Origin of the sequence: Photobacterium sp. Alg240-V54, from assembly GCF_900537155.1 — a bacterium.
Classification (GTDB): Bacteria; Pseudomonadota; Gammaproteobacteria; order Enterobacterales; family Vibrionaceae; genus Photobacterium.
Genome location: NZ_UNRL01000010.1, coordinates 1 through 57,671, shown reverse-complemented (window position 1 = coordinate 57,671; position 57,671 = coordinate 1). Strand labels below are relative to the sequence as shown.

55 protein-coding genes (1 of these 55 running past the window's edge) are annotated in these 57,671 nt (G+C 38.5%); 27 read left to right on the top strand and 28 right to left on the bottom strand.

Features of this window, described 5'->3' with window-relative positions; all coding sequences use genetic code 11:
• Positions 1-134, top strand: the final stretch of a protein-coding gene (yghU, locus tag G6R09_RS17485) for a glutathione-dependent disulfide-bond oxidoreductase (RefSeq protein WP_065168903.1). 724 nt of this gene lie to the left of the window's left edge; the window shows 134 of its 858 coding nt (coding positions 725-858); its start codon lies off the left edge, out of view; the stop codon is at positions 132-134.
• 46 nt (positions 135-180) lie between these two features.
• Here the strand turns inward: yghU and G6R09_RS17480 are convergent, their stop codons facing one another.
• Both G6R09_RS17480 and G6R09_RS17475 read right to left on the bottom strand, forming a co-directional pair.
• The gene (locus tag G6R09_RS17480) at positions 181-546 is read right to left on the bottom strand and encodes a DUF4156 domain-containing protein (protein ID WP_065168902.1); all 366 of its coding nucleotides are present in this window, start codon (positions 544-546) and stop codon (positions 181-183) included.
• A gap of 160 nt (positions 547-706) precedes the next feature.
• On the bottom strand, positions 707-1,021 hold the full coding sequence (locus G6R09_RS17475; RefSeq protein ID WP_065168901.1) for a DUF3861 domain-containing protein: 315 nt from the start codon (positions 1,019-1,021) through the stop codon (positions 707-709).
• Between the two features lie 105 nt (positions 1,022-1,126).
• Between G6R09_RS17475 and G6R09_RS17470 the strand changes: the two genes are divergently transcribed.
• Positions 1,127-1,555 carry a MarR family winged helix-turn-helix transcriptional regulator gene (locus tag G6R09_RS17470; RefSeq protein ID WP_065168900.1) on the top strand — a complete coding sequence of 143 codons (429 nt, stop codon included), beginning with the start codon at positions 1,127-1,129 and terminating at the stop codon, positions 1,553-1,555.
• A 68-nt stretch (positions 1,556-1,623) separates the two neighbouring features.
• Positions 1,624-2,583, top strand: a complete 960-nt coding sequence (locus tag G6R09_RS17465; RefSeq protein WP_065168899.1) for a hypothetical protein — start codon at positions 1,624-1,626, stop codon at positions 2,581-2,583.
• A 94-nt stretch (positions 2,584-2,677) separates the two neighbouring features.
• On the opposite strand, the gene G6R09_RS17460 is transcribed toward G6R09_RS17465, so the two are convergent.
• Both G6R09_RS17460 and G6R09_RS17455 read right to left on the bottom strand, forming a co-directional pair.
• Positions 2,678-3,127, bottom strand: a complete 450-nt coding sequence (locus G6R09_RS17460; RefSeq protein ID WP_163923751.1) for a DUF411 domain-containing protein — start codon at positions 3,125-3,127, stop codon at positions 2,678-2,680.
• 95 nt (positions 3,128-3,222) lie between these two features.
• Positions 3,223-3,582: a hypothetical protein gene (locus G6R09_RS17455; protein ID WP_163923748.1), complete on the bottom strand. Its 360-nt coding sequence runs from the start codon at positions 3,580-3,582 to the stop codon at positions 3,223-3,225.
• A 240-nt stretch (positions 3,583-3,822) separates the two neighbouring features.
• Here G6R09_RS17455 and G6R09_RS17450 point away from each other — a divergent pair, with 240 nt between their 5' ends.
• On the top strand, positions 3,823-4,182 hold the full coding sequence (locus G6R09_RS17450; RefSeq protein WP_065168897.1) for a helix-turn-helix transcriptional regulator: 360 nt from the start codon (positions 3,823-3,825) through the stop codon (positions 4,180-4,182).
• A gap of 93 nt (positions 4,183-4,275) precedes the next feature.
• Here G6R09_RS17450 and G6R09_RS17445 read toward each other — a convergent pair whose 3' ends face one another.
• Positions 4,276-4,998: a phosphatase PAP2 family protein gene (locus G6R09_RS17445; RefSeq protein WP_065168896.1), complete on the bottom strand. Its 723-nt coding sequence runs from the start codon at positions 4,996-4,998 to the stop codon at positions 4,276-4,278.
• Between the two features lie 452 nt (positions 4,999-5,450).
• Between G6R09_RS17445 and nagE the strand changes: the two genes are divergently transcribed.
• From nagE to G6R09_RS17430, 3 genes are all read left to right on the top strand, one after another.
• Entirely contained in the window at positions 5,451-6,833 is a 1,383-nt protein-coding gene (nagE, locus tag G6R09_RS17440; protein ID WP_065168895.1) for an N-acetylglucosamine-specific PTS transporter subunit IIBC, read from the top strand.
• Positions 6,834-7,002: 169 nt separating this feature from the next.
• Complete coding sequence (locus G6R09_RS17435; RefSeq protein ID WP_065168894.1) at positions 7,003-7,680, top strand: response regulator transcription factor; 678 nt, start codon at positions 7,003-7,005, stop codon at positions 7,678-7,680.
• Positions 7,661-8,998: a HAMP domain-containing sensor histidine kinase gene (locus G6R09_RS17430; protein WP_065168893.1), complete on the top strand. Its 1,338-nt coding sequence runs from the start codon at positions 7,661-7,663 to the stop codon at positions 8,996-8,998. The genes G6R09_RS17435 and G6R09_RS17430 overlap by 20 nt, the downstream gene beginning before the upstream one ends.
• Positions 8,999-9,113: 115 nt before the next feature.
• On the opposite strand, the gene G6R09_RS17425 is transcribed toward G6R09_RS17430, so the two are convergent.
• The 6 genes from G6R09_RS17425 to G6R09_RS17400 all read right to left on the bottom strand — a co-directional run bounded on the left by G6R09_RS17425 (position 9,114) and on the right by G6R09_RS17400 (position 14,722).
• Positions 9,114-9,830 (bottom strand): DUF3581 domain-containing protein, encoded by a 717-nt coding sequence (locus G6R09_RS17425; protein ID WP_065168892.1) that lies wholly within the window; start codon positions 9,828-9,830, stop codon positions 9,114-9,116.
• 185 nt (positions 9,831-10,015) lie between these two features.
• Positions 10,016-11,794 (bottom strand): bifunctional molybdopterin-guanine dinucleotide biosynthesis adaptor protein MobB/molybdopterin molybdotransferase MoeA, encoded by a 1,779-nt coding sequence (locus G6R09_RS17420; protein WP_163923745.1) that lies wholly within the window; start codon positions 11,792-11,794, stop codon positions 10,016-10,018.
• Positions 11,781-12,374 (bottom strand): molybdenum cofactor guanylyltransferase MobA, encoded by a 594-nt coding sequence (mobA, locus tag G6R09_RS17415; RefSeq protein WP_163923743.1) that lies wholly within the window; start codon positions 12,372-12,374, stop codon positions 11,781-11,783. The genes G6R09_RS17420 and mobA overlap by 14 nt, the downstream gene beginning before the upstream one ends.
• Entirely contained in the window at positions 12,361-13,074 is a 714-nt protein-coding gene (locus G6R09_RS17410; protein ID WP_163923740.1) for an energy-coupling factor ABC transporter ATP-binding protein, read from the bottom strand. The genes mobA and G6R09_RS17410 overlap by 14 nt, the downstream gene beginning before the upstream one ends.
• A gap of 15 nt (positions 13,075-13,089) precedes the next feature.
• The gene (locus G6R09_RS17405; RefSeq protein WP_065168888.1) at positions 13,090-13,791 is read right to left on the bottom strand and encodes an ABC transporter permease; all 702 of its coding nucleotides are present in this window, start codon (positions 13,789-13,791) and stop codon (positions 13,090-13,092) included.
• Positions 13,792-13,951: 160 nt separating this feature from the next.
• A complete protein-coding gene (locus tag G6R09_RS17400) occupies positions 13,952-14,722 on the bottom strand; it encodes a substrate-binding domain-containing protein (RefSeq protein WP_240345790.1) in 771 nt (256 codons plus the stop codon).
• 357 nt (positions 14,723-15,079) lie between these two features.
• Here G6R09_RS17400 and G6R09_RS17395 point away from each other — a divergent pair, with 357 nt between their 5' ends.
• Together G6R09_RS17395 and G6R09_RS17390 are read left to right on the top strand one after the other, a co-directional pair.
• A complete protein-coding gene (locus G6R09_RS17395; RefSeq protein ID WP_163923734.1) occupies positions 15,080-16,549 on the top strand; it encodes a sigma-54 dependent transcriptional regulator in 1,470 nt (489 codons plus the stop codon).
• A 59-nt stretch (positions 16,550-16,608) separates the two neighbouring features.
• Positions 16,609-18,603 carry a cache domain-containing protein gene (locus G6R09_RS17390; protein WP_205523004.1) on the top strand — a complete coding sequence of 665 codons (1,995 nt, stop codon included), beginning with the start codon at positions 16,609-16,611 and terminating at the stop codon, positions 18,601-18,603.
• A 390-nt stretch (positions 18,604-18,993) separates the two neighbouring features.
• On the opposite strand, the gene pbpG is transcribed toward G6R09_RS17390, so the two are convergent.
• From pbpG to fdhD, 3 genes are all read right to left on the bottom strand, one after another.
• Entirely contained in the window at positions 18,994-19,893 is a 900-nt protein-coding gene (gene pbpG / locus G6R09_RS17385; protein WP_065168885.1) for a D-alanyl-D-alanine endopeptidase, read from the bottom strand.
• A 416-nt stretch (positions 19,894-20,309) separates the two neighbouring features.
• A complete protein-coding gene (locus tag G6R09_RS17380; protein ID WP_065168884.1) occupies positions 20,310-21,221 on the bottom strand; it encodes a helix-turn-helix transcriptional regulator in 912 nt (303 codons plus the stop codon).
• A complete protein-coding gene (gene fdhD, locus G6R09_RS17375; protein ID WP_163923732.1) occupies positions 21,221-22,066 on the bottom strand; it encodes a formate dehydrogenase accessory sulfurtransferase FdhD in 846 nt (281 codons plus the stop codon). The genes G6R09_RS17380 and fdhD overlap by 1 nt, the downstream gene beginning before the upstream one ends.
• 270 nt (positions 22,067-22,336) lie before the next feature.
• Here fdhD and G6R09_RS17370 point away from each other — a divergent pair, with 270 nt between their 5' ends.
• From G6R09_RS17370 to cobB, 9 genes are all read left to right on the top strand, one after another.
• Complete coding sequence (locus G6R09_RS17370; protein ID WP_163923729.1) at positions 22,337-22,828, top strand: DUF3305 domain-containing protein; 492 nt, start codon at positions 22,337-22,339, stop codon at positions 22,826-22,828.
• Complete coding sequence (locus tag G6R09_RS17365; protein ID WP_163923726.1) at positions 22,818-23,543, top strand: DUF3306 domain-containing protein; 726 nt, start codon at positions 22,818-22,820, stop codon at positions 23,541-23,543. Before G6R09_RS17370 ends, G6R09_RS17365 begins: the two co-directional genes overlap by 11 nt.
• Before the next feature lie 297 nt (positions 23,544-23,840).
• The gene (locus G6R09_RS17360) at positions 23,841-25,520 is read left to right on the top strand and encodes a 4Fe-4S binding protein (protein WP_163923724.1); all 1,680 of its coding nucleotides are present in this window, start codon (positions 23,841-23,843) and stop codon (positions 25,518-25,520) included.
• A 9-nt stretch (positions 25,521-25,529) separates the two neighbouring features.
• Entirely contained in the window at positions 25,530-26,147 is a 618-nt protein-coding gene (locus G6R09_RS17355) for a molecular chaperone (protein ID WP_240345788.1), read from the top strand.
• A gap of 66 nt (positions 26,148-26,213) precedes the next feature.
• A complete protein-coding gene (locus tag G6R09_RS17350; protein WP_065168878.1) occupies positions 26,214-26,411 on the top strand; it encodes a transcriptional initiation protein Tat in 198 nt (65 codons plus the stop codon).
• Positions 26,412-26,423: 12 nt separating this feature from the next.
• The gene (locus tag G6R09_RS17345) at positions 26,424-29,282 is read left to right on the top strand and encodes a formate dehydrogenase subunit alpha (RefSeq protein WP_065176396.1); all 2,859 of its coding nucleotides are present in this window, start codon (positions 26,424-26,426) and stop codon (positions 29,280-29,282) included.
• Positions 29,283-29,293: 11 nt separating this feature from the next.
• Positions 29,294-29,911 (top strand): formate dehydrogenase FDH3 subunit beta, encoded by a 618-nt coding sequence (fdh3B, locus tag G6R09_RS17340; RefSeq protein WP_065168877.1) that lies wholly within the window; start codon positions 29,294-29,296, stop codon positions 29,909-29,911.
• 122 nt (positions 29,912-30,033) lie between these two features.
• Complete coding sequence (locus G6R09_RS17335; protein WP_065168876.1) at positions 30,034-31,092, top strand: formate dehydrogenase subunit gamma; 1,059 nt, start codon at positions 30,034-30,036, stop codon at positions 31,090-31,092.
• A 200-nt stretch (positions 31,093-31,292) separates the two neighbouring features.
• The gene (cobB, locus tag G6R09_RS17330) at positions 31,293-32,012 is read left to right on the top strand and encodes a Sir2 family NAD+-dependent deacetylase (protein ID WP_163923722.1); all 720 of its coding nucleotides are present in this window, start codon (positions 31,293-31,295) and stop codon (positions 32,010-32,012) included.
• A gap of 75 nt (positions 32,013-32,087) precedes the next feature.
• On the opposite strand, the gene G6R09_RS17325 is transcribed toward cobB, so the two are convergent.
• The 4 genes from G6R09_RS17325 to potA all read right to left on the bottom strand — a co-directional run bounded on the left by G6R09_RS17325 (position 32,088) and on the right by potA (position 36,272).
• Complete coding sequence (locus G6R09_RS17325) at positions 32,088-33,140, bottom strand: extracellular solute-binding protein (RefSeq protein WP_065168874.1); 1,053 nt, start codon at positions 33,138-33,140, stop codon at positions 32,088-32,090.
• 405 nt (positions 33,141-33,545) lie between these two features.
• Positions 33,546-34,313 (bottom strand): spermidine/putrescine ABC transporter permease PotC, encoded by a 768-nt coding sequence (potC, locus tag G6R09_RS17320; protein WP_163923721.1) that lies wholly within the window; start codon positions 34,311-34,313, stop codon positions 33,546-33,548.
• Positions 34,313-35,170, bottom strand: a complete 858-nt coding sequence (potB, locus tag G6R09_RS17315; RefSeq protein WP_065168872.1) for a spermidine/putrescine ABC transporter permease PotB — start codon at positions 35,168-35,170, stop codon at positions 34,313-34,315. Before potB ends, potC begins: the two co-directional genes overlap by 1 nt.
• Positions 35,154-36,272: a spermidine/putrescine ABC transporter ATP-binding protein PotA gene (potA, locus tag G6R09_RS17310; RefSeq protein ID WP_065168871.1), complete on the bottom strand. Its 1,119-nt coding sequence runs from the start codon at positions 36,270-36,272 to the stop codon at positions 35,154-35,156. The genes potB and potA overlap by 17 nt, the downstream gene beginning before the upstream one ends.
• 443 nt (positions 36,273-36,715) lie before the next feature.
• Between potA and G6R09_RS17305 the strand changes: the two genes are divergently transcribed.
• Positions 36,716-37,543 carry a hypothetical protein gene (locus G6R09_RS17305; protein WP_065168870.1) on the top strand — a complete coding sequence of 276 codons (828 nt, stop codon included), beginning with the start codon at positions 36,716-36,718 and terminating at the stop codon, positions 37,541-37,543.
• A 261-nt stretch (positions 37,544-37,804) separates the two neighbouring features.
• A complete protein-coding gene (gene pepT, locus G6R09_RS17300) occupies positions 37,805-39,034 on the top strand; it encodes a peptidase T (RefSeq protein ID WP_163923719.1) in 1,230 nt (409 codons plus the stop codon).
• 78 nt (positions 39,035-39,112) lie between these two features.
• Here pepT and G6R09_RS17295 read toward each other — a convergent pair whose 3' ends face one another.
• Together G6R09_RS17295 and G6R09_RS17290 are read right to left on the bottom strand one after the other, a co-directional pair.
• Entirely contained in the window at positions 39,113-39,355 is a 243-nt protein-coding gene (locus tag G6R09_RS17295) for a hypothetical protein (RefSeq protein ID WP_065168869.1), read from the bottom strand.
• 153 nt (positions 39,356-39,508) lie between these two features.
• On the bottom strand, positions 39,509-40,993 hold the full coding sequence (locus tag G6R09_RS17290) for a carboxypeptidase M32 (RefSeq protein ID WP_163923717.1): 1,485 nt from the start codon (positions 40,991-40,993) through the stop codon (positions 39,509-39,511).
• A 348-nt stretch (positions 40,994-41,341) separates the two neighbouring features.
• Here G6R09_RS17290 and G6R09_RS17285 point away from each other — a divergent pair, with 348 nt between their 5' ends.
• Together G6R09_RS17285 and ttcA are read left to right on the top strand one after the other, a co-directional pair.
• Positions 41,342-42,520 carry a D-alanyl-D-alanine carboxypeptidase family protein gene (locus G6R09_RS17285; RefSeq protein WP_065168866.1) on the top strand — a complete coding sequence of 393 codons (1,179 nt, stop codon included), beginning with the start codon at positions 41,342-41,344 and terminating at the stop codon, positions 42,518-42,520.
• Positions 42,521-42,684: 164 nt separating this feature from the next.
• Positions 42,685-43,578 carry a tRNA 2-thiocytidine(32) synthetase TtcA gene (ttcA, locus tag G6R09_RS17280; protein WP_060998066.1) on the top strand — a complete coding sequence of 298 codons (894 nt, stop codon included), beginning with the start codon at positions 42,685-42,687 and terminating at the stop codon, positions 43,576-43,578.
• Positions 43,579-43,644: 66 nt separating this feature from the next.
• Here ttcA and G6R09_RS17275 read toward each other — a convergent pair whose 3' ends face one another.
• Positions 43,645-44,412, bottom strand: coding sequence for a hypothetical protein (locus G6R09_RS17275; protein WP_163923716.1), 768 nt, complete (start codon positions 44,410-44,412; stop codon positions 43,645-43,647).
• A gap of 4 nt (positions 44,413-44,416) precedes the next feature.
• Positions 44,417-46,132: a trypsin-like serine protease gene (locus G6R09_RS17270; protein WP_163923714.1), complete on the bottom strand. Its 1,716-nt coding sequence runs from the start codon at positions 46,130-46,132 to the stop codon at positions 44,417-44,419.
• A 154-nt stretch (positions 46,133-46,286) separates the two neighbouring features.
• On the opposite strand from G6R09_RS17270, the gene G6R09_RS17265 reads away from it, so the two are divergent.
• On the top strand, positions 46,287-46,592 hold the full coding sequence (locus tag G6R09_RS17265; RefSeq protein ID WP_163923711.1) for a hypothetical protein: 306 nt from the start codon (positions 46,287-46,289) through the stop codon (positions 46,590-46,592).
• A gap of 48 nt (positions 46,593-46,640) precedes the next feature.
• On the opposite strand, the gene uspE is transcribed toward G6R09_RS17265, so the two are convergent.
• The 5 genes from uspE to G6R09_RS17240 form a co-directional block, all read right to left on the bottom strand.
• On the bottom strand, positions 46,641-47,585 hold the full coding sequence (uspE, locus tag G6R09_RS17260) for a universal stress protein UspE (protein WP_065168863.1): 945 nt from the start codon (positions 47,583-47,585) through the stop codon (positions 46,641-46,643).
• Positions 47,586-47,888: 303 nt separating this feature from the next.
• Positions 47,889-48,644: an FNR family transcription factor gene (locus G6R09_RS17255; protein WP_163923709.1), complete on the bottom strand. Its 756-nt coding sequence runs from the start codon at positions 48,642-48,644 to the stop codon at positions 47,889-47,891.
• Positions 48,645-48,721: 77 nt separating this feature from the next.
• Complete coding sequence (locus G6R09_RS17250) at positions 48,722-49,396, bottom strand: sulfite exporter TauE/SafE family protein (RefSeq protein ID WP_065168862.1); 675 nt, start codon at positions 49,394-49,396, stop codon at positions 48,722-48,724.
• Positions 49,383-49,601: a cbb3-type cytochrome oxidase assembly protein CcoS gene (gene ccoS, locus G6R09_RS17245; RefSeq protein ID WP_163923706.1), complete on the bottom strand. Its 219-nt coding sequence runs from the start codon at positions 49,599-49,601 to the stop codon at positions 49,383-49,385. The genes G6R09_RS17250 and ccoS overlap by 14 nt, the downstream gene beginning before the upstream one ends.
• Positions 49,602-51,992, bottom strand: coding sequence for a heavy metal translocating P-type ATPase (locus tag G6R09_RS17240; RefSeq protein ID WP_065168949.1), 2,391 nt, complete (start codon positions 51,990-51,992; stop codon positions 49,602-49,604).
• Between the two features lie 156 nt (positions 51,993-52,148).
• Here G6R09_RS17240 and G6R09_RS17235 point away from each other — a divergent pair, with 156 nt between their 5' ends.
• Positions 52,149-52,592 (top strand): hypothetical protein, encoded by a 444-nt coding sequence (locus G6R09_RS17235; RefSeq protein ID WP_163923703.1) that lies wholly within the window; start codon positions 52,149-52,151, stop codon positions 52,590-52,592.
• Between the two features lie 62 nt (positions 52,593-52,654).
• Here G6R09_RS17235 and G6R09_RS17230 read toward each other — a convergent pair whose 3' ends face one another.
• Positions 52,655-53,392 (bottom strand): SDR family oxidoreductase, encoded by a 738-nt coding sequence (locus G6R09_RS17230; protein ID WP_163923701.1) that lies wholly within the window; start codon positions 53,390-53,392, stop codon positions 52,655-52,657.
• A 150-nt stretch (positions 53,393-53,542) separates the two neighbouring features.
• On the opposite strand from G6R09_RS17230, the gene G6R09_RS17225 reads away from it, so the two are divergent.
• The 3 genes from G6R09_RS17225 to G6R09_RS17215 all read left to right on the top strand — a co-directional run.
• The gene (locus tag G6R09_RS17225; protein WP_163923698.1) at positions 53,543-54,706 is read left to right on the top strand and encodes an FIST signal transduction protein; all 1,164 of its coding nucleotides are present in this window, start codon (positions 53,543-53,545) and stop codon (positions 54,704-54,706) included.
• Positions 54,707-54,711: 5 nt separating this feature from the next.
• Positions 54,712-56,796 (top strand): PAS domain-containing hybrid sensor histidine kinase/response regulator, encoded by a 2,085-nt coding sequence (locus tag G6R09_RS17220; RefSeq protein WP_163923695.1) that lies wholly within the window; start codon positions 54,712-54,714, stop codon positions 56,794-56,796.
• A 434-nt stretch (positions 56,797-57,230) separates the two neighbouring features.
• On the top strand, positions 57,231-57,671 hold a 441-nt coding region (locus G6R09_RS17215; protein ID WP_163923692.1), incomplete at its 3' end, for a helix-turn-helix domain-containing protein.

The window sequence follows — 57,671 nt, the reverse complement described above, 5'->3', positions numbered from 1 at the left end:
CTAAGTTAATATTACAGCGCGAAGCCATACAGCGGGGGCGAATTGTAAATCGTACATTTGGAGAGGTGTGGGAGCAATTACCTGAACGTCATACCGCTCAAGATATTACCGATGTCTTGTCAAAAAAGCCGTAATCAACGTAGAGCAGCCATGACTAAAATGGCTGCTCTTAGGTTTATTTTATTGCAGTTTAGTAGCGACTGGTTTTGTTGGCGCACTGTTACATACATACGCATTGGCAAACATGGTCACTGAACTTGAGAAATCAAGCGATTGGTAGAGATAGATCGTATCACCACCTAATTCAGCTGCTTTGCTACGCATTTGGTTTAATGTACCCCAAACCATATCTTTATCAGCATGGAACCAGTAATCATAAAAATGGCCTTCAGAGCCATATACTATTCCTAAGCGTTGACAGTTTTCTATTGCTTTTACATCATCCCAAATCACATCGACTTGATTAGACTCAGGAGTCGGAAAAGTAACACAGCCGCTTAATAGCAATGTTGAGGCTAACATTGAGCTAACCAGAATGTTTTTCATGTAAAGTTCACGAACAAAATAAATGTCGCGCGAGTGTATGTAAATCGGTGTAACTGGCAAGTAAATAAAGACAGTTGTCAGATGGATATAACATTATTATTGCAGAATATTGGTGTTATGTGCTGGTTAGTCTTATAAATGAATGCTTAATCGAATAACACTATTTATTTGTAGGTGATTTTTTAACTGTATTTTTGAGTAATAACATAAAATTTTTGAAGTGAGGCATAAAATCAATAAAGAGAGAATGCTTACGGTTTGCCATTAATATTGGACCTAATAGCCGTAATGAAATGCCTATTCTTGTTGCTTGAGTTTCCTCCAAATCGCTATTTTGTTTTAAATTATCAATAATATTAAACAAGTTTTCTCTATCTTGAAATTCGAATTGAATTGTTTTTGGAATCGCACTTTTAGGTTGTAACTCTTCAACAGTAATGCGGTAACTATTTTCGTGAGTATTTTTATTAGACATAAATAAGATCCTATTTGAAGTAAATACCAATATGGTTGATAATGTCAACTATAGAGTAATATAGTTGATAATGTCAATCATCTGAAAAAAGGATAGGAGCTACTTATGGTCAACAACACACCATTAGATAATTTATTTCAGTTGGTACATGCGTTAAAACGTCAGTTACATCAACAGATTGAACAGCTAAATCTTGATATTACCCCAATGCATGTACGTGTGATTAAAATCATTAATAACATCACACCGTGTACAGCAATCGACATAGCAACAGTATTAGATCGTGATAAAGCACAAATTACACGTTTACTTAGCACGTTAATAGATAAAGGGTTTATCAGTAAAGCACCGAACCCAGTAGATAAGCGTAGTTCATACTTGTGCGTGACCGATAGCGGTATGGCTGTTATAAAAAAATTAGCGGATATTGATTTGCTGTTGGAGGAAAAAATAACTCACAATGTCAGCACTGAAGAGATTGCACTATTTCAACAACTAGCAAAACGAATGACCCATAATCTTCGTGAGCAATAATCACCTTGTTGTTGAACGGTAGTCTTTGCATAATACTCAATGTACTTTCAATCATAAATAGCAGATAAATGACTTCTTCATACCATAATATTGATGTGCCTTTTGACTATCGTCATACCTGTTGGTTCTGTGGTGAGCCGTATTTTGACCGTCATGCATTTATGGCTGTTCCAAATTATGATAACCAAACGTTACCGATTATGTTGCCGTGTTGCCAAGAGTGCTTTAGCTTTGCCAATGCGGTAAAGGTGAGTAGCTTAGATTTACTACGCGACAAAGTAAAACAACAGCTACATAAAAAATATCATAAACATCTACAAATTGGTGTTAATTGGACCAAAGAAGAGCTTGAATCGTCTGAAATGGATGGTAAAGCGTTAGAAGGGTTTCGTATTAGCGGTTGGAAGATGTTTGAGATAGCTAAAGAGCGAGTAAACTACAGCGGTTGGCCGATTTATATTGATGGACTACCTTGTTACGATGTAACAACAACATTTCAATTTGAATACGATGGTATTATTTACACCAGTTTAAATCATGCAGTGACTCAATTAGCGGCTTTATATGCCATTCCACAGCCTTATCTTGAGCAAGTGATTGAGCTGGTGGGGCGTGAAAAAATGACTTATGCCTTACGCTTTTGTAAAACGACTTATGGTTATTCGCCAGCAGAGCGAGAATCAAGTTTAGCAAGTCTACGGGCATTATTAGCAGAAGAACAAGCAAACGCGTTACCTTCTCGACATTCTGCAGCTGTACAACGTGATATTGCGTTAGCTGGTATTAAAGAATTAATGCTATATCGCACCATGATTTCACCACATGCTATTCATTGGGCGTTAAGTCGTGGTATTCAAACATTAGCGGAATTAGCTGAGTATGAAGAGGAGTTTTTTGAACATTTTGGTAAAAACTCAGAGCTTACTGCTTTTACTTATTTTAATGGCTTACAAATTTACTTTGAAAAGCGTGAATTAGAACCGTTATGGGCTCAAAATGATGATCCTAATCGAGCGCTATTTCTGTAAAGCAACAAAATAAATAAGCCCGTTGGTCAGTTAACTTGTTATGAGTAACGACAGCAACGGGCGTGTTTTTGTTTAATTAACAGGGTGAGGTCGATTAATTATGTCGCGCCCATACCATAGTACGGCCTTTGTCATCAAAAGCGACCACATTGTAACTGTCTTTCTGATCACCATACTCCATACCCGGAGATCCCATTGGCATTCCGCCTACTGCGAGTCCTTTCATACGCGTTGGCTTTTTAGCGAGAAAGCGTTTGATGTCAGCGGCTGGAATATGGCCCTCAAAGGTATAACCATCAATTTGTGCCGTGTGACAAGATGCATATTGAGGTAATACACCTAACTTAATTTTTGTTGGTGTTAAGTTTTCTTGGTAAACATTTTCTAGCTCAAAGCCGTTATCTTTCATATGCGTTACCCATTCTTTACAGCAACCACAATAGGGTGATAAGTAATTCGTACCTTTGATAATAGGTGCAGTCTCAGCTGTTGCAGTCGCTGAAACAAAAACAGTAAGGGCAAGTAACGTACGTTTGATGATCATGATGACATTCCTAAAATATACAGGTTTACACTTTATTTAAGATAAAGAGTGCAAGGTAGATGATGTAAGTTAAGTGTTCAAAGCTGGAATAACACTTATGCCATCGGGGGTTTTAGTAATGGTTCATGGTAATAACGGGTAAGTTGATACTGCGCTTTAGGCAGACTTTCTGCATGGTTGCATGATTGAAAGTTAAAGTTAGGCAGAAGCGCGGGTTGGTGCTGCGATGAGCACTCGCTATTACAATCATCGTTGCAATGAGAGTAGGTTGCATCAGTCATGATGATTGGGCGAGTTTCAATATCATTAGTGTCATCACAGCAGGTACTCTGTTCCATACTGCAAGGTGATACAGGGGTGGGTACGTATTTTGTGGTGTAAGCATACCCTGTATTGGTAAATACAGTTACGATAAGCAAACTATACACAATAAAAGATAACCAACGACGTATCATTTTTATGTTAACAATCCTAATGATGGGCGAGCATTATAAGTTCAATATGCAATTCAACAATAAATAACTTGTAATAAAGTATTAACTTACCATTATTGTATTCAGCTTGTGAATAATGTGACACATATTCTTACAGCTAATTTATGGATGAAGGAAATCAATTCGTTTAAATTTACGCTTGCGCAGTGGAATGAATAACGATGGGTTTATTCAATACGTTGAAAGCGTTTAGGAAAGAAAATGGCATATACTGAAAAAGATCGTCAAGTTTTGCATGATACATGGATGAGTTACAAAGCAAAAATGCGTATTACTCAAATTGAAATGGCTAAAAAGCTAGGGTTAACGCAACTTGAGTTTTCAGACATTTTACGGGGTGATACTGTCATTCAACATCAGTTTGTTAATGAGTTTTGCAGTATTTTAAATATTGATCCGGTGCTAATACTTCCCTCATTACGTGAAGCCGTGCAAAAAGGCACGCTCAATCACTCTGTCGTAAAAAATACTTTTATATTTGATGGTGAGATTAAAAAAGTTACCTATGAAGGTAATCAGCTGGTTGTTGAATATGAACATACGCCAACGCCAAGCTTATGATAGTCTCATAATATTGATATTATAAATATTAACTTATAAAAAAGGCTCATCGCATTACTGTGATGAGCCTTTTTAACTGATTATGTTGCTAGATTATTTCTTTTTCTTCTTAGCATGTTCATCCCATTCAGGGATAAAGAAATATAGCACAGCAGCTGAAAGTATTGAGCCCATAACATCAGAAGGGAAGTGCATACCTAGCCATAAACGACTAATACCCACCCCTGTTGCCCAAATAATTAATCCACCAGCCACAAGATAATTACCTCTACGAATAAAGAAACCACCCCAGAAAAGCACACAGATAGCAGCAAAAATAGTATGTCCAGATGGAAATGAATAGTTGGTTTCGCCTTCCCAGCTACGTAAACGCCAAGGACTTATGTATGTTGCTGCTTGTTTTACGACTTTATCTTTACCAACAGCATCTAATGCATAGAAATCAGCTGGTGAATCAACAAGATGTAAGGCTTGTAATTCATAAGTGTATGGGCGAGGAATTGCAGTCTCGTGTTTTAAGACCGTCTTAGTGACGAAACTTAATACAAGCAGAATACCAAATTGAATCCATACTTTAGTGATGGTTTTTTTCGGTAGCTTTAAAAATACAGGTATAAGACAAAGCAATGCTGCAGTAATAAGGAAGAACGGACTACCAGCACTGTCAGTTAGCAAAGCAAATGAAATACCAGCAGCATTACTGACTGGTGTTGTTAAAGCTGGTACTGGCACTATATGAATAGCAACAAAAAGCAATATGGCAAATAACGCTAATGCAATAAAGTTAGGTAGTTTTTGGGATATAAAATTCATCATGGAGAAAGGTCAATCTTATCATTATATAATTATTAAGTAAGCCACAAAAAATAAATTAACTGTCATTAAATTGACATTTTTTCATGGTTTAAAACTGGAACCTTTTTTCGCACAAATTATACCGAATGTCATTAAGAATATCGTTGAATAACTTATTGTATGCTTATTTGTCAGGTAAGGTTCATCTTTCTTACTTTAGTAACACTAATAAAATAAATTATAGTTGAATAATTAACAAAACTCATGGTTAATCAAATGTAACTTTTGTTGCTTTTTTTGTGTTTTTTTAGTGATATTTCTCAAATTGTGAAGGCTGTCACGCGAAATAGAGCTAACATTAAGAAAACTTAATGTTTATCCTAAACTAAGTTTAGCTAACTACTGTATGGTTAATGCATGCTTAAACGACATATGTTGTTTATTAATTTTGATGTGATGATATGGAGAAGGGAATGAGTATTCTTGGACATTTCCAAAAGCTCGGAAACGCGATAATGTTTCCAATCGCAGTGTTGCCTATTGCTGGTATTCTATTGCGTATTGGACAACCCGATCTACTAAATATACCTTTTATTGCAGCAGGCGGTCAGGCAGTTTTTACTAACTTAGCACTGTTATTTGCAATGGGTGTTGCTGGTGGTTTCTCGAAAGATAACTCAGCAGCAGCAGCAATCGCAGCAGCAGTTGGTTATTTCATTATGATGGCTGCAATGAAAACTCTTAATGCTGATGTCGACCCTGGTGTCGCTGGTGGTATTATTATTGGTGTTTGTGCAGGTCTATTGTATAACCGTTTCCACGCCATTAAATTGCCAGAGTTCCTAGGCTTCTTTGGTGGTAAGCGTTTTGTTCCTATTATCACAGGTTTAGTTGCATTGGTGCTTGCTTTTGCATTCAGCCTTGTATGGCCTCCTGTGCAAGATGCTATCAACCATTTAGGTAAGTGGATTCTTACTAGTGGTGTTCCTGGTGAGTTTGTATACGGTGTTGCTAACCGTCTGCTGATTCCACTTGGTCTACATCACATTCTTAACAGTATGGTTTGGTTTGTGTTTGGTAACTACACAGATCCTGCTACTGGTCAGATTGTTACAGGTGAGATCTCGCGTTTCTTCGCAGGTGACCCATCTGCCGGACGTATTCTAAGTGGTTTCTTCCCTGTAGTAATGTTTGGTCTTCCAAGTGCAGCATTAGCATTCTATGTAACTGCGAAGAAAGAAAACAAGAAAGTTGTTGGTGGTATGTTATTGAGTGTGGCATTAACTGCATTCTTAACTGGTATTACTGAACCAATTGAATTCATGTTCATGTTCCTAGCACCTGGTTTGTATGTAGTACATGCTATTCTAATGGGTGTTAGTATTGTTGTTGCGTCAATGCTTAACATTCACATGGCATTTAGCTTCTCTTCTGGCTTAATTGACTACGTCCTAAACTACAATGCGCCAGCAGCGCATAACTCATGGGAAATTATTCCAATGGGTCTAGTGGTTGGTGCTATTTACTTCGTGATCTTTGTTGGTGCGATTAAGATGTTTAATCTTAAAACACCAGGCCGTGAAGATGCACCAGAAGAAGATTCAAACCCAGGTTCAGACAGTAAAGTAGATTTAGCGGTACAATACCTGGAAGCACTAGGTGGTAAAGATAATCTAACTGATATCTCTGCATGTATCACACGTCTTCGCCTAGGTATTGTTGACCGCTCAATCATCAATGATGCTAAGCTAAAACAACTAGGTGCGAAGGGTGTAGTAAACGTAGGTTCAAATAACCTTCAAGTTATTATTGGTCCACAAGCTGAAATTATTGCTAACCAAATGAAAGCGCTGTAAGCATCATTGATTAAGCAAAATACAGTATTCGCGATTTCATAATTCCCCCTATGGTCGCGTTAAACGGTCTACCTTTGGTAGGCCGTTTTTTTATATCTAAAAAACCGTCGATGGACTGTGTATAATCATCTAAATAAGCAACATAGAGCCAATGAGTGATAAGCAATAAATGAAGATATTAGTAATTGAAGATGATCTAACAACGCGTGAGTTTGTTGCTCAAGGATTACGAGAGCAAGGGTTTGTTGTTGATGAAGCTGAAGATGGTCATCAAGGACTAATGATGGCAACCAGCTGTGAGTATCAGTTAATTGTGCTAGATCGCATGCTTCCACAACTTGATGGGTTAAAAGTTCTCGCGGCATTACGTGCCACTGAAAACCAAACACCAGTATTAATATTAAGTGCGATGGACAGTGTTGAAGATCGTGTAACAGGGCTTACTGCTGGTAGTGATGATTATTTAACTAAACCTTTTGCGTTAGCAGAGCTTGTTGCACGCGCTAATATTTTGGTTAAACGCAATCAAACCGTAGCGACTGTCTCTTCTGAGTACAGCTATGATGATTTAAGGTTAGACATAAAATCGCACCGTGTATGGCGTGGATCGCGGCTAATTAACTTACAACAAAAAGAGTTCTTGTTACTGCAATACTTAATGGAACATGTTGAAAGTGTTGTTTCTCGAATGAGCTTGTTTGAATCTGTTTGGAGTTATCATTTTGATCCAAAAACCAACGTGATTGATGTTCATATTGCCAACTTACGTAAAAAATTAGAGTCTGAAGGAGAGCCTAGTTTAATTCACACTGTTCGAGGGGCGGGTTATGTCTTACGCCGGGCCTGAAAACCTGTCGCGATCAACCATTTTTAAAGTGTTGATGTATTTTATTACCTGTGTTGCTTTTATTTTCATCTTATTTATTAATCAGGTAGTCGTTAGTTCAGAGACGTTTTACCATCAACAATTAAAACGTGATTTAGTCAATGAAGCTAATTTGTTTACGATGATGCTCAACAAAGGTAATAGCGCCGAACTCTATAAAACGATAACGCAACGTAGCAAAAACAACACCACATTTAGTTATATTGTACAACCAACAAAACCTGTTGTTAATGAGGTGGCGACTTACCCTGCAGCGTCATTTATTTTTAGTCGAGGAAAAACAACACAGCTATCTCAAGTGGTAAAGCTACCACGAGGGATGGAATTAGAGATAAAAATTAACCCGCAATTTATGCAAGCTTATCGCCAGACTGTTATTCCGATGCTGCTGTCTGGAATTGCTGTGCCAGTCATTATCATGTTGGCCGGGGCTTCACTGTTTGCAATTGTAATCTTAAAGAAGTTAGCCCGTGTTAATCAGGGTATGAATCGAGTTATTTTAGGTGAAAAAGGGGTCAAGCTACCAGTTAGTAGCAATGATGATGAATTCGATGTGTTAACTATTCACCTAAATTTTTTGATTGAACAGGTCGAGAAAAAAGAAACATCGCTAAAAGCACTCTCTGTGGGTATGGCACATGATTTACGTACACCCATAGCGCGAATGAAATTACGTCTCGAGCGATTGTTAACCCAACCAACTGCACCATATACGAAAGAATTAGAAGCCTGTCATGATGATTTAGAAGTATTGTTGAGTATGTTTAATGGCATGCTAGAAATTGCTAATTTAAACAGTGGCAAGCAGCAGATTGATAAAGAGTGGGTCGATTTATCTCAAGTGTGCCGTGACGTGGTTGAATTTTTATTGCCTATTTCTGATGAAAAACAGCAACAACTTACATTTAGAGAAGATCAACCATACCGGTTGCAAGGTGAGCCAAGTTTATTATTTCGAGCTGTTTATAACTTGGTTGAAAATGCGATTAAATACACACCTGAGCAAGGTGTGATTAATGTCATTGTTGATCATTTTGGTATTGTAGTAACAGATAATGGCATGGGTGTGTCTGATGAAGACAAAGAGAAAATTCGTGAGCCGATGTTTCGTGCCGATCGGAGTCGAACTCATCAAGGATTTGGATTAGGGTTATCGTTAGTGGAAGCGGTAGTGATTCGTCATAATGGTGAATTGGTTTTTAGTGATAATAATCCCGGTTTACGATCTCGATTGTATTTACCACTCGCGTCTGAATTAGTGTCAACGTTGAGTGATTAATAATAACGTAGTGTCATTGTTCTAAAAACAGCAAGACAAAAAAGCCCAATTGATACTTATTAATGAGAAAGATAAGTGCTAATTGGGCTTTTTTTATAGAAAATAGATTGGCTATTTAGCGATTAGTTGCATTGAATTTATCTTTACGCTCATTAAAACGTGAAACTAAATCATCAATACCATCTTGGCAATAAGGCTTTAATCCGCTCATCAGCATACGTTTGCTGCCTGTACCGACGATTTCACCGTTTTCTTTAAAGCAGAAATGCAGCGTTACGCTACCACGTTTACCTTCAACCTCAATAATAGAGTCAGTTAATTCAACGGTTGGCGCACTAAGATCTAAACGAGTAAAATCAAGTTCCATACACTCATAGATCACTAATGGGCGAGTGGGATTAATCATGATATCTTTTGATTTCATCAAAGGTACCATAATGTGTGGAAAGTTCATTCCTGAGAATTGCACATAGTTTTTAGTGACTTGTGAAATTAACACCTCATCCTTTGTTGTTTCACCGCTGCGTATCACATCCATGTAGACTTTGCCCGTACAGTCGATAACCGCTAATTCTGTCGGGGATTTGATGTCTATAAGTAGGCAGCTTGATTCATTGATCATGCCTGCAAATTCGAAACGCATTTTTTGGCTAAGGCCAACGTTGGCTAGAAGAACCGAAAAAAGCAGATCGCCAGGTACACAAAAACGCTTGTTATCTTCATCATGAAGCGGGTTAAAGTCACCGGCTACACGTTTTGCAAAATGGCTTGCTTGCTCACGAGTAAAAGATAATTCACCGTCGTTATTTGAATAATATGAATCTAAAAACATGTTTACTTATAATACCTAAAAATAAGACTGCTGCTATTCTACATCATAAATATCACTTTAATGGTCTAGCCAGATGATATTAATGTAAATACATATATTGACGAAATACATACTAATAGTAGTAGACATAAAAAAGCCAAGCAATATGAGCAATGCTTGGCATTATGCAGTCGCTGTTTTATTGACTAAAAGCGTATATTAAGTGGAATAACAGTCACTCTATCGCCAATCTGGGCATATTCTTGCTGTGGTGGAATTTCAATTAAGCAATTAGCTTCACTCATTGAACGTAAAATACCTGAACCTTGTGAGCCAATTGTTTTTACCGACAGGCGGCCATTAGCATCCCAATGGTAATATCCACGTAGATATTCGGTTCGTCCATTACGAGATCGTAGCGACTCAGCAGCAATCGCGGTATATGTTTGTGGTTGCCAATTTTGATGGCCTTGTTGTTTGCGAATTGCAGGTTCAACAAATTGTAAAAATGTCACCATGACTGCAACGGGATTGCCGGGTAAACCAAAAAATGGCACATCATTAATATGGCCAAATGCTAGTGGGCGTCCTGGACGCATATTGATTCGCCAGAAATTAATCTCACCGAGTTTATCAAGTACCGTTTTGATGTAATCAGCATCGCCAACAGAGACGCCACCAGATGATAAAATCATATCTGCTTTATGGCTCGCTTGTCGTAACGTCGTTTCAAGCGCAGCTTCACTGTCTTCAATAATGCCTAAATCAACCACCTCACAACCTAAACCGGTTAATAAGGCAAATAAGCTGTAGCGGTTTGAATCATAAATGCAGTTTTGTTGTTGTGCTTCACCAGGGGCCTGTACTTCATCACCGGTTGAGAAAATAGCAACACGCAAAGGGGTATTGATTGTTAGTGTGCTTAACCCCAGTGATGCGATCATACCAAGTTCTGGTGCGGTGATCGTTTGGCCTTTAGCAACGGCTACTTGGTCAATAGCAAGATCCTCACCCGCTAAGCGAACATTTTGACCCGCTTTAATCGCGCCCATGGTGAGGTTGAACGTGACGGTGTCACCATCTTGTTGTGCTTGTTCACGCATTATAACAGTATCGGCGCCTTGAGGAACGGGAGCGCCTGTCATAATGCGAACAGCTTCACCTGCTTGTAATGGGTGAGGGTAATGATGTCCTGCAAGCACTTGACCGACAACGTTATAGCTATTTAAATTAATATCTTCGCTGCGAATAGCATAGCCATCCATTGCTGAATTAGTATGTTGTGGCACATTTACCGGTGAAAGAATATCGGTATGTACTATCTGGCCAAGTGCTTGTTTTAGCGAAACTGTTTGTGGTTTATCAAGGTTTTTTATTTGATAAAGAATGCGTTTTCGACCTTCATCAACCGATAACATTCCTTGTGGTTGAACATCATCACAACTGGCTGTTTCGATTGAGTGCTGGTGCGGTTGGCGACTGAATTGCACCACGAAATCGGTTAATTGTTCGATATCATCAATGCTTATTTGCGGTAAGGTCGTATCTGCTTTGGTGTCACTTGCAATCGCAATGATATTGTTATCGTCTTGATATAGCCACGGCTTGTTAATGACTTGGCGGCGTAATTCAATCTTTGGAAAGTCGAGCTTCTTAAACCCTTCGACTAAAATAATATCAAGTTGTGTTTGATCTAATTGTCGAATTAAAAACGGTAAGCTTGCTTCTACAGTGGGGGTTTCAGTGATCAATGCACGACGATAGCGAGAGGAGATAAGCATCTGGTGTGCGCCTGCTTTTCTTAATCGGTAGCTATCTTTTCCTTGCTGATCAATATCAAAATCATGATGAGCGTGTTTGATTACCGCAATGCGTAGGCCACGTTCAACCAATTTAGGTAGCATGGCTTCAATAAGGGTTGTTTTACCAGTACCACTAAATGCAGCAAAGCCTAATAAAGGCACAGAGGCGTTAATTTGACTCATGGCGTACTCCAAATTGTGATAATTCCTCAGGGGTGTTGAGGTTGATAAAGGCATCGGCTTGATCACTGAAATTAACCGTAATCATATTACATTGACGATAAAGTAAAATTATCTTTCGATCGCCATTAGCTAAAAAGGCTTCTAATTTTGGCAGAATACGACGATGTAACAGTGTCACAACGGGTTGAATATAATCGCCATTATGTGCCACCGCTATATCGGTATCAGGTTGACATGCCGCTGCCATTCTCATCACTAAATCAGCAGGTAATTGCGGGCAATCGCAAGGCACAAAACCAATCCAGTCATTATCTATATGGTGCAGCGCTGCATGCATACCACCTAAAGGACCAGGATAATTTTCAATGCTATCGCCAAAAACATCACCATATTGGCGATACAGATCTTGGTTACGGTTTGCATTGATACTGATATGAGACGTTTGTGGTGCTAGGGTATTAATTACATATTGAATAAATGGTTGGCCTGCAAGTTCAATCAAGCCTTTATCATTGCCTCCCATACGGCTGGCTTGACCACCCGCTAAAATGACCCAATGGGTTTGTTCAGGCGTAGGCATAATTATCCTTATTGTTTTTGGTATCTTTAACGAGTTGGAGATCGGCTCGTTCAATTAACTGGGTGTCATTGATTGTCCATTGGCGGCGACAAAGTGCTGTGAGTGCATTTTGTTGATGGCTCGTGATCACTAAACTGGTGCCTCGTGACAATAAATCTTCCGCTAAAATAACTTGGCGATTAATTGACTCTTGATCCATGCTCGCACTGGATTCATCCATTAATAGCACACTGGGTTTAAGTACCCATGCTCGTGCCATTGCGACGCGTTGGCGTTCACCACCAGACAAAACGGACACATGCTCATTAGCAAGGGTTTCAAGGCCGACCATCCGCAAAGCATTAATGGCTTCATTTCGGCGTTTTTGACGATCTTTAATCGCGAATCGTAGTCCATAGCATACATTGTTAAACACTGTTGCATCAAACATATATGGGGTTTGATGGAGGTAGATGATACTCCCTTCATAACAACCACTAAAGAGACGTTTAAAAAAAGTATGCTGATGAATATTAATCGTACCAGTGGTGGGTTTTTGTAAGCCAGCTAACACTTTCAATAAGGTTGTTTTGCCGACGCCGTTATCACCGGTTAAATAGATAGCATCTCGTGGTGCTAAATTAAGTTGTGGAATATGAAACAGTAGACGACTTTTAAAACGAACGGAAAGGTCGAGTGCCTGAATGGATGCATGAGTCATAATTAAGGCCTCGGCTTAGTTAGTTCGCAAATGGGCTTTGCCACGGGCGATAGATAAAATAAAGTTTAGACCTAAGGCTAGAATAAGTAACACCATTCCTAAGGCTACACCTTGAGCAAATGCACCTTTTGAGCTCTCAAGCGCAATTGCTGTCGGGATATTTCGAGTTGAATTTAAAATATTACCGCCGACCATCATTGAGCAGCCGACTTCGGTGATCACACGGCTAAAGGAAGCTACAATAGCAGCAATTAATGGAAAGCGGCTTTCCCACATTAAACTGATTAATGCGCGAGGGTAGCTAGATCCTAAAGTGAGTGCTGTTTCCCATGCTCGGCGATCACTATTTTGAAAGGCAGCATGCATCATCGATACTAAGAGTGGAAAACAGATTAATACTTGGCCTAATATCATCGCTTTTTGGGTAAATAGCATCTGCCAATCGCCTAATGGTCCTGCGCGTGATAACAACATATAAAGCAGTAAGCCAATCACTACTGTCGGAACGGATTGTAAGGTATTCATTAAAGAGAGTGTGATCCAACGCCCAGGGAATTTACCATAAGCTAATGCAAAGGCAATCAGTAGTGAGGGGATAATGACTAAGGCGATGGCAAAAAGAGACACCGAAAATGACACCCCGACAATCCCCCAAAGTGCGCTATCGCCACTAAAAAGAAGTTGAGTTGCTTGTTGAGTTGTCTGCCAAATATTCATGCTAATGTCTGTTTTGACCTAAAAAATACGCCGATGGTGCTATCATTCACGTTATTAGCATTAAGTCTAAGGCTCGATGTAATAACTGTGATGCCATAATGATTAATATATAAAATAAGCAATCATCGGCGAAATATCATATTAAATTAATGTGTTACCATTATTGTGTTTGTGCATCAGCAACGAACAATTGCTGACCGTGTCGTTGGTAATTATTAATTAACTTTTGTGCTTTGGGATTAACTAACCAATCACTGAATGTTTTTGCACCTTGGTAATTAAGATCAGGGTAGCGGCTCGGGTTAATTAAAATAACTTGGTACGGGTTAAATAAACGCTTATCACCTTCAACCATAATTTCAAGATCAAGTTTGGTCTCATAGGCCAGCCAAGTACCACGATCGGTTAATGTATAGGCTTGCAGTTCTGATGCCATGTTCAATGTTGGGCCCATACCTTGACCCACGGCTTTATAGCCACCAAAATTCGGTTCCATTTTCGTTTGTGCCCAGATATTGAGTTCTTTTTTATTAGTACCTGAGTCATCGCCCCGAGAAATAAACATCGCATTATCAGCAGCAATTTCTTTTAGTGCATGTGCAACATCTTTATCGCCTTTGATTTTAGCAGGATCAGTCTTAGGACCCACTAAAACGAAATCGTTATACATTAAATTACGTGGTAGAACGCCATAACCTTTCTCAACAAATGTTGCTTCAGATTGTGGTGCATGGGTCATCACTAAATCAACGTCACCATGCTCACCCATGCGCAGTGCTTTACCTGTTCCTGCTGCTAGCACTTCAACCTTATAACCTGTGTCTTTAGTAAAAACAGGTAATAAGTAGTCAAGTAATCCCGAGTGATAAGTGCTGGTGGTCGTGGCAAGGCGCACTGTCTTATTAGCTGTATCTGTGGTTGCATAAGCCATGGTTGCTGATGCGCAGCCAAGAATAACTAAAGTGGTTTTTAATAGGTTCATCAACGTTCCTGATCGATTGGTTTACATTAAAAATGTGTTGAGATGAAAAGTCGTCAGTCTTTGAAGCCAAATAAATGCGGCAAAATGACTCATATCACCTTAATAAATAACGCTGCTCAGCTATAAGCAAGTAAAGTGCCATCTTTTAAATGTTGATGAATAAGGCTGATTATGTGACTTAGGCATTAAATAGTGACCAAAATAGGACAAAGGTAACCGAAGTTATACGAAATAATAAAACAATTTTGACTTAATGATTAACAGTGAGACAAAATGTCGCAAATTATATTCGGTTAAAATGTCTCTATGTCTGATTTTAGTTTGTCTTCATCTTGGACTGCGGTTTCTGTATTAGTGGTTGATGATGAGCCAGGAATGCGCACGATCTTAAAAAAAGCCTTAAGTAAAAAATTTGCTCAAGTTGATACTGCCGGCAGTATTGAAGAAGCAGAGGAAATTCGTAAGCGTTGCCACTTTGATTTGTTGATTGTTGATATTAATTTACCAGGACGTTCTGGTATTGAATGGCATGAAGCATTTGATCCAACAACCCGTCGCAGTGATGTGATATTTATGACGGGTTATGCGGATTTAGAGACGGCTATTCAGGCCCTACGTGCTGGCGCGTCAGATTTTATTCTTAAACCGTTTAATCTTGATCAAATGATGCAATCAGTGAATCGATGCATTGAGCGCCGCTTAGTGGAGCGTCAAAATTTTGCACTGCAACGTGACGTCGAGCGAAGCTATCCGGTTAATATTATTGGTGATGCGCCAGCAACACAGCAGATGAAAAAGCTGATTGCTCAAATTGCGCCATCAATTGCAGCTGTATTAGTCGAAGGTGAATCTGGCACAGGTAAAGAATTGGTTGCACGCGCATTGCATCAATTAAGTAAGCGTACTGGGCCTTTTGTTCCGATTAACTGTGGTGCTATTGCGCCGGAATTACTTGAAAGTGAGTTGTTTGGTCATGTCTCTGGTGCATTTACGGGAGCCAAGAAAAGCCGTGAAGGTCTGTTTCGAGTGGCGAATAATGGTACCTTGTTTTTAGATGAAATAGGTGAAATGCCTTTAGCTATGCAATCGTCTTTATTGCGCGCACTAGAACAAAAAGCGATTCGTCCTGTTGGTTCAGAGCGAGAAATTCAAATTGACGTACGTATTGTTGCAGCGACAAACCGTAATTTAAAACTTGAAGTTGAAGAAGGCCGTTTTCGTCGAGATTTGTATTATCGTTTAAATGTGCTCACGATTGATTTGCCATCATTACGTGATCGAATTGAAGATATTCCATCATTAAGTCATCATTTTACCGCGCAGCTATCAAAAGACTTAGGCATGAAAGCTATCAATTGGACCCATGAAGATATTTTGGCGATGCAAGCTTATTCTTGGCCAGGTAATATTCGTGAATTGCGTAATATGATGGAACGATGCATTTTATTAGGCAAACCGCCTGCGGATTATTGGCGTGAATTGCAAGGGGATGCGTTACCAGTTACTGCTGTTGCTGCTGTAGGCGTACATGCAGTGACAGCTGCAGAAGCCGAATTAAATGCAGCTCACCCTCAACGGCCATGTCAATGTCACGACGACGGTGAAGATCAATATTGCTACCCAGTAACCTGGACACTAAAAGAAGTTGAAAAAGCACATATCATGCAGGTTGTTGATGCCAGTGACGGTAATAAATCAGCAGCAGCGCGTCAGCTTGGTGTGGCAAGAAAAACCTTAGAGCGTAAATATAAAGAATGGACAGATGAACTATTATGAGTCGTACAGCGATGAAAATAAAAGCATTTGTCTTGATGTGGTTACGGCGTTTTAAAACCATGGTTCGCTATCGTCTTTTAGTGCTTACCTCTGTGCCTATTTTTCTTACGTTATTAACATTGATTGCGATTACGTTTTATTGGACGGTGACGTATACCTGGCAGAACGCTTTAATGAATGTAAAAGCAGATTTAGCCGTTGCTCATCATAGTATGATGCTGTTGAAAAAAGAGCAGCGAATGGAATTGCAAGCACTGGCTAATTCTTATGATTTTCAACGACGATTACGATCTGATGACATAACATTACGTCAGTGGGTGCATCAGCAAAATCGACAATATCAGTTAGATTTTGTAGTACTGCATTCTGTTGCTGATATTGGAATGTTTTCAGCCTCAGAGCAACAATTATTAAGGACAGGAAAAGATCAAACATTTTTTCAAGTGTTAGATCGTAGTGCTTTGTTTGAGTTAAACCATGATCTTCCCGCTCGAGCACAACTACCATTATTACAAGAAGGTACGATTGAGCAAAAAGGGCTGGTTAGTCGCAGTTTAGTGCCAATCTTTAATCAACAAGGTGAGCTTAAATGGATTTTAGATGGTGGTATTTTATTAAATAACAGCACATCGCTGGTGGATCGGATTCGTGATTTAGTTTATGCCTCTGATACTTTACCCAAAGGCAGTCTTGGTACTGTTACTTTGTTTATGGGGGATGTGCGCATAAGTACCAATGTGCCACTAGATAGCGCTAATCTTATTGGTCGTGCTGTGGGTACTCGTGTTTCTAAAGATGTGCAACAACAAGTATTACAGCAAGGAAAAACCTTTGTAGATCGTGCGTTTGTTTACGATAGTTGGTATGTCTCAGCTTATGAGCCGTTACATGGTAATAATGGTACCGTCGTCGGCATGCTTTATACGGGTTATCTGCAATGGCCGTTAATTGAGCGCTATTTAACCAATATTATTGAAATGAGTGTCAGTATTTTATTAGTGCTGCTACTTACCAGTATTATTGTTTATCGTGGTTCGCGGGATTTATTTTTACCGATTGAGAAAATTTATCAGGTTGCGAAAGCGGTTCAAATGGGATTGAAAAAGCGTGTCGGTAAATTGGATTTATGTGACGGACATGAATTACAAATACTGGGTGAGCAATTTGACTCGATGTTGGATCAACTTGAGCAGCGCAATGGTTTAATTAAGCTCACAGCAATAGAGCTTGAAGAGAAAGTTGAACAGCGCACAAAGAGTTTACATCACAAAACCGAAGAGTTAGAGCAGCATATACGGTTATTACACCAAGCTCGCTCAAAGTTAGTGGCAACAGAAAAATTAGCGGCATTGGGTGAATTGACTGCAGGTATTGCCCATGAAATTAACAATCCAATTGCCGTTATATTAGGCAATATTGAATTGATTCAATTAGAGTTGGGCGATGGTACTGCTGATGTTCAAGATGAACTGACAGCGATTCATTTACAAATTGATCGAATTCGAAATATTACCCGCAGTTTACTGCAATACAGTCGGCAAGGTGGCGTGCAAGATGAAGTAACATGGCATCACTTAAACTTGATTGTTGAAGAGAGCTTAACACTTGTTCGTTCGGGTACTAAAAAGATGGATGTTCAATTTGAAGTGAATCTAGCTGCTAAATGCAGTGTTGAAGTCAATCGTCATCAGTTATTGCAAGTGTTGGTTAATTTGCAGATGAATGGTATCCATGCCATGGATGATAAAGGATTATTAAAAATAGCCACATCTAATTGGATTGATGAACATGGTGAGCTATTGGGTGCGATGGTTGCTATCACCGATCATGGTTGTGGTATTTCAGAACATAATATGAAGCGTATCTTTGATCCTTTCTTTACGACACGTCGTTCAGGAACAGGGTTAGGTTTATCTGTGAGTCAAAGTATTGTCGCTAATGTAGGAGGAGAAATTACGGTTGAATCGATTGAAGGTCAAGGTTCAACATTTAGTGTATACCTCAAGCATAAAAAAGAATCACCTAGCGAACTTGATCTTTTAGTGACAGTGTAATAAGTACCATTGATGATAACAAAAAGCCCCTTGGTAATGACAAAAGTGATGTCTTTACCAAGGGGCTTTTTTGTCACGTTACATCATGGATAAACCAACAATGAGAAACAGTGATGCGGTAAGAGATATTCGGCTAATAAGACCTAGCGATGAGGGAATGATCATTTCAGTATGCGGCATAAGCAGTCCTTTTTTTAGGGGGACTTAAAGCATAGTTGATATATTGCTATCAGATTATTTTAATGTCCATTTAACGATAATTTCTTGTCGTTATCATTACAGATTTCAAATGATATATTTATCTATTAGTTTTGAAAATCCTTACAAAAAAGCCAGCATATCGAATACTGGCTTTTACGTTATGAACTAACAACAATCATCATCAATTTATTATTGGGTTAATTGTTTCAACTTTTGCTGTTGGTAGTATTTAGCATCAGCGGTAATAGCTTTACTTTTACCTGTTTGTAACCATTGCTTAATACGACCAGCATCACCAATTGGGGTTAGCTTGCCTTGTGAATCAAGCATGACCATTAAGATCTTTTTGCCATCAATGGTTGTTACCATCGCTAAACAACGACCCGCTTCATCAAGAAAACCTGTTTTACTTAAATTCACGTTCCACTTTTTACCGCGCACAAGAGCGTTAGTATTGGTGTAGCCTAATTTATAACGAGGTTGTGTGAAGTAAGCAGTATGAACGGCACCATTAGTACTGTACTTACGAATTTCAGGGTATTTGTAAGCAGCACGTACCATCTTAGCAACATCAGATGCTGTTGATTGGTTTTTAGGGTTTAGACCTGAACTGTCAACAAAGTGTGTGTGTGTCATACCTAGCGCTTTTGCTTTAGCGTTCATGGCACGAATAAATGCTTTGTAACCACCAGGGTAGTTAGCTGCAAGGGCTGCAGCTGCTAAATTTTCAGATGACATTAATGCAATATGCATTGTTTCGCCACGGCTTAATTCTGAACCAACACGAACGCGAGAATATGTATTGTACATATGCTCTCTATCGGTTTTAGTGAACGTGATTTTTTGATTAAGAGGAAGCTTGGCATCTAATGTGACCATGGCGGTCATTAGCTTAGTCAGTGAAGCAATTGGCATCACCACATTGGAATTTTTACGGTACAGTGTTTTTCCAGAGCTTAGGTCAATAACATAATTACTCACAGAAGCAGTCTGAAGATTACTTGGCTTGAGTTTGCTGGTGTTGATACTTGCGAAAGAAGAAAAGCTGATACTTGCAAGTGTAAAAAATAAAATTAAAGCGTTGCGCACAATGGCTCCTTGGGGTCCCATTTGGAAAGGGGAATAATTATCCTTATATTGTCATCTTTTCAATTGTGCTTAAGCAAGTCATGTTTGTGTTAATCCTTTCATAATCGTTCATAAAACCAGCTGTTAAACAGAAATGAGTAATGAAACATGATACAAAAAAATAATTGTGTAACAGATTAATTGTAAAAGTGATTTAAAGTATTAAATAAGCGCTAAAAGTAATGTAAATATGTGCTGTTATTTCATGATCTAATAAAAAATGACGCTGCACTATTGGTATGATAGCATTTTTTCTGGATGATTTATTGATGGTGTCAATCTTTGATTGCTTATTGTGGGGGTGGGTATCATGACTTGTTGAGTGTAATGCAATCATTAAGGCCATCTGGCGATGACCTTTATAGATTCAAACGCGATTAATTCGCGCTCCACACTTGTTGTCCTGTTCGAAGGAAATTATAGCCACCCAGTTGATCACCATGGGCTTGAATATCACTGTGCGTTAATGATTGTAATAGTTGCTGCTGTAAGGTACGAAAGTAAATGTTTTTCGGAATAACAAGCTCAAATGCTTCTGTACACAGTGGAATAAATCCTAATCCAAATTCACCAGCTGTACTTTGGCTTGCGCAACCAATATCTGCTTGTTCTCGAGCAATCGCTGATGCTAATTCTCGTTCACTGTTACAACAATCAACTTGATTAAGCATATTCATGTCATAGCCGTGACCATGGATCCATTCTTCTAATGCTCGCATACTACCAGCCCCTTGCTGGCGTAATGCCCAACGCCAACGTGGTGATAATAACTCATGAAGTTGAATTGAACGGCTATTCACCGCTTCAGCGAGAGCAGGGCTAACAACTAATCCTTGTTTGCGCTCAAAGGCATGGACTAAGACCCAGTTTTTATGGCCAGGATATTGTTGCAATAATGCAGGATGACGTAAGCTGGCTTCTTCAACATTACCCCAATGAATAGCACAGATATCAACATGACCTTTGCTTAACATTGCTAGTCCTTGTCGAGTTCCCGTAGAGGTATAACCTACAAGGGCGGTACTACCGAGTTGATTCGCCATTTTACCGACAACACACTGTAATAGTGGATCATCGGAGCCTGCAATCAGTAGCCGATCAGTTAAAACGCCATTATGACAAGATTCTAATAACCACTTATCAAGCATTGCTTTAGGAAATAGCCATTTTCCCGTTACTTTGGTCGCAGGCAGTAAACCATCATTAGCTAAGGCGTAAACTTTCTTTTCATTAAGATCGAGATATTCGGCAACTAATTTGGCATTCATAAATTCAGGAAAGTCTGCCATTAGCTTTGATTTCCTTGATTGTTATTGCCTTTAACATCCAGCTCGATATTGTCACTACCATTATAGATTTGAAAGCGTAATCCTTTAGCGCGTGCAATCATGGTGATGCCTAGTTTTTTAGCAAGATCATAGCCCATTTGCGTAGCACCAGAGCGAGACAGCAACACTGGGATCCCCATTTGCGCGACTTTGATGACCATTTCAGACGTTAAACGGCCTGTGGTATAGAAAATTTTATCTTCGCCTGTTTGCTGCTGTAGCCACATTTCACCAGCTAAGGTATCAACGGCGTTATGACGACCCACATCTTCCACAAACGATAGAATCTCAGTGCCTTTACAGACCGCGCAACCATGTACGGCACCAGCTGCTTTATAGGTTTCATTATGATGGGTTAATGCTTCTAATAGACCATATAGCATCGATTGTTTAATTTGAGGCTGTGGCAATGTAATACCATCGAGTTTTTTCATGACATTGCCATACATGGTGCCTTGACCACAGCCAGATGTGACGGTTTTCTTTTCTAATTGTTGGGCCAGGTTTTCGGTATTTTCATGAGTAATGATAACGGCGGCATTCGTTTGCCAATCAATCATTACTGATTCGATCGCGCTAAGGTCATTAATAAAGCCTTGGTTTTTTAGGTAGCCTAAGACTAATGCTGAAGGACGTTCACCTAATGTCATTAACGTAACAACTTCAACCCAATTAAGGTATACCGTTAATGGATGTTCACAGGCAATCTCTTTTGTTTGTCGGTCACCATATTCATCAACAATCTCTACTGACATAGTTTGCTGCACTGTTGCTTGGGTTTTTATTATTTTAGGCAATGTCGCCATCTGAAATTCCTGCGTATTAAGGTTGATGTCTATCCGACAACACATATTGTAAATAAAAACTAAGCAAAGATTGTTCCACTATTATTAAAAATCCAAATTAGGGTATTGGCCATCAATGAATAAAAACATCGAAAAAGGCTACTTTTCATGTGGTTTTTTGTTATTGGTCTAAAATTTGCTTATATCCAGTTAAGAGCGACATAACACATGCCAGCAATCATTATTTAATAACAATACCAAGGCAGACAAAATCTGCCAGTAGGAGTGAATGTGCCAAAACAAGCAGAACTTGAATTAAAGAAAAATGAACATGTTTGGCCTATTAACTTTCGCCTACAAGCAGAGGAACGCCAAGTAGGTCGTTGGACAACATATGCATGGACGATAGAAGATATTTGTTTGTATGAAGAAGATCTTACTTCAGACATGGAAATTGCCAATCTTGGTTCAGGTAACTATATGATGCCTTTAGAACTATTCCGTGATGAGCGTATGGAGTATCGGTTTAATCTTAATTCACAAACACCGCACTTATTTTTTATTTGCGCTGAAGAAAATGAACAATTAAAACCGGTTTTAGTGACTGCTGCACAAGGCGTTGCTGCACGTTATATGGATGGTGATTATGTTGTTTTACATATAGAGATTCCATTAGCTGTTCAAGCTTGGATGGAAGCTTTTTTAGGCCGTCATGGCGAATTGTTTGAATTTAAACGCAAACGTGGCGGCGATAAGAAAAAAGGACGTTCAAGTGGCAACTAATTTCTTCGAACGTTGGTCAAGTCGTAAGTTAACGGCGGTTGAAAAGACTGAATCATTAGAATCAATAGATAATGATGTTACTGAGGATGTGGATAGCCATACATCAGAGTGTGTTGATTGTGAGAACACAGCAGTCGATAAGATAACGAATACTGATGCTAGTCATCAATCGTTAACAACGACAGATTCAGCAACAATTTCAGAGAGGGCTATCACACCAGAACCTGTTGTTGAATTGACCATTGATGATGCTGATAAAGTAACTTATGAATCTGGTGTCGCGTCATTTATGCAACAACAAGTGACTAAATCAGTTAAGAAAGCCGCATTACGTAAACTGTTTCATTCACAAGAGTTTAATTATATCAGTGAGATGGATGATAGCACTGAAGACTTTAGCAATATGGAGGGGTTAGCGCCAGAGGTTGCCTCACAAATGCGTGGATGGATAAATAGCGTTACTGAAACCGCAACAGAGAAATTAAAAGAAGATGGCCTATCAGCATTAACATCACCCCCTACGACAGCTGATGCTTTGGAATCTCCATTAGATAGCGATGCCGATGTGGTGACTGATGCTGAAACTAATGATTCGACAGTAACAAATACTGCTATTAACGCTATAGAAGACAAGCATACGGATAACGATCTATTGGTTAATAGTGTAGACGGTATAAGTGTAGATAAAGATGCCGTTCCTAAGAATGAGCATTAAGCCAATAAAAAAGCGTTACTAAGTAACAATTAAGAAAAACAGAAATAAAAATACACTGGGACAAAAAGGGAATGTGACCAAAATCATACATAGAGACAATTTGGCGCGTTAGTTCGCTACAAATAAGACAAAATGTCTCATTGCTTAATTGCAACATATGAACGTTATGATTTTAGTTCCTTTTAGGTCATTTTATTCCGTGAAAAGTTGGATCGGTTATTGCTCTATAGAGAGTAGAAGAAAAATTATTATCTTCCCACGACACTGATTAGCGGTAGTGAGCAAACAGGAATAACAATGTTAAAAAGTACATTAAATGCATTTACTGATATTAATGGTGTGGCTCGTGCTGCAGCCATTACTGGAACAGTAGAACTTGCCAATCTTATTCCGCCTACAGTGACATATGAGAGTCGTGGTAATTTATTAATTATTGGTGAAGCACAACAACTCCTTAATGTTGTGGATCAATTTTCAGCATTGAACAGTGTGACGTTACTCGCGACGGATTCAAACACTCTTGATATCAAAACAGCTCATACGCTTTATTACAGTCAAACTGTGACTGTAAAAGGTTATCTGGGAGCATTTGATGTTCATTGTCCTATAGAACATGAGACGAATGCACTTGAAACGAACTTAGCCAAAATAGCTATTGGACGTCAATGCTTTGATATCGTGCTTGATATGACAGCAACTGGGGTTATCAATGTTGAAATTCCTGCAGCTGGTTATTATGCATTAGGTCAACGTTCTGAAGCTCAAATTTCTGCAAAACTTGCCGCGCTGGTGGAAGATCTACCTGCCATGATAGGTACATTTGATAAGCCGAAATATTTTCGTTTAAACCCTGATCTTTGTGCGCATTCATCGCGTGGTGTAAAAGGTTGTGATCGTTGTATTGATGCCTGTCCAGCGGGTGCTTTAAGTTCAGATGGGGTTACGATTGCGATTGACCCTTATCTTTGTCAGGGCGTAGGTACATGTGCGACAGCATGTCCAACTGAAGCAATTAGTTATGCTTTACCTGATCCTCAAATTACTCAAAATTTTGTTCATAGCGTCTTAGCACGTTATAAGCAAGAAGGGGGTCAAGCGCCAACATTGTTACTTTATGGTGAACGTGATACTGCCGCTGTTATAAAGGCACTTGCTGTACTTCCTAGTTCAGTTATTACGATTGCATTAGAAGAGCTAGCGACTGTTGGTATTGATACTTGGTTTAGTGCGTTAGCTTATGGAGCGCATCAAGTTCTATTAGCGACTAATACCACTTATATTCCAGCGACGATTGATGCTGTTCTAACGAATGAATTAGCTATTGCTCAAAATTTCCTAACAGAATTAGGTTATGAGTCTGATCGTATTTGTTTGTTTGATTTTGCTGATAGCGCGAACTTTAAAGCTTATGAGTCTGCACTTATCACTCCGATTGAAGCGGCACTCACAGGCACTAAGCGTGAAAAACTATTTACGGTTCTAGAAACGCTTAATCAATCAAGTCCGTTACAACCTACTCATTCAACAGTTACAGCTAATGCACCTTATGGTTCGGTGACCTGTAAAACTGATGATTGTACATTATGTATGAGTTGTGTTGCTGTTTGTCCAACTCGAGCCTTGCATGCTATTGGTGATCGTCCAGGATTATTATTTGTAGAACAAGATTGTATTCAATGTGGTATGTGTGAAACAGCATGTCCTGAGAAAGTGATCACTCTTGAAGCTGGGTTTAATTGGGATTGGCAAGCACGTAAAGCCGATAAACTTGTTCATGAAGAACCTGCTGCATGTTGTATCAGTTGTGGAAAACCTTTTGCTCCAGCATCTATGGTGAAAATGTTGACAGAAAAACTTCAACGTCATTCACATTTTCAAGGAGAAGCTATTCGTCGTTTATCTATGTGTGAAGATTGTCGTGTTCGCGATATTTTCGAAAAGATGGAACAAGATCCACAAAGTCAGGCAAGGTTATAAGGTCAATATATGGAAAATGCAGCTATGAATTCTCACACTAATCCTGTTGATCAAGACGATTTATTACGTATTGAAATTTATAACATGTTGGCACATTTATGTCGTCAAGCACCTGCACAATCTGTGCTTGAATTTCTTGCAAATATTGATGTTGATACGGCACAAACATTTCAACGTCAAACTATGGCTTCAGCTTGGCCTTTACTAAAACTGGCGGCTCAGAAAACGACATTATTGAGTGTTGAAGAAGAATATCAAGATGTTTTCATTGGTATTGGTCGTGGGGAAGTTATTCCATTTGGTTCATGGTATTTAACCGGATCACTAATGGAAATGCCTCTGGCTTATTTACGTCAAGATTTAAGACAACTTGGCTTTGAACGTGCGCAATCTGTTATCGAACCAGAAGATCATATTTCAGCGTTATTAGAAGTTATGGCTATGCTGGTGGAAGGCGGTGATGAACACCTTCAACAAACATTTTTTAACCGTCATCTTGCACCTTGGTGTGAGAAATTTTGTACGGATTTAAAGGCAGCAAAAAGTGCAGTGTTTTATACCGCAGTTGGTGAATTAGCGTGGCAATTTCTAACAATAGAAAAAACCCGTTTCTTAGAATCCCAATAAAAAGATACTCGCTATAATAAAAAATCGACACCTGTTAATTAGCGTGGCGATAGAGGAGCAAACGCAATGAGTGAGCAAAAAACAAATAAGAGTCGTCGCCAATTATTGAAAAATATTGGTTTGTCTGTTGCTGCAGGCGCTGTTGTTGCTGGAACGGCAACAACTGTTCAGGCATCAACAACTGAGACGGATAAGAAAGATCCTAAAACAAAAAAAGGGTATCACGAAACCCAACATATTCGTGATTACTACAATACCCTATAAGCGGAGCCTTAAATGAAACTGACTAAACGTTCCGATAAAGTGAGCAAAGATGAAAACCAACTAGGTATTTCTCGCCGTTCTTTTATTCGTAATTCTTCTCTTGCCGCTGCTGGTGGTGTTGCTGGTGCGAGTCTTTTTGCACCTGGTTTTATGCGTAAAGCAGAAGCTTTCCCTGAAGCTGATTACAGTGCGCCTAAAGTTGTTAAGCGTACTATTTGTTCTCACTGTTCTGTTGGTTGTGGCATTTATGCTGAAACTCAAGATGGTGTATGGACCCATCAGGAACCCGCTTTTGATCATCCTTTTAATGCTGGTGGGCATTGTGCAAAAGGGGCTGCGCTGCGTGAACATGGCCATGGTGCTAAACGCGTAAAATACCCAATGAAATTGGTTAACGGTAAGTGGAAAAAACTAAGCTGGGAGCAAGCATTAGACGAAGTTAGCCAGCAAGTGCTAAAAATTCGTGAAGAATCAGGCCCAGATTCCGTTTACTTTTTAGGTTCAGCGAAGCACAACAACGAGCAAGCGTACTTATTCCGTAAAATGGTGTCGTTATGGGGATCGAATAACGTCGATCACCAAGCGCGTATTTGTCACTCAACCACGGTTGCGGGTGTTGCAAATACATGGGGCTACGGCGCGATGACCAACTCACTGAACGACATGCATAACTGTAAGTCGATTCTGTTTATTGGTTCAAACCCAGCAGAAGCTCATCCTGTAGCAATGCAGCATATCCTGATCGCGAAAGAAACCAACAGTTGTAAAATTGTGGTGGTAGATCCGCGTCGTACCCGTACTGCGGCAAAAGCTGATCATTATGTTTCACTACGCCCAGGTACTGACGTTGCCTTTGTTTGGGGTGTGCTATACCACATCTTTAACAATGGTTGGGAAGACAAAGAGTTTATTCGTCAACGTGTTTACGGCATGGAAGAAGTGCGTGAGCAAGTGGCAAAATGGAACCCGAAAGAAGTTGAACGCGTTACTGGCGCGTCAGAAGAGCAAGTTTACCAGACAGCGAAAATGCTTTCTGAAAACCGTCCTGGTTGCGTTGTTTGGTGTATGGGTGGTACTCAGCATACTACAGGTAATAACAACACCCGTGCATACTGTATTTTAGAACTTGCACTTGGCAACATGGGTAAGTCAGGCGGCGGTGCAAATATCTTCCGTGGCCATGATAACGTTCAGGGCGCGACTGACTTTGGTGTGCTTTCTGACAACCTACCAGGCTATTACGGCTTGTCTGAAGGTGCTTGGAAGCACTGGGCACAAGTTTGGGACATTGATTACTCATGGCTACAAGGCCGTTTTGATCAAAATACCTATAACGGCAAAAAGCCAATGAACAGCGCTGGTATTCCAGTATCACGTTGGATTGATGGTGTTTTAGAGAACAAAGATAAGATTGAACAACGCGACAATATTCGTGCAATGTTCTATTGGGGACATGCTGTTAACTCACAGACGCGTGGTCCTGAAATGAAAACTGCGATGGAAAAACTGGATATGATGGTTATCGTTGACCCATACCCAGGTGTTGCCGCAGTAATGAATGGCCGTACTGATAACGTATATCTTTTCCCGGCAACCACACAGTTTGAAACTTATGGCTCAGTAACAGCAACTAACCGCTCGATTCAGTGGCGAGATCAAGTTATTGAACCGTTGTTTGATGCGAAACCTGATCATGAAATCATCTACTTATTAACTAAGCGCCTTGGTTTCTCCGATCAGTTATTCAAACACATTAAAGTTGAGAATAATAAGCCAAACATTGAAGACATTACTCGCGAATACAACAAAGGTATGTGGACAATTGGTTATACCGGTCAAAGCCCTGAGCGCTTGAAAGAGCACCAACAAAATTGGGGTACATTTGATTTCACTACGCTGGAAGCGATTGGTGGTCCGGCTAATGGCGAAACTTACGGTTTACCGTGGCCATGTTGGGGTACACCAGAGATGAAACACCCTGGTACCCATATTCTTTATGATACCTCTAAAACTGTGGCGCAAGGTGGCGGTAATTTCCGTGCTCGCTTTGGTGTTGAACGTAATGGTGTAAGTTTATTGGCTGATGATAGCTACTCTTTAGGCTGTGATCTAGAAGATGGCTACCCAGAATTTACCGCGAAGATGCTTAAGCAACTTGGTTGGTGGGATGAACTGACTGCAGAAGAAAAAGTGGCTGCTGAAGGTAAAAACTGGAAAACAGACCTTTCTGGTGGTATTCAGCGAGTAGCGATTAAGCATGGCTGTATTCCTTACGGTAACGCTAAAGCACGTACTGTGGTTTGGACATTCCCAGATGCAGTGCCAATCCACCGTGAACCATTGTACACACCACGTCGTGACTTATTGCCAGAATACCAAACATGGGACGACAGCAAAGCGATGTTCCGTTTGCCAACACTTTATAAGTCAATTCAAGAAAAAGACGTATCAAAAGAATACCCAATTATTCTAACGTCGGGCCGTTTGGTTGAATATGAAGGTGGTGGTGAAGAAACACGTTCAAACCCATGGCTGGCTGAATTGCAACAAGAGATGTTTGTAGAAATCAACCTTAAAGATGCTAACGATATCGGTATTCGTGACGGTGAAATGGTGTGGGTTGAAGGTGCAGAGAAAGGGCGTATCAAAGTAAAAGCAATGGTAACGCCACGTGTACGTGAAGGCTTAGCATTCTTACCATTCCACTTTGGTGGTGAATTTGAAGGTGTGAGCTTACGCGATCATTATCCTGAAGGTTGTGCGCCTTATGTATCAGGCGAAGCTGCAAACACAGCAACAACATATGGTTACGATCCTGTAACTCAGATGCAAGAAACCAAAGTTACTTTGTGTAAAATCACTAAAGCGTAAGGAGTCACCTGATGGCACGTATGAAATTTCTTTGTGACTCTAAGCGTTGTATTGAGTGCAATGGTTGTGTAACAGCTTGTAAAAATGCCAACTCAGAAGCCGTTGGTTGGGGTATTCAACGTCGTCGCGTTGTGACCTTAAACGATGGTCTTCCTGGGGAAACATCAATCTCTGTTGCTTGTATGCACTGTAGCGATGCGCCGTGTATGGCTGTGTGTCCAGCAGATTGTTTTAGCCAAACAGAAGATGGCATTGTGCAGCACGATAAAGATTTATGTATCGGTTGTGGTTATTGCTTATTTGCTTGTCCATTTGGTGCGCCACAATTTCCAAAGCAAGATGCATTTGCTGAGCGTGGCAAAATGGATAAGTGTACTTACTGTTCTGGTGGTCCAAATACAGAACCTGGTTCTGAGAAAGAACGTCTACTGTATGGTGCAAACCGTATCGCAGAAGGTAAGTTACCTATGTGTGCTTCAATGTGTTCGACGAAGTCATTACTTGCCGGCGATGCTGAAAAAATCTCTGAAATTTTCAGTAAGCGCGTTGTTGCTCGTGGTGCAAAAGATGCGGGTTGGGCAAGTGCTGATGATTTAGCTTACGATGCGAGTAAAGTTCGTAAAGCTTAATTATCTTTAAATGGGTGTGAAAGGTAACTTTTACGCCTATTTATTGACTTGTTGTAATAGTTTGGCACATCAATGGTCTTGATGTGCCAATTAATCCGCTTTTTGGGTGGACAGGAGCTGTAATGACTAAGCGAATTCAACGCTGGTTAACTATCATGGTTACCGCATTAATGATGCTGTTTTCAGTACCCACTATGGCAAGTGGTAGTGGTGCAACAACATCTGGTGAGTCCGTAGTAAAAAAAGAAGTGATTGGCTTCGCTGGTGCTGATTATTGGCGAATGGTAAAAGATGGTGAAAAAGGCTATACCACATCAGGTTGGCCAGAGCATGATGTATTGATCAGTGTACCTGGACAAACATGGTATATCCTCAAAGAAAAGTGGATGTCGCCACTTGGTGCATTAGCCATTTTTGGAAGCCTTGTGATGGTAACATTAGCTTATGTGGTTATTGGTCCACTTAAGTTAAGTAAACCTAAAACGGGCCGTAAGATAAAGCGTTGGAGCCGAATTGATAGAGCCTTACACTGGAGTATGGCTTTTACGTTTCTAACTTTAGGATTCAGTGGTTTAACGCTCGTTTATGGTAAACATTTTATTAAGCCTATTGTTCCTACTGAAATCTGGGGTTGGATTATTTTTGCTGCCAAGCAATACCATAATTATATGGGGCCGATTTTTGCGATTCTATTGTTTGCTGTATTGGTTAAATGGTGGCGTAAAAGTACCTTTAACAAAGTCGATATTGAATGGTTTAAAAAGATGGGCGGTATGGTGGGTAAACATAAAGGTTCGCACCCATCTGCTGGTTTCTCAAATGGTGGTGAAAAAGCTATCTTTTGGTTACTGATTATTTTTGGATTTTCGATTACAGTCAGTGGCTTTATATTAGATTTCCCTATTTTTGATCAAACTCGTCGTGATATGGAGTTATCTAATTTACTTCATATGTTATCAGCACTGATTTTAATCTGTGGCTTTATATTCCATATCTATATTGGTTTATTTGGTATGGAAGCGGGACTTGATGGCATGGTTACAGGTGATGTTGATGAAACTTGGGCACGTGAACACCATAATCTATGGTTTGATGAGGTAAAAGATTTACCTGAAAACCAACCGGGTTACGAGCAGGAAAAAGCATTGTCAGATAAACCTAAACCATCAACGGATAGTTAAAGGTTACAGAAGCAATAAATAAAAAGCCGATCGACATTCAATAAAGAATGTGGTCGGTTTTTTTTGAGCATAATTTGATATCAATAACAATCAACTATTCCTCATACTAACGTCTAATAAAAAAGTCCGTTAAACCATATAAAATCAGTGGTATAAATAGACTCAAAGGTTAATCACTATTACCACTAAAGGATGCTGTTATGTTATTTCCTTACAAAAACATTGTCGTGCTAACGGGAGCGGGGATTTCTGCTGAGTCGGGCATTCGTACTTTTCGTGCTGCTGACGGGCTATGGGAAGAGCATCGTGTGGAAGATGTCGCAACCCCTGAAGGTTATCAACGCGATCCTGAATTAGTACAAGCTTTTTATAATGCACGTCGAGCACAGATTGAAGATGGATCTGTTGCCCCTAATGCTGCTCATTACGCGCTAGCAAGGTTAGAAGCCGAATTAGAGGGTACAGTAACCATTGTGACTCAAAACATCGACAACCTGCATGAGCGCGCAGGTAGCCACAATGTGATCCATATGCATGGTGAACTTTTAAAAGTACGTTGCTGTGAATCAGGGCAGACTGTCGAATGGCATGGTGATTTACATACCAGTGATCATTGCCATTGTTGTCAACTATCAGCGCCGTTACGCCCTGATATCGTATGGTTTGGAGAAATGCCTATTGATATGGATAAAATCCATGATGCGATTGTAAAGGCTGATTTGTTCATAGCAATTGGCACATCAGGTAATGTTTATCCCGCTGCTGGGTTTGTTCACGAAGCCTCTTTACAGGGGGCACATACTATTGAGCTTAATTTAGAGCCAAGTAATGTTGAAAATGAATTTGAAGAAAAGCGTTATGGAAAGGCATCTGAATTAGTACCTGCTTATGTTGAGGCGTTATTAAAAGCTCAACAGTAGAATAACGGTATCGACATCATAAAAAACCGAGCTAAAGAGCTCGGTTTTTTGGCTATGATTTACTAACAGCTGCTATTATTCGCCAGCTTTTAGTTTTTGGTAGTATTCTTCGTATACTTCACTCATAGGACCAACACTGTTCTGCCATTCACCAGCATCCATTACCGCTTGTGGTGGGTAGATGCTTGGATCGTTTACAAAACTTGCTGGTAACAGCTTCTTCGCAGCTTCAACTGGTGTAGGGTAACCAATTTGTAGTGCAATTTTTGCCGCAATATCAGGGCGAAGTAAGAAGTTGATCATCTTATAAGCATTATCAACATGCTTTGCATTAACTGGAATTGCTAGGCTATCCATCCAGAAGATTGCACCTTCTTTTGGCCATACAATATCAATTGGCGCACCTTCTTTACGTGCCATGTATGCAGAGCCATTCCAAAGCATACCTAATGGTGTTTCACCAGCCATGTATGGGTTAGCAGGGAAGTCAGAGTTAAATACTAATACGTTAGGCATTAACTTCTTAAGTTCTTCATAAGCTGCTTTAATTTGCTCTGGATCACGAGTATTACCAGAATAGCCTAGTTTACGTAATGCGACTTGGAACACTTCACGTGCATCGTCCATCATCATTAACTGACCCTGCCACTTAGGGTCCCATAAATCAGCCCAGCTAGTGATTTTTGATTTATCAACTACATCCGTATTAACGCCAATACCTGTTGCGCCCCAAATGTAAGGGATAGAGTAGTTATTGTTTGGATCAAAAGGTTTATCTAAATAGTTTTTACCAATACCTGCAAAATTAGGGATCTTTGATTTATCGATCTTCTTCAGCATGCCTTCCTTACTCATTTTAGAAACGTAGTAAGTTGAAGGAACAATTAAATCGTAGCCTTTATCATAAGTTTTTAACTTAGCGTACATGGTCTCATTCGACTCGTAAGTCGAATAAATTACTTTAATACCGGTTTCTTTTGTGAACTGTTCTAGTACATCGTTAGGGATGTATTCAGACCAGTTGTAAAAGTATAACTTGTTGCTATCTGAATCTGCAGCAGTGGCAATGTTTGAATACATTGACACAGCACAAACCGCACCGGCCATCATTAAAGACCATTTTTTCATTGTTGTTAGCTCCTAACTAAACAGGATATCGAGAATGTTCTCTAGCGGCTTTAACCGCTTCTCCTAATTTTGTTTCGTTTATCAGGCACTTTAAAAGAGCGTGCTTGTTAAACAAAGATGAATTGGTATACGAGGCTATTATAGCAGATAAAATTACACCACCATCACAAATATGAGTGGTTTGAGTAGATATTTACCTTCAGAGTATTGATATATAACAGTTACTTAACCTTTGCATAATATTGTTATACAAACAAAGATAAAATATAAATACACTCGAAACCTATTTTGACGAGGATAAGATTAAAGCTTGTTTAAAGTGGGATGAGAAGGAGAATAGGCTAGATAAAAAAATGGCTAACTTTAAGTAAGTTAGCCATTTAATCGCTATTTAAAACGATGATACTATTTTTTTTCTCTTGCAAGTAATTGCGAACAAATTACAAGGAATAGTGAAATGATCAGCATGATAGTTGCTAATGCATTGACCTCTGGAGAAATACCGACTTTAACCATCGAGTAAATCTTTAAAGGTAAAATTTCATAGCTAGGTCCTGTAACGAACGAACTCACAATTACGTCATCAAGTGATAATGTAAAGCTTAATAACCAACCAGCAGCAACAGCAGGCTTAGCTAGCGGTAGGATAATTTGTTTTAAAATTACCCACTCACTCGCACCTAAGTCACGTGCTGCTTCAAGCATTTTTACATCAAAGCCTTTTAAACGGCTGTATACAGTTACTACAACAAATGGCAAACAAAAAGTAATATGAGATAGTAATAACGTTAAGAAACCAAGGTTTGCACCGATTAATAGGAACAGTGCTAGTAACGAAATTGCCATTACAATATCAGGTGACATCATCACTAAAAATAGCATGCCTGATACGAACTTCTTACCTTTGAAGTTATAACGGAATAGGGCAACAGCCGTTAAACTACCGATTAATGATGCAGCAGTTGCTGAAATCACCGCAATCGTGATTGAGTGTCCAGCGGCTTGCATCAAACTGTCGTTATTGACTAGATCGCTATACCACTTTGTTGTAAAACCGCCCCATTTCATACCAAATTTGCTGGCGTTAAATGAGTTAACAATCAAAATGATTATTGGAGCATACAAAAATGTATAGACTACTGACATGAAGCTGAATTTAAACAAACGACCCATTATTCAAGCTCCACTTTTTTGTTCAGTAATTTTCCTGCACGATAATAAGCATATAACATAATTGCCATTGCTAATGTTAGTGCAATACTGGTTGCTGAGCCAAATGGCCAGTCACGAGCGTTGAGTACTTGACTCTTAATCACGTTACCAATCAGCAAGTTTTTCGCACCACCAAGTAGGTCTGCTACATAGAACATACCAAGGGCTGGCAGTAACACTAATAAACAGCCAGCAATGATACCTGGCATTGTTAGTGGGAAAATAACCTTGATAAATGTTTGAAACTTATTTGCACCTAAATCTCGAGCAGCTTCGATATAATTATTATCAAGTTTTTCTATTGCCGAGTATAAAGGTAACACCATAAATGGCAGCAAAATGTAAACTAAACCAATCATTACTGCATATTCGGTATACATGATACGCATGGGCTTATCAATAATATCTAAGTACATTAATGTATTATTTAGAATACCACGCGTACCAAGCATCAGCTTTAAGCCATATGTACGGATCAGCGAGTTAGTCCAAAAAGGAACGATGACCAAAAACAACATAAATGGACGCCATTTTTCAGGCATCTTCGCAATGGCGTACGCAAAAGGGTAGCCAATCAACAAACATAATAGCGTTGCTGTTATTGCCATATTAAATGAATGCAAAAGTACTTTCGCATACATTGGATCGAAAAGACGTTCGTAGTTATCTAACGTGAACACCATTTTGATCAGGTTTGCATCATCACGGGTTAAAAAACTCGTGCCGATAATCATTAAGTTGGGTACAAATACAAACAGCAGTAACCAACTTACAACAATCGTTATGATGATGTTTTGGAGATTAAACTTCTTGCTCATCTGCTAGCACCACTTCCCAACTTTCAACCCAAGTAATGGCAACTTTTTGATCAAGAGAGTGGTCTACGTCAGGATCATCTTCGTTGAAGAATTCACTAACCATTACCGATTTCCCTGAATCTAGCTGTACCACAGAATCAAGTGTCATACCTTTATAAGTACGTTCTTTAACTTTACCTAAAATGCCCGTTGTTTGATCGCCGTTATGAATCTCTTCAATACGAATATCTTCTGGACGTAATAGCACTTTCACTTTATCGCCAACAGCAACATCAAGCTCACAGTGAATTAAAGAATGACGACCTTCTACATCTGCCATTATACGCTTACTGTCTAAGCGTTCTTTAACGGTAGCATCAAACACGTTGATTTCGCCGATAAAATGAGCAACGAATAGGTTAGTTGGCTCTTCGTAAATTTCACGAGGGCTACCATCTTGTTCAACATAACCATCGCGCATTACGATGATACGGTCAGACATTGATAGTGCTTCTTCCTGATCGTGAGTTACGAAAATAAAAGTAATGCCAAGTTTCCGCTGTAGTTGTTTTAGCTCAAGCTGCATTTGCTTACGTAATTTGTAATCAAGTGCAGAAAGTGATTCATCAAGCAAAAGAACTTTTGGTTTATTAACAACTGCACGCGCAATCGCAACACGTTGTTGCTGACCACCAGACAATTGATGAGGTTTACGAGGGGCAAATTTGTCAAGTTGCACCATACGCAATGCTTCCATAACTCGAGGTTCAATATCACTCGATGGCACTTTTTGCATGCGTAAACCAAACGCGACGTTCTCAAACACTGTCATATGTGGAAACAGTGCATAACTCTGAAACACCGTATTAACGAGACGTTGTTCAGCGGGAATGTCAGTAACATCTTTGCCATCAATTGTGACCTGCCCATTATCAGCAGTCTCAAAACCAGCAATTAGACGAAGTACTGTGGTTTTACCACAGCCTGATGGACCTAAAATGGTTAAAAATTCACCATCGTTTACGTTTAGGTCCAAACCTGTAATGATTTGCTTACCGTCAAAGCTTTTGCTTAGACCCTTCAGCTGAATTACAGGTTTCTTAGATGTTTTTGCAACGTTCAATTCTACGTTATCTCCACCTTGGGACTGATTGGTTAAGCCCCAATATTTTGGCTAAAATTAGGGGCGCATAATAGACCTGTAGTCTTTCAATTTAAAGCGTTTTCTCATTAAATTTATAGATTAATGGCTACTTTCCTTAATGATAGCACGTTGATTCCTCGCAATATGGTTGCTATTACAAATAATACTGAAAAAATAAATTACGATAAAAACAATAATAGTAATGTTTATTTTTAAGCCCAAAAATTTATTGTTTATGTTCAAACATAGTTGCTGGATTTTATAATAAAACAAAAAAAAGCGGCAGTTATGGCCTTAGTTGTAATTTATTGCCTGTTTTTCATGCGCTAAAGAGGAATTGAAATAAATTTTTACGTGAATAGTGTTTTTGTCCCATCATGAGTAACGTACAATACACCTACCAGAATAACGATGATATGAGTATGAAAGAGACAACTAAAAAGAGTTTTCACGTTGGTGGTTCAATCGAAAAAGCAATGGCTGGCGATGTTGAGTTACAACCAATAGCTGTTCTTCAAGAAGCATTTAAAATTACAGCAAAAAATTTCACTAAATTCTTACCTGCTGTGATTTGTTTATTTATTGCACAAATTGCATTGTTACTTTTGAGTTTAAAAGTACAGTTAGGTAGCCCAAATGTATTTTTTGATGCCTTTATTACAGGAAAGGGGTTTACTGAAGAGATTTTGAAAGCGGGATTTATGGCTAACTTTTGGTCTGATGTGTTAATTGCGCCTTTATACGTTGGCGTAAGCTTAATGGCACTTAATCACTCGGTAGGGCTGCCAACTAAAGCAAACCAAATAGTAAAAGGATTTTCGTTTACATTAGTTTCAATTATTACGATGTTATTAATTTCTTCAATCCAAGGGATTGGTAGCAGTATTTTTCCATTAGTCGGATTGTTTTTAACAATGGCATTAAGCATGGCCATTTTATTGGTATGTGAAAAGCGTGTAACTCCGATTAAAGCTATTCAATATTCATTTATGGCGACAGTGCGTAAAGTGATGCCAATGACTGCAATCTTTCTTGTCGTCATGATTCTATTTTTTGTATCTATTGCGACTGCGGGTATTGGTTTATTGTGGACATTGCCATTTTTCTTCAATGTAAAAGCAATTATCTATCGTAATATGTTTGGCATTACATTGCAGGTTACATCAGTGACACCGAGTGTAAATGATCAAAACCCAAAGACTGATGATAAGGTCAAAGAGTCAGTCAATAATGATACATTTAATGCGTAATTTAAACGTAACGTATCAAAAGGGCTCCTTTATATAAGGAGCTTTTTTTTAATGGGTATATCTAATGCACTATAACTTTATTTATTAATAATAAAAGAACCTCATCCTCACCATTATCATTAAAAATGAGGACTAATATTACACAAAAGAAACGCTAATGATGATGTATCTCAATGTCATTTATTTACCTTTCGATGATAATAATCACAATAGTAAATAGCGGCAGTAGTGGCTGTCGGCTTCTGTAATAAAGGTTACTTAATGGATAAGTTAATAGAACGTTTTTTGCGATATGTAAGCTTTGATACACAATCTAACGGTGCAGTTTGCTCTTGCCCTAGTACGCCAGGACAACGTGTATTAGCCGAAGTTCTTCAATCAGAAATGGTTGAGCTAGGGCTTAGTGACATTTGTTTAGATCATCATGGTTATCTAACAGCACGTTTACCCGCAAACATGGATGGTGATATTCCTGCTATTGGTTTCATTGCTCATATGGATACCGCGCCTGATGCATCAGGTAAAAATGTTCGCCCACAGTTGGTTGAAAACTACCGCGGTGGTGATATTGCTTTAGGAATAGGGGATGAGGTGTTATCACCATTCCAATATCCCGATCTTAATAAGTTACATGGTCACAATATTATTACGACAGACGGAACAACCTTGCTCGGTGCTGATAATAAAGCGGGAGTTGCTGAGATAATGACGGCTATCGCTTATCTTATTGCGAACCCTAGCATCAAACATGGCGATATTTGTATTGGTTTTACACCAGATGAAGAAATTGGTCGTGGTGCGAACCTGTTTGATGTTGAAAAATTTGGAGCGCAATGGGCTTATACCATTGATGGGGGGCCAATTGGTGAGTTAGAGTATGAAAACTTTAATGCGACCTCTGCTGACGTTATTTGCCATGGTGTGAATGTTCATCCAGGTACTGCAAAAAATAAAATGGTCAACTCCATGAATATTGCAGCACAGTTTCAATTAATGATGCCAGCTGAAGAAACCCCTGAATGTACTGACGGATATCAAGGCTTTTACCACCTTAAATCAATGGAAGCATCAGTTGCTCGCACTGAATTGGGTTATATCATTCGTGATTTTGATCGTGATGGTCAAGAGAAACGTAAAGCCCTCATGCAACAAAAAGTCGATGAACTAAACGGTAAGCTAACACAAGGTCGCGTTGAGCTTATTTTAACGGATTCTTATTATAATATGCGTGAAATGGTTGAGCCATTCCCACATATTATTGAAATTGCACAACAATCAATGATGGATTGTGACGTGAAGCCTGAAATTAAGCCAATTCGTGGTGGTACCGACGGGGCGCGGTTATCATTTATGGGTTTACCTTGTCCTAATATTTTCACTGGGGGCTATAACTTCCACGGTATTCATGAATTTATTACTGTTGAAGGGATGGAACTTGCGGTCAAAGTGATTGTAAAAGTGGCTGAGAATACGGCTAATCGCTACGCTTAATTCGCTTAATTCGCTTTCAAAAGCTAAAAAAGCCACAATCAATACCGATTGTGGCTTTTTTGTTGGAATTACATGTTATTAAGCGTGGTCGTTACTTAGCATTTCATTTAAACGTTTTAAAATAGCATGAACGGCGTGACCTTTAGTAATCTCGCCGCCATTTTCAACTTCAATTTCATGCTTGCTATGTAGACCCGTTGCATCTTCTGCAATATGTAGCCAATCAGGATGCCAATAGAATGTTTGGCCGCCATCTGTGATCCAGTTATGTACACCACAATTTTCGCCATGGTAGTTTAGATCTGCTGCTTTGTAAGTCATTCTTAAATCCTTTAATGATAATCGTCTTATTTATTAGCAAAGAGTATAAAAAACAAGGATGATGAAACCGTGATCTATACGATATTATTTTGCTAAATATTACAAACAAGTGAAATAAATAACGCTTTTTTGTATGTCTCGGCAATATAGTTGTTAATTATTTAAATAGCGTTTCATTAAATGCTGCTTAAAGTGCTCTGGATTTAACGTTTCACCTGTTGCTTGTTCCACCAGCTTGTCAGTCGATAACGTTGAGCCTTTATGCCATATATTAGTCTGTAGCCACTCAAATATTGGGGTTAGATTTCCTTTTTCAACTAACTGTTCAACATCCATCTGTTGATTAATTGTCGCCATAAATTGTGCTGCGTACATAGCACCTAAAGTATAGCTTGGGAAATAGCCAAAGCTTCCATCAGTCCAGTGAATATCTTGCATGCAGCCATCAGTGAAATTTTCTTGCGTTGAAATGCCTAGATATTGGGTCATTTTTTGATCCCAAATCGTTGGAATATCGTCAACTTCAATTTTGCCCTCAATTAAATCACGCTCAATCTCATAGCGTAAGATCACATGCGCAGGGTAGGTGACTTCATCCGCATCGACACGAATAAAACCCGGTTTGACTCGTGTATTGATAAGACGAAGGTTCTCTGCTGATAGTGAAGCATCCGTTGAATTAAATGCGGTTTGAATCATTGGCGCTAATAAACGACTAAAAGACGAACTACGTGATAATTGCATTTCACAAAATAAACTTTGCGATTCGTGTATTCCCATTGAGCGGGCTTCACCAACAGGTAGATCACGCCATTGCTTAGGTAAACCTTGTTCATACCGCGCATGACCTGTTTCGTGGATAACCCCCATGAGTGCCGATGTAAAATCACTTTCATCATAGCGGGTAGTAATACGTACATCAGTTGGTACACCACCACAGAAAGGGTGCGTGCTGATATCTAATCGGCCATGTTCAAAGTCAAAACCAAGTAACTTCATCGCTTCAAGGCTCAAAGCTTGCTGTTGTTCAATAGCAAATGGCGCTGATAGCGGTAATACGACTTCCGTTGCTTGTTTCGCCTCAACTTGCTTAATTAACTGCGGTAGCCATGATTTAACCTCAGCAAAAATATTATCTAATACCGCAGATGTCATGCCTGGTTCATAGATATCGAGTAACGCATCATAACGGCTTAGCCCAGTTGCTTGTGAGCGAATTGCCGCTTCTTTACGAGCTAATTCAACAACAGGTTTCAAATTAGCTTTAAAACCTTCCCAATCATTTTGTTTTCGCTGTGAACGCCAAGCATGTTCACATTGAGAACCAGCAAGTGATTGTTGTTCAACAAGATCCGCAGGTAAAATATTTTGCATCATCCATTGACGTTTTAGTGCTTCAAGACTCACACGTTGCTCTGGTGTAAGATCTTCTGTGTCTGCTTGTGTAAACCAATCTTCTAAGTAGTCAGCTGTTGCAAGTTCATGGGAAATAACAGCAAGTTCAGCCATTGCTTCTGAACGTGCCTGTGCGCCGCCATTTGGCATCATTGCAGCTTGATCCCAACCACAAATAGCATTGAGATGCCCAAGACGAGAAAGCTTTTTAGCATGACGATCTAATTTATTGTAATAGCTCATACTTGTTCCTAATTGATAAACAGCAATTGAATAAATTTAACCTAAGCGATGGCTATTTAATAGCGATACCCCACCAACAAGATAATAAAACGCGAACAGAGTAAAAAATATTAATTAAAATCGTAAATATATAGTATTTAATTGCTATTAATGATTTATATTTACCTCTATTAGCGTTATAAATGTAATCAGAGATAGCATTTGGTAAGACAATGTTACCAAGACCTGTTTTATTATATTTTTTCGCTATACTGACAACCAATCTAAATACCTATTTGGTTATTATCTGCAAGTCCTCAATAGCTATGTAGATTGATATTATCGTTTTCTTAAGGAATTTTGCCTCACATGGAAAAGACGACTCGCTTTTTCTCTCTTGTTGGTGCTACAGCGCTTTACTCTTTATCTTTTTCAGCGTCAGCATCTATGCCGACGGTTGTACCTGATGCACCAACATTAAGTGCTAAAGGCTATGTATTGATGGATTACAATACAGGTAAGATCCTCGTTGAAAAGGATGCAAATGAGAAATTAAACCCAGCAAGCTTGACTAAGTTGATGACAAGCTATGTTGCTGGCCAAGAAATGAAGCAAGGCAACATCAGTGATAAAGATCTGGTTGTTATCAGCCGAAATGCTTGGGCAAAAAACTTCCCTGATTCATCTAAAATGTTCATCGAAGTAGGCAGCGAAGTGCCTTTGATGGATTTATTTCGTGGTTTGATCATTCAATCGGGTAACGATGCAAGTGTAGCAATCGCTGAACACGTTGCAGGCTCTGAGCAGTCGTTTGTGAGTTTAATGAACTCATGGGCTAAAAAGTTGGGTATGAATAACTCTAACTTTGCTAATCCACATGGCTTAGATAATAGTGAATTATATACTACGCCGTATGATATCGCGTTACTTGGACAAGCGCTTATTCGTGACTTGCCGATGATTTACCCGTTATATAGCGAAAAGTCTTTTACTTACAACAATATTACGCAACGTAACCGCAATGGCTTGCTAAATGATCCAAGCATGAATGTTGATGGCATGAAAACCGGTTACACTAGTGGCGCAGGTTATAGCTTAACCAGTTCAGCGACGGAAGGTGACATGCGTTTAATCGCGGTTGTTATGGGGACTAAGAGTACCAAAACACGCGAAATTGAAAGTAAGCAATTATTAAATTATGGTTTTCGCTTTTTTGAAACAGTAACACCTCATAAAGCGGGCGATGAGATCATTACTGAACGTGTATGGTTTGGTGACAAAGAGCAAGTTAAGTTAGGTGTTGATCAAACAAGCTATGTGACGTTGTCACGAAATGACACTAAAAAATTAACCGCTAGTGTTGAGCTTAATAGTGAACTTGAAGCACCTATCACGAAAGGCCAACAGGTTGGTGAAATCATTTACTCAGTGAATGACAAAGAGGTTGGTAAACAGCCTTTAGTTGCACTAGAGCCTGTTGACGAAGGTAGCTTCTTTAGTCGTTTGATTGACCAAGTTAAGAAATTTGTGATGAGCTTTTTTAAGTAATTAAGCGCGTTATCTAATCTAAAAAAAGTCCAGCCATTGTGTGCTGGGCTTTTTTATTGTGTGTAGCTATTTCCACCCAACAATAAAATACGTATAATTCACGCCCTATAAATTCTTATCCCGCAATTCTACTATCGATGTTGTCGGTAGTTCGAGAAGTAGTAATGAATCAGACAGATAACCGTAAAGAAACACTTGAATATAACAAACTGCAAAAACGTCTTCGCCGCAATATGGGTAACGCCATTATTGATTACAACATGATCGAAGAAGGTGATGTTGTTATGGCCTGTATTAGTGGTGGCAAAGATTCATTTGCGATGCTGGATATTCTGCTTAATCTACAGAAAGCAGCGCCAATTAAGTTTGACGTTGTCGCGGTTAACCTTGATCAAAAACAACCAGGCTTCCCTGAGCATATTTTGCCAGAGTATTTTCAAAGCCTAAACATTCCTTACTACATCGTCGATAAAGATACTTACTCGGTGGTTAAGGAAAAAGTAGAAGAAGGCAAGACAACGTGTGGTTTATGCTCTCGTTTACGTCGCGGTACCTTGTATTCTTTCGCTGAAACGATTGGTGCGACTAAAATTGCATTAGGTCACCATTTAGATGATATCGTTGAAACATTATTCCTAAATATGTTCCACGGCTCTCGTTTAAAAGCGATGCCACCTAAATTACGTTCTGATGATGGCCGTAATGTGGTTATTCGCCCATTGGCATACTGCCGAGAAAAAGACCTGATTAAATACGCTGAATATAAGCAATTCCCTATTATTCCTTGTAACCTTTGTGGCTCACAAGAGAATTTGCAACGTCAAAGCATTAAAGCGATGTTAATTGATTGGGACAAAAAGACACCGGGCCGTGTTGATGCTATTTTTAAATCAATTCAGAATATTAGCCCAAGCCAATTAGCAGATAAGAACTTATTTGATTTTGTGAATCTGCCGTTAGATCGTGAAGGTGAAAGAGCAGAATACGCTTTCACTGAAGCAACGGTTTCATCAACGAACATTGATGAAAGCATGTTCATCGATGTCACTAACGTTTAATCATTAGCGATTAGTACGACTTGCACTACAACACCAACTGACTAATTGTTGGTGTTGTAGTGATTATTACTGCTTTTCATTGTCATTTAAAAACCGCGCTGAAAAGGGCTGCTTATTTTCCTTAACAGCTTGATTATTATTACCAACTAATTGTTCTTTACTCGCAATCCAACCTTTATTTTTTACTGTTCTTAGATGATATTCTTGCTTGCTATCAGTAATAAAACTACCTTCCGTAATCGCTTTAATTTGGGTTATTTTGCCTATATTCTGGCGCTGAGTATTTTGCAGCTCCCATATAACCACATTGTTTTTTTTCTTTTGTATCGCGGAAATTATAATTTGCTGTGTCCCTTTATTGGGTAACGCAACTATTAAGCTATCACCAACAATTAACTGTTTAAGCAAATCATCATCGACTTGCATCGCCGAGTAGTCATTGGTTAATAGTATCTGTTGTTGTTGCTCAATGTGTTGTTTTAAAGCGGGGCGATACTTCCACAAATCACTGCCAGTTAATAAATTAATATTACTGTTTATTGATAATGGTTGTTGTTGAGCTTCAGTGGTGAATTCAACATCATCTACAAATGGATTGGCTACTAATAAATTATTATTAGGCACTGGTTTAATTTGCGTATTTTGCTCTATTGCAATCAGTTCATTAAAGTCATCGGGGATAGGTAACACCTCATTAGTGTGGTTATCAAATACGGTAGCAGGGAGTTGATACTGGGTTATCATAGTTGAAGGTGGAGCGGAGTCGTTGTGAGTATAATAAACATAGATACTCACAACGATTGCAACGAGAAGAAAAATATAACGTTTATTCATATTATTACTCAGTAATATTTAAATGTACGTTAAGACGCAGATCTTGTTTAAAACGGCGGTAATGTAAGCCTCTAACCGTCACAGGAAAACTACCTTTATATTCACCGACATCTAAATCAGGATTATCTTCAGCAACAAAACTTATTCTAAGTTCACCATAAACAGGCCCCGTTTTACGACAATAAGCCCCGTTATTCATTACTGACCAACCACAACCAAGATAACGCTCGCCACGTAAAATGACAGTTTGTGATATATCCGTTTGAGTGTTTTTTACATTGACGGTTAACTTACTGTAAGTCCCGGTGTATCGACTCCATCGTGGTCGATTAGTTCCGATCTTATTAGGTGATTGATAATACACGGTACCACGAATACTTTTTTCAAATCGCTGACTCATAAACGGTGAATCTGCAGTTATTGTACCGTCTGGGGCAAGTTCCTCAGTAATTGCGATATTGGCATTGATCGTCACCATATCATTATAATTTCGATTATAGAGGCTTTTGGCTGCAAAACTAAACTCACCGTTATAATCGCCAATAGGTAAATCAGGATTATCTTTTTGATCAAAGTGTAATTTTAGTTGACCAAGATTGGGAGCTGGATAACACCAAGCGCTATTATTTATTCTACCCCAGCCACAATGTGTTTTACGTTGACCCCGTAACCAAACCGAATAGGCGGTATTGGTTTGCTGATGGGTAAGCAGAGTTGAAAACAGAGTCGTTTCACGAGGATAACGCCAAATATAACGATTAGGACCATTAATCACATTATCGCCTCTCACATAGTAAATTGAGCCTCTGACATTTGTCTCTAACGGTTCAGTTTCGACGGTATTTTTCTCGGTTAATAGAAAGGCAGGTTCTTCGATATCAGTAGGAATATCATCAATTGTTTTTAGCATTGGAACAATACGTTGTAACCAATCACTATTTAAAGCAATTGATGCATGTCCGGAATAACCATACTGCCACCCAAACCACCATGACGAAATACCCACAGCAACATCGGCACCATTACGTTGTTGCCAAATGGCAGAGCCACTATCACCAGGCGAAGCAAATGCCCATGAAGGTGTATTTTCAATCGCTTGATTGATTAAGCAGTTTTGATATAAAAAACGTAATAAACCAATACCATTTCGTTTATTAATACCATCTAATTGACCTAATGAACGAGATCCAAAAATACCAAAACCAGTTAAACTAACCTTATTTAGCAAAAGGTTAGGATTAAAATGATTATCGATGTAAGGCTGCTTAATAACATTACCGTTATCATCTAATGGATCGCTAACTTTTGGTATTTTGGCAACCGCGATATCAGAACTACATCCCTTATATTGATTAAAATAGTTGATTGATTGACCTGCGCTGATCACTGTTCCATCATGCTGTTTAAAACTAACATATTGACCTTGATGTTGATTTTTATCATGGCCGTGTAGGCAATGTGCCGCAGTTAAGATATAACTATATTGCAGATCACTACCAAGCCAAGTTCCTGAACAATACCCGCGGCCAATCACTAAACCAACAGCATTATATTTTGCTGCATTTGCTTCTAAATGTAGCTTTGCACTGACATTATTCACTAACACAGGATCTAAACTACTGCCTAATTCAATATATTTACTATCGTTTATACCAATAGAGTGACTATTAAAAGAAAGTAGACCAATAAATATCGCAACTGCTCTATGAATACGACACATAATAAACTGCTTAATTACTAACCAATAGCTATAGTGTAGTGCAATATACTTAATATTATTATTTAATAGCTTTTAATAATGTTGGAGTGGTAATACTGGTCATGTTTATTTGTTGATATTATTATAAAAAATAGATGTCTTAGGATTAATAAAGATGAAATCACAGTTAATGGTAATAGTAGGGCTTTGCATTATTATTGCGGGGTGTAGCTCGCATCAAGCACAGCAAATGGGAATAAAAGGTGGCATCATTAATAGCTATGCTCGGCAGATGTCCAATAGTCAACTTTGTGCGACTTATCTTAAACAGCAACCAACAAACCAGACTCGCGTGTCATTAGCCGCAGAATGGCGCCATAGAAAATTAAGTCGTGCTTATTGTTTAAAACAAGAAAATGAATGGTATTTAACTAAATTTGCGAAGTGGCTTGTAAATGAAAAACCAGCAGAGCCTAAATAAAATAAACGCCTCTGATAAGGCGTTTATAATAAAAAGACGTGTGATTTACTAATCAATTGAGTTTGGAGCTAAAGGACTAATGTAACCATCCGGTTTTAACGCCAATAAATCACAATTCAAACTATCAATGGTGTTTTCGGCAGTATTACCAATAAATACCGCAGATAATCCAGTACGACCTGTCGTACCAAGAATCACAAGCTCTGCACTAATTTCATCAGCGACTTGTGGAATAATATCTTCTGCTAAACCCTCGACAACATAGGTTTGTTCTTCATCAATGGCATATTTTTGACGTAAAGCCTTCATCGTCATTAAGTGATGGCCACGAACAGCATCAGTATATGACGCGGGATCAAACTCAGGTAGTTCTATTGTGATATTAACTGGTGTTGCTGGGTAGGCATTCACTAAATTAACATTTGCTTGCGTGATTGATGAAAAGGCGATCGCTTCTTTGACGATTTTATCGTTAAGATCTTCATGAGTTTCATCTTCGGCAGATAAATTCACACAAGCAAGTACATTACCATTCGTCGGCCAGTTTTCCCCTTTAACAAGTAACACTGGAACAGGGCACTTACGTAATAAATGCCAATCTGTTGGAGTAAATATTACTGAGCCTAATTTTGCATGTTCATGGGTTGCTTTGATTAATAGGTCAATATCTTGGCTAAAGACATCGGCGATAATAGACTCGTAAGGGCGATTGTGCCATACGACTTTGATCTCGATATTAATGCCTTTTTCGGTATGCGGTTGTATGATTTCCTTTAGCCATTCTTCACGCTGCATAACGACACCACGACGCATAGCATCACGTTCGTCTGAAGATAGCATTGAAGTCATTTCATACGAAAAATCATAAATAGCGAGGAAAACAATAATCTTTACATCGTCACAAGTTTTGGCTAAATGAATCGCACGAGATATTGCGGGCTGTTGTTCTCGTTCAGGATCAGCAACAACAAGTATGTTTTTATATTTTTGCATAATAATGTCTCCCTACGGCAGGATCTCTTTGGAGAATTGACAACAACAAAGAGGACACATTTACCGCTGCATTTATCTGATGTACATTTAAATCAAATAATTAAAAAATTAACATAATATTTACTGTACTCCAAACTAACCAAGATGGGGAGTAGTTTGAGCAATAAAATGTAAAAATGAGATCAATAAACGTCATATTGGTTAGTAATATACGCGACGTTAAAATAACAAAGAAAGGCAGATACAAAAACAGGCACTATTTTAGTGCCTGTTTATAAATTGATTAGATAGGGTACTTAACTACTACAAATTATTATTCTTACTGACACCAGCAAGTTTTGCTAACTCATCATGATCTAAAATAGTAATGTATTTACCTTTAACACTTAACATTTCAGACTTTTGGAAGCGACCTAATAGACGACTTATCGTTTCTACCGTTAGACCTAAATAGTTACCAATATCACCACGCGTCATTGTTAAGCGAAACTCACGAGGAGAGAAACCGCGTTGAGAAAAACGTAACGATAAATTGTAAAGAAATGCAGCCAGACGCTCTTCAGCATTTTTCTTTGACAACAATAAAATCATTTCCTGATCGCCTTTGATTTCACTGCTCATTAAACGCATGATTTGTTGGCGAAGTTTAGGCATTTTACCCGCTAAATCATCAAGAATTTCAAACGGTATTTCACATACCATCGATGTTTCTAATGATTGCGCAAAACTCGGATGTTGCATTTCATTGATTGCATCAAAACCAACCAAATCACCTGCCAAGTGGAATGCTGTTATTTGCTCATCACCTTGTTCAGTGATGGTATAGCTTTTAATCGTACCAGAACGAATCGCATAGAGTGACTTAAGCTCATCACCTGCTTTAAACAACTCTTGACCTTTCTGGATCGGCTTTTTACGCTCGATGATTTGATCCAGTTGATCTAACTCTGATTCATTAAGGGTGAATGGAATACACAGTTGGCTAATACTACAGTCTTGACAGTGAATAGCACACCCACCAGATTGAATGCGTTTTGTGGTAAATTTTTCAGAAATCATATGCCTATCTAACCAATTTGATGTAGGTCAATATTTTAACATATTATGAAGCAATATTACGAGTATTAAAAACCTTACTATATTTGATTGATTGCAATGTAACCAGTATGCACACCATAAATGATAATGAATAATGCATTTGCCCGTTTAAAATAGCTGTTTTTGAGCAGTGTTTTTAGTTTATCTGCTATAGCACCTACAGCTAACATTGCGGGTAATGTGCCTAATCCAAAAGCGAACATAATTACCATCCCATTTATCGCACTACCGGAAACCGCTGCCCATGTTAATGTGGAATAAACTAAACCACAGGGTAACCATCCCCATAAGAAACCAAAGGGAATAGCTTTTAAAGGTGATGTTAATGGCAAAAAATATTGAGTGATAGGGGCTATATAACGCCACAAATAATGACCAACACGCTCGATATAAATTAAACCTGACCACCAATTGCCGATATACAAGCCTAATATTATTATCATAATAGAAGCCACAATTCGCAATGAAATCAATACGATGTTTGTACCAGCAAGCTCGGCAACTTCAGCAACGGCTTGGCTAACAATCAGTCCAGCTACCATATAGGCACTTATTCGACCTAAGTTATAGCATAACAAATACACCCATTGTTGCTGTGGTTTATTTGGCATTCCCATCGTCACAGCTGCAGCTATTCCGCCACACATACTAATACAATGGCCAGCACCGGTTAAACCAATGACTAATGCGGTCATAAAGTTAAGTTCTATCATGATCAACGCTTGATGATTTTATTGGATTTATATGTGGTTGTTGAGATACTTTTTGAGGAGTTTCGATATCATCATCAAACAAAATATCATGACCTCGCCGTTCTAAATCATCAAATTGGTTGGTTTTTACTGCCCATAAAAACACAACGATTGCGAGGCTAATAAAAAACAGTGCAATAGGTATTAATATGTAAAGAATTGCCATTTATCTTAATAACCTTAAAGAATTTGATACAACAATGATGGAGCTTGTTGACATACCTATGACAGCTATATAGGGGGCAACAAGACCAGTCACAGCTAATGGTAGAATGATTAAATTATAGCTTAATGCCCATACTAAATTTTGGTGAATGATATTTCGAGTACGTAATGCTAATTGTCGGGCTGTAAGAATTGGCAGTAGTTGGTCACCTAATAACACTATATCAGCTGATGACTTAGCAATATCGGTTCCGCTACTTAATGCAATGGAAAGATGGGCACCAGCTAAAATTGGCGCATCATTAACGCCATCGCCAATCATTAATGACACATCATTTGATGGCATTTTTTGTAAGTAATCTAACTTATTTTCTGGTGTCATATTCACTTGAAAATCGCTAATATTTAATTGCTGTGCTACACGTTGAGCATTAACAGAACAATCACCTGTTAACATTGTGACTTTCATGCCTTGTTGCTTAAATGCACCCACTAATTGCTGGCTGTCATCGCGTAAAGGATCTTCAATTTTAAAAGCTGCAATTATATTATTATTACAAGACAACCAAATTGAATAATCATCAATATTTGTAGAGTGCATCGAATGAGGAAGTGGAGATTGGCTATGAGTAACGAATTCGTACTTACCAATACGCCACTGTTGTTGATTTATTGTACCTATTAAACCCTGACCAATAATATTTTCGACCTTATCAAATAATGCCTTTTGAGATTGATAAGGTTGAAACATCGTGGCGATTGGATGATTAGCATAGCGCTCTAGCTCGGCGGCATACCTTAAAATATCCGCTGTTGAATATTTGCTAAAATTTTGAGTCGCGACAAGCTCAACATTACCTTTGGTAAGCGTACCTGTTTTATCTAAAATAACATGATTTACTTTGCATAATGTTTCTAACACATGGCCACGACGAACCAATAATCCTAGCTTTCCTAACATTGATGTTGAACAAGTAATTGCCGTTGGTGTAGCTAAGGATAATGCACAAGGACAAGTAGCAACTAATACTGCTAGCGTTATCCATAATGCATCTTGAGGTTGATAAATACTCCAATAAAACCATGTCGATAGAGCAATCATTAAAATAGCACCAACAAAATAGCGAGCAACATTGTCAGCAACTAATGCTATTTGTGGTTTTGCATGCAAAGCATGATCTTGAAGGCGAACGATATTGGAAATTAGAGCATCTTTACGGTTACGGATAACCTGTACGTTAATATTATTGTCGCCGTTTATTGTGCCAGCAAAGACAGTATCATTAATAGTTCGTTTCACGGCGATAGATTCGCCGGTTAGCATTGACTCGTCAATGGTTGTTGAGCCTTGAATAATGATGCCATCGGCAGGTAGATATTCGCCAGGCAAAACAGTGACAACGTCACTTATTTTTAGTGTTTTAGCTGCTACTTGTTTACCTGAAACCAACGTCGCCATTGCTGGAATTAATTTGAGCAAATTCGCACTCATGGCAGCTGCATGGCGTCTTGCTCGCATTTCTAAAAAACGACCAAGTAAAAGAAAAAATGTAAACATTGAAATAGATTCAAAATACACTTCACCTTGTTTTGTTATTGTTGCATATAAGCTTGCACCATAAGCAAACAGTAAAGCAATAGATACCGGAACATCCATACCCAATGTAAGGTTTTTAATATTCCGCCAAGCATTACGATAGAAAGGCAGTGCTGAATACAACAAAACTGGAGTGGCGACCAAGAGACTAACCCAACGTAAATAATGGCTAAAATTATTATCAGATTCATCAAACACATCAAAATATAGTGCAACGGCAAACATCATAACTTGCATGGTCGCAATACCGGCAACCCCTAACTTATAAAGATAATGACGCATGGTATACTGATAATGTAACTCTTGCTTATCCGGCTCAAAGGGCGCTGCTTTATAACCTAACTGATGAATAGTCATCAATAAACAGCTTAATTTTACGCTTGAGTCATTCCATACTAATAAAGCCCGTTGCGTAGTAATGTTGACTTCAATAGTGATAACGCCAATGTGTTTTTTTAACTGTTTTTCAATTAGCCACGCGCATGCAGGACATGAAATACCGTCAATAGAAAGAGTTATTTCTTTATAGTGTTGTTCATTTTCATTTACAAAATCAGCTTGAATATCCTGATGATCATACAGTTGTAATGCTTGTAAGCTTAAAGGAACAATGTCAGATTTTTTTGCCGCTTGAGTTCGATGCTGATAATAATCAGTTAAATTATTATCAACAATTATCTTAGCTACAGCTTCACAACCAGCACAACACAGGTTTCGCTGTTTGCCTAATATTTCAAGCTCAAACTGAAGCCCTGAAGTGATTGGTTCATCGCAATGATAACAACGTTGAAGCACTGGTGGTGTTATACTATTTGAAGTCATTCCTTGCTATATACCTATGTATTAATATAGGAAAAGTATTAACTCCTTATAAGGTTAGCACTTAATATCAAACATGACGCTTTTAGTTATCGCATAGACAAATAACAGTAATAAAGGAATAAAGAAAAAATGGCTGCACAAAAATTAACCCGAGGACGATTAATTCAAATTATTGTTTTGATGACCGTTTTAATTACTGCATTTATCTGGAGAACGGTAACTTACCAAAAGCCAGCTGTAACAAAAGTTCAAGCTAATGTATGTAGTTTAAACAAGGGAAACTGTATATTTACGATTGATAATAAACCAGTAACAGTTTCGTTATTACCGCTTGATCCTAAAGCAAATATACTACTCAAGTTGCATATAAGTAATGTTGCTGTAAATCCAAGCGCAACAGTTAATGGCATTAGTATGAATATGGGTATATTACCCGTTATATTTAAACAACAAAAAGAAGGGTGGCTAGGTGAATTTACAGTGCCTCAATGTACTGCTGATAAAATGACTTGGGCGATTGATATTAAGATCAATAACAATATTTACACTTCAGAATTTACAGTAACCAAATAAGAGATGTGGCGCAATTACCTGCGCCGAATATTATGTACAGAGTAAATTTCTAAAGTGACTATTTACTCTGTATAAATCATTTTTTTTGTCATCCCGCCATCAATAACAAAATTTTGTCCTGTAATAAATCCAGATTGATTACAAATTAAAAATTCGACCATTTCTGCAATATCATCAGTATGACCGACGCGACCAACAAGATGTTGCTGGTGATCTGTGTTTTTCAGACTCTCATTTGATGAATTTATCCATCCTGGTGAAATACAATTAACTTTAATTTCAGGCCCTAAACTGACAGCTAAAGCATGTGTTAAAGAAACAATTCCACCTTTAGTGGCACTGTAAGCTTCTGTATTTGCTTCAGATTGTAATGCTCGCGTTGATGATATATTTACAACATTACCTTTTGATATTTTCAGCAAGGGTAAACATTGCTGGGTGATCATTAAAGGTGCCGTTAAGTTAATATCTATAGTGCGTTGCCATTCATCCAATGATAAAGAATCTAATGGCGTATTATAGGGATTGGCTATCGCAGCATTATTAATTAGCCCATCAAGTCGTCCAAATTGTAATGTTATCTCATTAACAATTGCTGTTATATCTTTTCTATTAGTAACATCAGCTGGCCAAAACCGTATTTTAGGATTATCAGCAACCAGTTGATATCCAGAATCTATATCAATATCTATAGCAATAATAATGTTATTTTTTTTTGATAAATACTGACAAATGCCTTTGCCTATGCCTTTTGCACCACCCGTAACTAATATAACATTTTGAGCAATTGAATGTGACATAACACTCCTTGAGTCTATTATGTGTACTATGATAGGAGATAACAGGTTAATTCCTAATAATAAGATAAAAAATAATAATTAAAAATGATTTGCTTACTGATCATATTAACAAAAATGATTATTATAAGGAAAAATTAAAAAGATATGGCTATGGATATTGCAACAAGCTTTTCAGTGTTAAATAATTCTCATGATGCAATTGTTGACGCAATTAACAAGTTGGATGAGAAGATAGCACCCCCATCATTACTTTTGTTGTATTTTTCAGAAGATTACGATTATAACGTATTGCAATTAACATTAACTAAATACTACCCAGATACTCCTTTTCTGGCATGTTCATCTTGTCAGGGATTTATGACCGAAGACGGTTATATAAACGGACAAGGTGTCGCTCTTTGGGCGATAAATGATATTGTTGGCGCTTACGGCACTTCAATTGTTTCTTCTAATGGTTCTACTTTTGACATTGCTCGTCAAGCAATACTTAAAGCAATTAACAATAGTGGCCGTCTTGGTGAATCACCAACATTAATATTGCTGCATGCAACACCAGGTTGTGAAGAAGAAGTCATTAGGGGAATCGAAGACGTCGTTGGAAAAAACATTGCTATCATTGGAGGCAGTGCTGCCGATGATCATGTTCAAGGTAATTGGCGAATTTTCAACCATGAGCAACAAACTCAACAGGGTATAGGTATAGCTGTTTTCTATCCTAATTGTGAGGTAAGTTTTTCTTTTCACTCAGGTTATGCAGCAACCTCATACTCAGCAATAGCAACAAAAGTACAAGGTCGTGAGTTAATTGAATTAGATCATCAACCTGCTGCTAATATTTATCAACAATGGATTCAGCAAAATTTTGAAGCAAACAGCAGTATTATTAATGAGAGTAGTTTAAATCCTCTTGGCCGTTTGGTCGGGGAGATTCATGATTTACCTTATTTTAAATTAGCTCATCCGTTGATGGTGACAAAAACGAATGGCTTAAAAATGTTTGCCTCAATTATTGAAGGTGAGCGTTTATACTTTATGACTGGTACAGATGAACGATTGATCACTCGAGCAGGACGTGTTGTGACGGCAACAAATGGAATTAAATTAAATCCAATCGGTGGCCTCGCGATTTATTGCGCCGGTTGTATGCTTAAAGTTCAACAACGAATGGAAGAAGTTGCATTATTTATGAAAATAGCAATGCATGACAAATCCTTTGTTTGCCCATTCACATTTGGTGAACAAGGGCAGTTTGTAACGGGTGAAAATGCACATGGTAATTTAATGATTTCAGCTGTTGTTTTTCATAGGGACTAATAATTATGATTGGTTTTGATTCAGAAAAACTACAGGAAACGTTATTAGATCTTCAGCGTAGTCAAGAACGAGAGAATCAATTACGAATAGAAAATGCCGCCATTCTTGAAGGTGTTTCAGCAATGGCGGGTGCAAATAATAAACGGCAGGTATTTAATAGTTTATTAGCAGTGCTAAGAAAGTTCATTGCGTTTGATAATGCAATTGTTTTAACGCGTGATGATGAAGCATCAGATTTGCATGTGTTAATGAGTACTGTTACCAATTTAGATTTCGATCATTGGCAAGTAAGTAATACGTTTAATCGCTGTATTAATGGTGAATGTATTGCTTTATATTCACCTAAAGACGTTGATGAATTTAAAAATAAAAGCCCCGAGTTGTTGATGATTTGTAACTCTAGTTTGATCACTGGTGTAAAAATCAGCTCGGGAGATGCCATGATCATTCTAATGAGCACTGAGAAAGGCCATTTTACTTCCAGTTGCCGTCGAGTTTTAAATAGATTCAGGCCGTTACTTGAACGAGCGATCATTGATATTGATTATCGCGAGCGACTACAATCATTAGTTACAGCACGCACACAAGAACTCACACATAGCCAACAACGTTTTAAAGATTTTGCACGTACTGTTGGTGATTGGTTCTGGGAAATAGATACTGATCATAATTTTAGCTATATATCAGCATCACATATAGCTAACCACTTAATAGATAAAGATAATATCATGGATATCTTTGATGGCCATGACGATTTTAAACAGCAATTCCGTGAACAGTTACAAAAAAATCAATCGTTTGAAGATCTTGAATGGCAATTAGTTATTGATGGAAAAGATCAATGGTTAAGCTTTAGTGGTACGCCTTATTACAATAAGCGGGGATTACTACTAGGTTATCGTGGCACGGCAAAAAATATCAGTATTAGAAAAAAAAGATTATTTGATTTACAACAAGCCCGCCAGCAAGCTGAATCAGCAAACAAAGCTAAATCACAATTTATCGCAATGATGAGTCATGAGATACGGACACCATTAAATGCTGTGTTAGGCTTGATGGATCTATTATCATCATCAGGATTAGAAGATGAACAACAGCAATGGTTAGGGCAAATGGAGCAATCGGCTAATTTATTGTTAACCATTATCAATGATATTCTTGATCTATCACGTATTGAATCTGGTAGTTTCGAACTTTTCAATAGTAATATTAATTTATCCGATAGTATTACTTTGGTTAAAAATCAACTTCAACCTGAAGCAAATAAGAAAGATATACTTTTAGAGTGTGATATTGATGAATCAATTCCTGAGTATATTTATGCAGATAAAAATCGCATCATACAAATCATGTTTAATCTTATTGGTAATGCGATTAAGTTTACAAATGTTGGCTCAGTTAAAATTTCAGTAACTAAAGTTGATAATGATATTGAAGTATCGGTGTTTGATACTGGAATTGGTATTGCTGATGATGCTCTGAACAGTCTCTTTAATCCATTTCATCAGGCTGATGGTAGTATTACTCGTAAATATGGTGGTACAGGTTTAGGTCTAACGATCAGTCAACTACTGATTAAAAAAATGAAAGGCAGTATTTCAATTAAGAGTGAACTTGGCGTAGGGAGTTGCTTTACGATAAGAATTCCAATTCAGCCAGCAATGTTTAAAAAAGAACAGTTAATAGAAACAAAGCCGACTAAATCAACTCAGTCACTGAACATATTACTTGCAGAAGATAGCCTAACAAACCAACTAGTTGCTAAGCTAATGTTAGAGCGTCGAGGACACAAAGTTACTATAACTAATCACGGCGAAGAAGCGATATCGAAACTGTTACAGTGTCACAATTTGTTTGATTTAGTATTAATGGACATATCTATGCCAGTTTTAGATGGTTTAGAAGCAACTAAACACATCAGACAGCTTAATATTGATACACCAATCGTCGCATTAACTGCAAATGCCATGCAAAGTGATCAATTTTTGTATCAACAAGTTGGTATGAATGGGTTTTTAGCCAAGCCAATACGGCCTGAAGAATTAGATCAAATACTGATTAAATACCAAAACCAATTAATGACTCAGTAAATCGTTCCACATAGAATTGAATATTCAATGTGGAAAGATAATCAAAACTGTCTTTAACGGCAGTTTTGATCTATTAGTAATTAACATCCAATTTAAGTACCAAGCAAAATGTAATGCGCGGCAGTATTTAAATTGGATGTTAATTACCTATTTTATGGTAAATAGCTAATACTGTTAAATAGCTAATACTGTTAAATAGCCATAGTTGATCATAGGCTGTAGTTAAAGAGTGGGTAACAAAGCTATCAACTTAGTTAATATGGTTCGCGTATCTCGTAACTCAATACTCTATTTAACATAATATACATAATGCGCACTTGAGGTGTAGCTCCCAAGGTAAAATGTCTCTTTTCTGCAAAGCTAAAATGTCCTGTTTTTCTATAGTGATCAGTATCTGCTGATCAATTTGAGTTAAACAAAATATGTTGGTTACCATGAATGACAAAGAGATATTTCGCTTAGGTACAATTCGTGATGTTTGTGAAAAACGAATCAAACGTAAAGATGCTGCACAGCTTCTTAATGTCAGTGTTCGTCAGGTTCAACGATTAATAACACGCTATCGAGATCTTGGTGCTGTTGGTTTGGTTCATCAACGTCGCGGACAATCACCAGGCAATAAAATTAATGCTGATATGCGTCATCAATGTTTAAACCTCATCCACGAATATTACGCAGATTTCGGGCCCACGTTAGCACGTGAAAAACTGATTGAACGCCACGGTATTAAAATTGGGTTAGAAACTTTACGCCAATGGATGATCGCTGATGGCCTTTGGGTTCCACATTTCAAACGTAAGCCTCGTGTTTATCAACCACGTCATCGACGTGATTGTTATGGTGAGTTAATTCAGATAGATGGCTCACATCATGAT

Coding starts and splice junctions, on each gene's coding strand:
- G6R09_RS17480 (WP_065168902.1), bottom strand. CDS start 546: ATGAAAAACATTCTGGTTAGCTCAATGTTAGCCTCAACATTGCTATTA.
- G6R09_RS17475 (WP_065168901.1), bottom strand. CDS start 1,021: ATGTCTAATAAAAATACTCACGAAAATAGTTACCGCATTACTGTTGAA.
- G6R09_RS17470 (WP_065168900.1), top strand. CDS start 1,127: ATGGTCAACAACACACCATTAGATAATTTATTTCAGTTGGTACATGCG.
- G6R09_RS17465 (WP_065168899.1), top strand. CDS start 1,624: ATGACTTCTTCATACCATAATATTGATGTGCCTTTTGACTATCGTCAT.
- G6R09_RS17460 (WP_163923751.1), bottom strand. CDS start 3,127: ATGATCATCAAACGTACGTTACTTGCCCTTACTGTTTTTGTTTCAGCG.
- G6R09_RS17455 (WP_163923748.1), bottom strand. CDS start 3,582: ATGATACGTCGTTGGTTATCTTTTATTGTGTATAGTTTGCTTATCGTA.
- G6R09_RS17450 (WP_065168897.1), top strand. CDS start 3,823: ATGGCATATACTGAAAAAGATCGTCAAGTTTTGCATGATACATGGATG.
- G6R09_RS17445 (WP_065168896.1), bottom strand. CDS start 4,998: ATGATGAATTTTATATCCCAAAAACTACCTAACTTTATTGCATTAGCG.
- nagE (WP_065168895.1), top strand. CDS start 5,451: ATGAGTATTCTTGGACATTTCCAAAAGCTCGGAAACGCGATAATGTTT.
- G6R09_RS17435 (WP_065168894.1), top strand. CDS start 7,003: ATGAAGATATTAGTAATTGAAGATGATCTAACAACGCGTGAGTTTGTT.
- G6R09_RS17430 (WP_065168893.1), top strand. CDS start 7,661: ATGTCTTACGCCGGGCCTGAAAACCTGTCGCGATCAACCATTTTTAAA.
- G6R09_RS17425 (WP_065168892.1), bottom strand. CDS start 9,830: ATGTTTTTAGATTCATATTATTCAAATAACGACGGTGAATTATCTTTT.
- G6R09_RS17420 (WP_163923745.1), bottom strand. CDS start 11,794: ATGAGTCAAATTAACGCCTCTGTGCCTTTATTAGGCTTTGCTGCATTT.
- mobA (WP_163923743.1), bottom strand. CDS start 12,374: ATGCCTACGCCTGAACAAACCCATTGGGTCATTTTAGCGGGTGGTCAA.
- G6R09_RS17410 (WP_163923740.1), bottom strand. CDS start 13,074: ATGACTCATGCATCCATTCAGGCACTCGACCTTTCCGTTCGTTTTAAA.
- G6R09_RS17405 (WP_065168888.1), bottom strand. CDS start 13,791: ATGAATATTTGGCAGACAACTCAACAAGCAACTCAACTTCTTTTTAGT.
- G6R09_RS17400 (WP_240345790.1), bottom strand. CDS start 14,722: ATGGCTTATGCAACCACAGATACAGCTAATAAGACAGTGCGCCTTGCC.
- G6R09_RS17395 (WP_163923734.1), top strand. CDS start 15,080: ATGTCTGATTTTAGTTTGTCTTCATCTTGGACTGCGGTTTCTGTATTA.
- G6R09_RS17390 (WP_205523004.1), top strand. CDS start 16,609: ATGGTTCGCTATCGTCTTTTAGTGCTTACCTCTGTGCCTATTTTTCTT.
- G6R09_RS17380 (WP_065168884.1), bottom strand. CDS start 21,221: ATGGCAGACTTTCCTGAATTTATGAATGCCAAATTAGTTGCCGAATAT.
- fdhD (WP_163923732.1), bottom strand. CDS start 22,066: ATGGCGACATTGCCTAAAATAATAAAAACCCAAGCAACAGTGCAGCAA.
- G6R09_RS17360 (WP_163923724.1), top strand. CDS start 23,841: ATGTTAAAAAGTACATTAAATGCATTTACTGATATTAATGGTGTGGCT.
- G6R09_RS17355 (WP_240345788.1), top strand. CDS start 25,530: ATGGAAAATGCAGCTATGAATTCTCACACTAATCCTGTTGATCAAGAC.
- G6R09_RS17350 (WP_065168878.1), top strand. CDS start 26,214: ATGAGTGAGCAAAAAACAAATAAGAGTCGTCGCCAATTATTGAAAAAT.
- G6R09_RS17345 (WP_065176396.1), top strand. CDS start 26,424: ATGAAACTGACTAAACGTTCCGATAAAGTGAGCAAAGATGAAAACCAA.
- fdh3B (WP_065168877.1), top strand. CDS start 29,294: ATGGCACGTATGAAATTTCTTTGTGACTCTAAGCGTTGTATTGAGTGC.
- G6R09_RS17335 (WP_065168876.1), top strand. CDS start 30,034: ATGACTAAGCGAATTCAACGCTGGTTAACTATCATGGTTACCGCATTA.
- cobB (WP_163923722.1), top strand. CDS start 31,293: ATGTTATTTCCTTACAAAAACATTGTCGTGCTAACGGGAGCGGGGATT.
- G6R09_RS17325 (WP_065168874.1), bottom strand. CDS start 33,140: ATGAAAAAATGGTCTTTAATGATGGCCGGTGCGGTTTGTGCTGTGTCA.
- potC (WP_163923721.1), bottom strand. CDS start 34,313: ATGGGTCGTTTGTTTAAATTCAGCTTCATGTCAGTAGTCTATACATTT.
- potB (WP_065168872.1), bottom strand. CDS start 35,170: ATGAGCAAGAAGTTTAATCTCCAAAACATCATCATAACGATTGTTGTA.
- G6R09_RS17305 (WP_065168870.1), top strand. CDS start 36,716: ATGAAAGAGACAACTAAAAAGAGTTTTCACGTTGGTGGTTCAATCGAA.
- pepT (WP_163923719.1), top strand. CDS start 37,805: ATGGATAAGTTAATAGAACGTTTTTTGCGATATGTAAGCTTTGATACA.
- G6R09_RS17295 (WP_065168869.1), bottom strand. CDS start 39,355: ATGACTTACAAAGCAGCAGATCTAAACTACCATGGCGAAAATTGTGGT.
- G6R09_RS17290 (WP_163923717.1), bottom strand. CDS start 40,993: ATGAGCTATTACAATAAATTAGATCGTCATGCTAAAAAGCTTTCTCGT.
- G6R09_RS17285 (WP_065168866.1), top strand. CDS start 41,342: ATGGAAAAGACGACTCGCTTTTTCTCTCTTGTTGGTGCTACAGCGCTT.
- ttcA (WP_060998066.1), top strand. CDS start 42,685: ATGAATCAGACAGATAACCGTAAAGAAACACTTGAATATAACAAACTG.
- G6R09_RS17275 (WP_163923716.1), bottom strand. CDS start 44,412: ATGAATAAACGTTATATTTTTCTTCTCGTTGCAATCGTTGTGAGTATC.
- G6R09_RS17270 (WP_163923714.1), bottom strand. CDS start 46,132: ATGTGTCGTATTCATAGAGCAGTTGCGATATTTATTGGTCTACTTTCT.
- G6R09_RS17265 (WP_163923711.1), top strand. CDS start 46,287: ATGAAATCACAGTTAATGGTAATAGTAGGGCTTTGCATTATTATTGCG.
- uspE (WP_065168863.1), bottom strand. CDS start 47,585: ATGCAAAAATATAAAAACATACTTGTTGTTGCTGATCCTGAACGAGAA.
- G6R09_RS17255 (WP_163923709.1), bottom strand. CDS start 48,644: ATGATTTCTGAAAAATTTACCACAAAACGCATTCAATCTGGTGGGTGT.
- G6R09_RS17250 (WP_065168862.1), bottom strand. CDS start 49,396: ATGATAGAACTTAACTTTATGACCGCATTAGTCATTGGTTTAACCGGT.
- ccoS (WP_163923706.1), bottom strand. CDS start 49,601: ATGGCAATTCTTTACATATTAATACCTATTGCACTGTTTTTTATTAGC.
- G6R09_RS17235 (WP_163923703.1), top strand. CDS start 52,149: ATGGCTGCACAAAAATTAACCCGAGGACGATTAATTCAAATTATTGTT.
- G6R09_RS17230 (WP_163923701.1), bottom strand. CDS start 53,392: ATGTCACATTCAATTGCTCAAAATGTTATATTAGTTACGGGTGGTGCA.
- G6R09_RS17225 (WP_163923698.1), top strand. CDS start 53,543: ATGGATATTGCAACAAGCTTTTCAGTGTTAAATAATTCTCATGATGCA.
- G6R09_RS17220 (WP_163923695.1), top strand. CDS start 54,712: ATGATTGGTTTTGATTCAGAAAAACTACAGGAAACGTTATTAGATCTT.